General features: G+C 34.1%; 54 protein-coding genes and 11 pseudogenes (2 of these 65 running past the window's edge). 27 read left to right on the top strand and 38 right to left on the bottom strand.

Annotated features, from left to right (window positions below):
• A protein-coding gene (locus ABWU62_RS07105; protein WP_353287964.1) for a hypothetical protein crosses the window boundary here: on the top strand, positions 1-218 show its 3' end. The gene continues 757 nt to the left of window position 1, outside the view; only the last 218 of its 975 coding nucleotides appear in the window; the start codon falls outside the window, past its left edge; the stop codon is at positions 216-218.
• A gap of 144 nt (positions 219-362) precedes the next feature.
• Here the strand turns inward: ABWU62_RS07105 and ABWU62_RS07100 are convergent, their stop codons facing one another.
• The gene (locus tag ABWU62_RS07100) at positions 363-509 is read right to left on the bottom strand and encodes a hypothetical protein (protein ID WP_353287963.1); all 147 of its coding nucleotides are present in this window, start codon (positions 507-509) and stop codon (positions 363-365) included.
• Here ABWU62_RS07100 and ABWU62_RS07095 point away from each other — a divergent pair.
• The 7 genes from ABWU62_RS07095 to ABWU62_RS07065 all read left to right on the top strand — a co-directional run bounded on the left by ABWU62_RS07095 (position 503) and on the right by ABWU62_RS07065 (position 5,760).
• Positions 503-1,508, top strand: a protein-coding gene (locus tag ABWU62_RS07095; protein WP_353287090.1) for an IS630 family transposase whose coding sequence is annotated in 2 segments (ribosomal slippage) — positions 503-964 and positions 966-1,508 — 1,005 coding nt in all. Because the reading frame shifts where the segments join, the coding sequence is not laid out codon by codon here. The two genes, ABWU62_RS07100 and ABWU62_RS07095, sit on opposite strands and share 7 nt — an antisense overlap.
• A gap of 9 nt (positions 1,509-1,517) precedes the next feature.
• Positions 1,518-1,805, top strand: coding sequence for a hypothetical protein (locus ABWU62_RS07090; protein ID WP_353287962.1), 288 nt, complete (start codon positions 1,518-1,520; stop codon positions 1,803-1,805).
• Positions 1,806-1,831: 26 nt separating this feature from the next.
• Positions 1,832-2,624, top strand: a protein-coding gene (locus ABWU62_RS07085) for an IS5 family transposase (RefSeq protein ID WP_353287093.1) whose coding sequence is annotated in 2 segments (ribosomal slippage) — positions 1,832-2,095 and positions 2,097-2,624 — 792 coding nt in all. Because the reading frame shifts where the segments join, the coding sequence is not laid out codon by codon here.
• On the top strand, positions 2,621-2,926 hold the full coding sequence (locus ABWU62_RS07080; protein ID WP_353287961.1) for a hypothetical protein: 306 nt from the start codon (positions 2,621-2,623) through the stop codon (positions 2,924-2,926). The genes ABWU62_RS07085 and ABWU62_RS07080 overlap by 4 nt, the downstream gene beginning before the upstream one ends.
• A 220-nt stretch (positions 2,927-3,146) precedes the next feature.
• Positions 3,147-4,373, top strand: coding sequence for a tRNA (N(6)-L-threonylcarbamoyladenosine(37)-C(2))-methylthiotransferase MtaB (gene mtaB / locus ABWU62_RS07075; RefSeq protein WP_353287960.1), 1,227 nt, complete (start codon positions 3,147-3,149; stop codon positions 4,371-4,373).
• 59 nt (positions 4,374-4,432) lie between these two features.
• Positions 4,433-5,371, top strand: a complete 939-nt coding sequence (locus ABWU62_RS07070; RefSeq protein WP_353287959.1) for a P44/Msp2 family outer membrane protein — start codon at positions 4,433-4,435, stop codon at positions 5,369-5,371.
• Between the two features lie 155 nt (positions 5,372-5,526).
• Positions 5,527-5,760: a hypothetical protein gene (locus tag ABWU62_RS07065; protein ID WP_353287958.1), complete on the top strand. Its 234-nt coding sequence runs from the start codon at positions 5,527-5,529 to the stop codon at positions 5,758-5,760.
• Positions 5,761-5,783: 23 nt separating this feature from the next.
• Here ABWU62_RS07065 and ABWU62_RS07060 read toward each other — a convergent pair.
• Positions 5,784-6,763: pseudogene (locus ABWU62_RS07060) on the bottom strand (IS256 family transposase); the annotation flags it as partial.
• An 81-nt stretch (positions 6,764-6,844) separates the two neighbouring features.
• Here ABWU62_RS07060 and ABWU62_RS07055 point away from each other — a divergent pair.
• A protein-coding gene (locus ABWU62_RS07055) for an IS630 family transposase (protein WP_353287151.1) occupies positions 6,845-7,850 on the top strand; the annotation gives its coding sequence in 2 pieces (ribosomal slippage) (positions 6,845-7,306 and positions 7,308-7,850; 1,005 coding nt in all).
• 10 nt (positions 7,851-7,860) lie between these two features.
• On the opposite strand, the pseudogene ABWU62_RS07050 reads toward ABWU62_RS07055, so the two are convergent.
• The 7 genes and pseudogenes from ABWU62_RS07050 to ABWU62_RS07020 all read right to left on the bottom strand — a co-directional run.
• Positions 7,861-8,121 (bottom strand): annotated as a pseudogene (locus ABWU62_RS07050) (transposase); the annotation flags it as partial.
• A 16-nt stretch (positions 8,122-8,137) separates the two neighbouring features.
• Positions 8,138-9,502 carry a phage tail tape measure protein gene (locus ABWU62_RS07045; RefSeq protein WP_353288186.1) on the bottom strand — a complete coding sequence of 455 codons (1,365 nt, stop codon included), beginning with the start codon at positions 9,500-9,502 and terminating at the stop codon, positions 8,138-8,140.
• 18 nt (positions 9,503-9,520) lie between these two features.
• The gene (locus tag ABWU62_RS07040; protein ID WP_353287957.1) at positions 9,521-10,018 is read right to left on the bottom strand and encodes a hypothetical protein; all 498 of its coding nucleotides are present in this window, start codon (positions 10,016-10,018) and stop codon (positions 9,521-9,523) included.
• 109 nt (positions 10,019-10,127) lie between these two features.
• Entirely contained in the window at positions 10,128-10,385 is a 258-nt protein-coding gene (locus tag ABWU62_RS07035; RefSeq protein WP_353287956.1) for a phage tail assembly protein, read from the bottom strand.
• Between the two features lie 131 nt (positions 10,386-10,516).
• Complete coding sequence (locus tag ABWU62_RS07030; protein WP_353287955.1) at positions 10,517-11,488, bottom strand: Rpn family recombination-promoting nuclease/putative transposase; 972 nt, start codon at positions 11,486-11,488, stop codon at positions 10,517-10,519.
• A gap of 143 nt (positions 11,489-11,631) precedes the next feature.
• Positions 11,632-12,611, bottom strand: a pseudogene (locus ABWU62_RS07025) (IS256 family transposase); the annotation flags it as partial.
• A gap of 14 nt (positions 12,612-12,625) precedes the next feature.
• Positions 12,626-13,307 (bottom strand): annotated as a pseudogene (locus tag ABWU62_RS07020) (IS630 family transposase); the annotation flags it as partial.
• A 73-nt stretch (positions 13,308-13,380) separates the two neighbouring features.
• On the opposite strand from ABWU62_RS07020, the gene ABWU62_RS07015 reads away from it, so the two are divergent.
• A protein-coding gene (locus tag ABWU62_RS07015) for an IS5 family transposase (RefSeq protein ID WP_353287093.1) occupies positions 13,381-14,173 on the top strand; the annotation gives its coding sequence in 2 pieces (ribosomal slippage) (positions 13,381-13,644 and positions 13,646-14,173; 792 coding nt in all).
• A gap of 6 nt (positions 14,174-14,179) precedes the next feature.
• Here ABWU62_RS07015 and ABWU62_RS07010 read toward each other — a convergent pair.
• Positions 14,180-14,497, bottom strand: a pseudogene (locus ABWU62_RS07010) (IS630 family transposase); the annotation flags it as partial.
• Between ABWU62_RS07010 and ABWU62_RS07005 the strand changes: the two are divergent.
• Complete coding sequence (locus ABWU62_RS07005; protein ID WP_353287954.1) at positions 14,491-14,631, top strand: hypothetical protein; 141 nt, start codon at positions 14,491-14,493, stop codon at positions 14,629-14,631. The pseudogene ABWU62_RS07010 and the gene ABWU62_RS07005 sit on opposite strands and share 7 nt — an antisense overlap.
• Here the strand turns inward: ABWU62_RS07005 and ABWU62_RS07000 are convergent.
• Both ABWU62_RS07000 and ABWU62_RS06995 read right to left on the bottom strand, forming a co-directional pair.
• A pseudogene (locus tag ABWU62_RS07000) lies at positions 14,580-15,030 on the bottom strand (transposase); the annotation flags it as partial. The gene ABWU62_RS07005 and the pseudogene ABWU62_RS07000 overlap by 52 nt on opposite strands.
• 31 nt (positions 15,031-15,061) lie before the next feature.
• Entirely contained in the window at positions 15,062-15,721 is a 660-nt protein-coding gene (locus tag ABWU62_RS06995; RefSeq protein ID WP_353287953.1) for a hypothetical protein, read from the bottom strand.
• Here ABWU62_RS06995 and ABWU62_RS06990 point away from each other — a divergent pair.
• A protein-coding gene (locus ABWU62_RS06990; protein WP_353287090.1) for an IS630 family transposase occupies positions 15,715-16,720 on the top strand; the annotation gives its coding sequence in 2 pieces (ribosomal slippage) (positions 15,715-16,176 and positions 16,178-16,720; 1,005 coding nt in all). The genes ABWU62_RS06995 and ABWU62_RS06990 overlap by 7 nt on opposite strands.
• Here ABWU62_RS06990 and ABWU62_RS06985 read toward each other — a convergent pair.
• The 4 genes from ABWU62_RS06985 to ABWU62_RS06970 all read right to left on the bottom strand — a co-directional run bounded on the left by ABWU62_RS06985 (position 16,717) and on the right by ABWU62_RS06970 (position 18,314).
• The gene (locus ABWU62_RS06985; protein WP_353287952.1) at positions 16,717-16,953 is read right to left on the bottom strand and encodes a hypothetical protein; all 237 of its coding nucleotides are present in this window, start codon (positions 16,951-16,953) and stop codon (positions 16,717-16,719) included. The genes ABWU62_RS06990 and ABWU62_RS06985 overlap by 4 nt on opposite strands.
• A 78-nt stretch (positions 16,954-17,031) precedes the next feature.
• A complete protein-coding gene (locus ABWU62_RS06980) occupies positions 17,032-17,187 on the bottom strand; it encodes a hypothetical protein (protein WP_353287951.1) in 156 nt (51 codons plus the stop codon).
• A gap of 109 nt (positions 17,188-17,296) precedes the next feature.
• Positions 17,297-17,419 (bottom strand): hypothetical protein, encoded by a 123-nt coding sequence (locus ABWU62_RS06975; RefSeq protein ID WP_353287950.1) that lies wholly within the window; start codon positions 17,417-17,419, stop codon positions 17,297-17,299.
• Between the two features lie 406 nt (positions 17,420-17,825).
• Complete coding sequence (locus tag ABWU62_RS06970; RefSeq protein WP_353287949.1) at positions 17,826-18,314, bottom strand: hypothetical protein; 489 nt, start codon at positions 18,312-18,314, stop codon at positions 17,826-17,828.
• A gap of 334 nt (positions 18,315-18,648) precedes the next feature.
• On the opposite strand from ABWU62_RS06970, the gene secA reads away from it, so the two are divergent.
• The 3 genes and pseudogenes from secA (at position 18,649) to ABWU62_RS06955 (ending at position 22,724) form a co-directional block, all read left to right on the top strand.
• Positions 18,649-21,300 carry a preprotein translocase subunit SecA gene (gene secA, locus ABWU62_RS06965; protein ID WP_353287948.1) on the top strand — a complete coding sequence of 884 codons (2,652 nt, stop codon included), beginning with the start codon at positions 18,649-18,651 and terminating at the stop codon, positions 21,298-21,300.
• Positions 21,301-21,380: 80 nt separating this feature from the next.
• Positions 21,381-21,641 (top strand): annotated as a pseudogene (locus ABWU62_RS06960) (transposase); the annotation flags it as partial.
• A gap of 77 nt (positions 21,642-21,718) precedes the next feature.
• Positions 21,719-22,724 (top strand): IS630 family transposase gene (locus tag ABWU62_RS06955; RefSeq protein ID WP_353287112.1). Its coding sequence is split into 2 segments (ribosomal slippage): positions 21,719-22,180 and positions 22,182-22,724, totalling 1,005 coding nucleotides; the frame shifts between segments, so codons are not numbered across the junction.
• On the opposite strand, the gene ABWU62_RS06950 is transcribed toward ABWU62_RS06955, so the two are convergent.
• On the bottom strand, positions 22,721-24,913 hold the full coding sequence (locus ABWU62_RS06950) for a hypothetical protein (RefSeq protein ID WP_353287947.1): 2,193 nt from the start codon (positions 24,911-24,913) through the stop codon (positions 22,721-22,723). The genes ABWU62_RS06955 and ABWU62_RS06950 overlap by 4 nt on opposite strands.
• Between ABWU62_RS06950 and ABWU62_RS06945 the strand changes: the two genes are divergently transcribed.
• Positions 24,907-25,912 (top strand): IS630 family transposase gene (locus tag ABWU62_RS06945; RefSeq protein WP_353287151.1). Its coding sequence is split into 2 segments (ribosomal slippage): positions 24,907-25,368 and positions 25,370-25,912, totalling 1,005 coding nucleotides; the frame shifts between segments, so codons are not numbered across the junction. The two genes, ABWU62_RS06950 and ABWU62_RS06945, sit on opposite strands and share 7 nt — an antisense overlap.
• Here the strand turns inward: ABWU62_RS06945 and ABWU62_RS06940 are convergent.
• From ABWU62_RS06940 to ABWU62_RS06925, 4 genes are all read right to left on the bottom strand, one after another.
• A complete protein-coding gene (locus ABWU62_RS06940) occupies positions 25,909-27,321 on the bottom strand; it encodes a hypothetical protein (RefSeq protein WP_353287946.1) in 1,413 nt (470 codons plus the stop codon). The two genes, ABWU62_RS06945 and ABWU62_RS06940, sit on opposite strands and share 4 nt — an antisense overlap.
• Before the next feature lie 29 nt (positions 27,322-27,350).
• Positions 27,351-27,518, bottom strand: a complete 168-nt coding sequence (locus ABWU62_RS06935; RefSeq protein ID WP_353287945.1) for a hypothetical protein — start codon at positions 27,516-27,518, stop codon at positions 27,351-27,353.
• Positions 27,515-28,307 (bottom strand): IS5 family transposase gene (locus tag ABWU62_RS06930; RefSeq protein WP_353287093.1). Its coding sequence is split into 2 segments (ribosomal slippage): positions 27,515-28,042 and positions 28,044-28,307, totalling 792 coding nucleotides; the frame shifts between segments, so codons are not numbered across the junction. Before ABWU62_RS06930 ends, ABWU62_RS06935 begins: the two co-directional genes overlap by 4 nt.
• 26 nt (positions 28,308-28,333) lie before the next feature.
• Complete coding sequence (locus tag ABWU62_RS06925; RefSeq protein ID WP_353287944.1) at positions 28,334-29,521, bottom strand: hypothetical protein; 1,188 nt, start codon at positions 29,519-29,521, stop codon at positions 28,334-28,336.
• A 775-nt stretch (positions 29,522-30,296) separates the two neighbouring features.
• Between ABWU62_RS06925 and ABWU62_RS06920 the strand changes: the two genes are divergently transcribed.
• Positions 30,297-33,407, top strand: coding sequence for a hypothetical protein (locus ABWU62_RS06920; protein WP_353287943.1), 3,111 nt, complete (start codon positions 30,297-30,299; stop codon positions 33,405-33,407).
• 196 nt (positions 33,408-33,603) lie between these two features.
• Here the strand turns inward: ABWU62_RS06920 and ABWU62_RS08380 are convergent.
• A pseudogene (locus ABWU62_RS08380) lies at positions 33,604-33,714 on the bottom strand (recombinase); the annotation flags it as partial.
• Between the two features lie 71 nt (positions 33,715-33,785).
• Between ABWU62_RS08380 and ABWU62_RS06915 the strand changes: the two are divergent.
• Together ABWU62_RS06915 and argS are read left to right on the top strand one after the other, a co-directional pair.
• Positions 33,786-35,018 (top strand): IS256 family transposase, encoded by a 1,233-nt coding sequence (locus ABWU62_RS06915; protein ID WP_353287327.1) that lies wholly within the window; start codon positions 33,786-33,788, stop codon positions 35,016-35,018.
• Positions 35,019-35,421: 403 nt separating this feature from the next.
• The gene (gene argS / locus ABWU62_RS06910) at positions 35,422-37,128 is read left to right on the top strand and encodes an arginine--tRNA ligase (RefSeq protein ID WP_353287942.1); all 1,707 of its coding nucleotides are present in this window, start codon (positions 35,422-35,424) and stop codon (positions 37,126-37,128) included.
• A gap of 62 nt (positions 37,129-37,190) precedes the next feature.
• Here the strand turns inward: argS and ccmA are convergent, their stop codons facing one another.
• The 6 genes from ccmA to secG form a co-directional block, all read right to left on the bottom strand.
• Positions 37,191-37,814 (bottom strand): heme ABC exporter ATP-binding protein CcmA, encoded by a 624-nt coding sequence (ccmA, locus tag ABWU62_RS06905; protein WP_353287941.1) that lies wholly within the window; start codon positions 37,812-37,814, stop codon positions 37,191-37,193.
• Between the two features lie 347 nt (positions 37,815-38,161).
• Positions 38,162-38,593: a hypothetical protein gene (locus tag ABWU62_RS06900; protein ID WP_353287940.1), complete on the bottom strand. Its 432-nt coding sequence runs from the start codon at positions 38,591-38,593 to the stop codon at positions 38,162-38,164.
• A gap of 242 nt (positions 38,594-38,835) precedes the next feature.
• Positions 38,836-39,243, bottom strand: a complete 408-nt coding sequence (locus tag ABWU62_RS06895) for a nucleoside deaminase (RefSeq protein ID WP_353288185.1) — start codon at positions 39,241-39,243, stop codon at positions 38,836-38,838.
• Positions 39,244-39,264: 21 nt separating this feature from the next.
• Positions 39,265-39,630, bottom strand: a complete 366-nt coding sequence (locus tag ABWU62_RS06890; protein ID WP_353287939.1) for a hypothetical protein — start codon at positions 39,628-39,630, stop codon at positions 39,265-39,267.
• A 22-nt stretch (positions 39,631-39,652) separates the two neighbouring features.
• Positions 39,653-41,260, bottom strand: a complete 1,608-nt coding sequence (locus ABWU62_RS06885) for a CTP synthase (RefSeq protein WP_353287938.1) — start codon at positions 41,258-41,260, stop codon at positions 39,653-39,655.
• Complete coding sequence (gene secG, locus ABWU62_RS06880; RefSeq protein WP_353287937.1) at positions 41,257-41,580, bottom strand: preprotein translocase subunit SecG; 324 nt, start codon at positions 41,578-41,580, stop codon at positions 41,257-41,259. The genes ABWU62_RS06885 and secG overlap by 4 nt, the downstream gene beginning before the upstream one ends.
• A 116-nt stretch (positions 41,581-41,696) precedes the next feature.
• Here secG and ABWU62_RS06875 point away from each other — a divergent pair, with 116 nt between their 5' ends.
• Entirely contained in the window at positions 41,697-42,221 is a 525-nt protein-coding gene (locus ABWU62_RS06875) for a gamma carbonic anhydrase family protein (RefSeq protein ID WP_353287936.1), read from the top strand.
• 27 nt (positions 42,222-42,248) lie between these two features.
• Here ABWU62_RS06875 and ABWU62_RS06870 read toward each other — a convergent pair.
• From ABWU62_RS06870 to ABWU62_RS06855, 4 genes and pseudogenes are all read right to left on the bottom strand, one after another.
• A pseudogene (locus ABWU62_RS06870) lies at positions 42,249-43,272 on the bottom strand (IS4 family transposase); the annotation flags it as partial.
• An 86-nt stretch (positions 43,273-43,358) separates the two neighbouring features.
• Positions 43,359-43,826 carry a hypothetical protein gene (locus ABWU62_RS06865; RefSeq protein ID WP_353287935.1) on the bottom strand — a complete coding sequence of 156 codons (468 nt, stop codon included), beginning with the start codon at positions 43,824-43,826 and terminating at the stop codon, positions 43,359-43,361.
• A gap of 81 nt (positions 43,827-43,907) precedes the next feature.
• On the bottom strand, positions 43,908-44,228 hold the full coding sequence (locus tag ABWU62_RS06860) for a hypothetical protein (protein WP_353287934.1): 321 nt from the start codon (positions 44,226-44,228) through the stop codon (positions 43,908-43,910).
• 129 nt (positions 44,229-44,357) lie between these two features.
• A complete protein-coding gene (locus ABWU62_RS06855; RefSeq protein ID WP_353287933.1) occupies positions 44,358-45,182 on the bottom strand; it encodes a hypothetical protein in 825 nt (274 codons plus the stop codon).
• 396 nt (positions 45,183-45,578) lie between these two features.
• Between ABWU62_RS06855 and ABWU62_RS06850 the strand changes: the two are divergent.
• Together ABWU62_RS06850 and ABWU62_RS06845 are read left to right on the top strand one after the other, a co-directional pair.
• Positions 45,579-46,404 (top strand): annotated as a pseudogene (locus ABWU62_RS06850) (IS110 family transposase); the annotation flags it as partial.
• Positions 46,405-46,488: 84 nt separating this feature from the next.
• A protein-coding gene (locus ABWU62_RS06845) for an IS630 family transposase (protein ID WP_353287090.1) occupies positions 46,489-47,494 on the top strand; the annotation gives its coding sequence in 2 pieces (ribosomal slippage) (positions 46,489-46,950 and positions 46,952-47,494; 1,005 coding nt in all).
• Here ABWU62_RS06845 and ABWU62_RS06840 read toward each other — a convergent pair.
• A complete protein-coding gene (locus ABWU62_RS06840; RefSeq protein WP_353287932.1) occupies positions 47,491-47,817 on the bottom strand; it encodes an ankyrin repeat domain-containing protein in 327 nt (108 codons plus the stop codon). The two genes, ABWU62_RS06845 and ABWU62_RS06840, sit on opposite strands and share 4 nt — an antisense overlap.
• A gap of 42 nt (positions 47,818-47,859) precedes the next feature.
• Between ABWU62_RS06840 and ABWU62_RS06835 the strand changes: the two genes are divergently transcribed.
• Positions 47,860-48,652 (top strand): IS5 family transposase gene (locus ABWU62_RS06835; protein WP_353287093.1). Its coding sequence is split into 2 segments (ribosomal slippage): positions 47,860-48,123 and positions 48,125-48,652, totalling 792 coding nucleotides; the frame shifts between segments, so codons are not numbered across the junction.
• Between the two features lie 289 nt (positions 48,653-48,941).
• On the opposite strand, the gene ABWU62_RS06830 is transcribed toward ABWU62_RS06835, so the two are convergent.
• The 3 genes from ABWU62_RS06830 to ABWU62_RS06820 all read right to left on the bottom strand — a co-directional run bounded on the left by ABWU62_RS06830 (position 48,942) and on the right by ABWU62_RS06820 (position 51,321).
• Positions 48,942-49,947, bottom strand: a protein-coding gene (locus ABWU62_RS06830; protein WP_353287646.1) for an IS630 family transposase whose coding sequence is annotated in 2 segments (ribosomal slippage) — positions 48,942-49,484 and positions 49,486-49,947 — 1,005 coding nt in all. Because the reading frame shifts where the segments join, the coding sequence is not laid out codon by codon here.
• Between the two features lie 51 nt (positions 49,948-49,998).
• Positions 49,999-50,313: a hypothetical protein gene (locus tag ABWU62_RS06825; RefSeq protein ID WP_353287931.1), complete on the bottom strand. Its 315-nt coding sequence runs from the start codon at positions 50,311-50,313 to the stop codon at positions 49,999-50,001.
• Positions 50,314-50,315: 2 nt separating this feature from the next.
• Positions 50,316-51,321, bottom strand: a protein-coding gene (locus ABWU62_RS06820; protein ID WP_353287930.1) for an IS630 family transposase whose coding sequence is annotated in 2 segments (ribosomal slippage) — positions 50,316-50,858 and positions 50,860-51,321 — 1,005 coding nt in all. Because the reading frame shifts where the segments join, the coding sequence is not laid out codon by codon here.
• On the opposite strand from ABWU62_RS06820, the gene ABWU62_RS06815 reads away from it, so the two are divergent.
• Positions 51,315-51,713, top strand: a complete 399-nt coding sequence (locus ABWU62_RS06815; protein ID WP_353287929.1) for a hypothetical protein — start codon at positions 51,315-51,317, stop codon at positions 51,711-51,713. The two genes, ABWU62_RS06820 and ABWU62_RS06815, sit on opposite strands and share 7 nt — an antisense overlap.
• Positions 51,714-51,742: 29 nt before the next feature.
• Complete coding sequence (locus ABWU62_RS06810) at positions 51,743-52,975, top strand: IS256 family transposase (protein WP_353287648.1); 1,233 nt, start codon at positions 51,743-51,745, stop codon at positions 52,973-52,975.
• Here the strand turns inward: ABWU62_RS06810 and ABWU62_RS06805 are convergent.
• Positions 52,916-53,746: pseudogene (locus ABWU62_RS06805) on the bottom strand (ankyrin repeat domain-containing protein); the annotation flags it as partial. The gene ABWU62_RS06810 and the pseudogene ABWU62_RS06805 sit on opposite strands and share 60 nt — an antisense overlap.
• Before the next feature lie 95 nt (positions 53,747-53,841).
• Here ABWU62_RS06805 and ABWU62_RS06800 point away from each other — a divergent pair.
• Positions 53,842-54,847, top strand: a protein-coding gene (locus tag ABWU62_RS06800; protein ID WP_353287646.1) for an IS630 family transposase whose coding sequence is annotated in 2 segments (ribosomal slippage) — positions 53,842-54,303 and positions 54,305-54,847 — 1,005 coding nt in all. Because the reading frame shifts where the segments join, the coding sequence is not laid out codon by codon here.
• Here the strand turns inward: ABWU62_RS06800 and ABWU62_RS06795 are convergent.
• Positions 54,844-55,164 (bottom strand): ankyrin repeat domain-containing protein, encoded by a 321-nt coding sequence (locus ABWU62_RS06795; RefSeq protein ID WP_353287928.1) that lies wholly within the window; start codon positions 55,162-55,164, stop codon positions 54,844-54,846. The genes ABWU62_RS06800 and ABWU62_RS06795 overlap by 4 nt on opposite strands.
• Before the next feature lie 884 nt (positions 55,165-56,048).
• Here ABWU62_RS06795 and ABWU62_RS06790 point away from each other — a divergent pair.
• Positions 56,049-57,671, top strand: partial view of an ankyrin repeat domain-containing protein gene (locus tag ABWU62_RS06790; RefSeq protein WP_353287927.1) — the 5' portion only. The gene runs 1,293 nt beyond the window's last position; the window shows 1,623 of its 2,916 coding nt (coding positions 1-1,623); its start codon is at positions 56,049-56,051; its stop codon lies off the right edge, out of view.

Here is a 57,671-nt window from a genome sequence, read left to right as displayed (position 1 = left end):
GCAAATTGTCACTTACTGTACCTCGAAAATTGAGAGATTATAAAACTGATGACAGAAACCTATTTGATATCATTAAAGAATATTTCTACAAATTCTGCGAGAAGTTAGGATTTAAATTAAAAATAAAACATAATTTAGGCGATTCAATCGAAGTGAATAGCCGTCTGGAAAGTGTGCAGCCACCCATTCATAGCAATGAACACGAAAATACACCCTAATTAAAATATTTCAAAGCTTATTTGCATAGTCAGTTGTACTAGACACAACTTAATCTGACAGATTAAGTATAAACTATTACAATTTTTTTTATATATTAATCGAGAAGAGTCCTAAAGAGTTAACGTTTTGCTAATTATTTTATACTAAAATAAACATATACAAATAATGTAGGAGAATGTCATGCGGTCTAATTTCAATTTATACCAATTCCCGCTATACAAGCAACGAATAGACAATAATGGAAAAAAAGCCATACTGGAGTAAGTAAAATAGCGAGGTTTAGATGGCATTAAGATCAAAATTATTGGATGAAAAAGTGGTGGAATCAGCAAAAGAGATGCTGAAGAAAGTAAGAAATAATGCGTATGTTGCAAAAAAACTAAATGCTGTAATTGCAGCAAAAAAGCACAGTATAACAGCTGTAGCAAAAATATGTTGCATTTCGAGAAAGGCAATTACTACATGGATAAAGCACATAAAATTTGGAAGAGAAGAAAAATTATTTTCTCCACCTCAACGCCGTAGAAAAACTATATTGAACCAAAGTCAACTTGAACAAATTGAGGTGTGGATAGAGGAAAACCCCAATATTACTATTAGAGAAATGAGAATAAGAATCCAAGAAAGATTTGGTTTGAATATCAGCAAATCCACAATACATCGTAATATGCAAAGAATGAAATTCTCATATATCACACCAAGACCAGTTCATAGTGGACAGGATAAAAATAAGCAAGAGGAGTTTAAAAAAAAACCTCAATGAAACTATTGTCATGCATTCTGAAAAAGAGCTATTTTTCTTCGATGAATCACGGTTTGGTACACATTCAAAAGTTGGACATGGGTGGTTTAAAAAAGGCAGTAGGACACAGGTTAAGGTAAAATTAGGTAGGGAAAATTTTTATCTCTATAGTGCAGTTAATCCCAGAAATGGAGAGAATTTTAGCTTATTTGCACCAAACGTCAACACTGCTTGTATAAATATATTCCTTGAACAGATGTCGCAATATTTAGGAATACGAAAGGCTTTTCTCGTGATGGATTGCGCTAGTTGGCATAAGTCAAAAAGTTTAAAGATACCTAAAAATATCGAAATTATATACCTACCACCATACTCACCTGACCTCAATCCTGTTGAGAGGTTTTGGTTATATATAAAACAGAACATTTTGCGCAATAAAATCTACGATACAATTGTTCTGCTTGAGAGCGCTTTGTGTAAATTTATTACTTCTCTTTCCCCTTCCACGGTTAAACAACTCTGCAATGCTTCTTATTTGGTTCATTAATAATGAGAGTTGGTATTACTTGATAAATATGGATATGTATCTGATGCAAATGAATTGTCTCATCAACAAATGGGAATGTATGATGATTTAGGAAGATATGAAGTTGCTGATGAAGATATGATGTACCAAAAAAACTATGGTATTATTGGTGATAATTTAAAAAAAGTAACAAATCTGACTGGAGATACAGCAAAGAGTATAGCAGATCAACTTATTAAACCTGTTAGTGATCAGGTTGCAAAGCAAATCGTTGTTCCATTAGAACCTGTACATGATCTCAAGAAAGGAATAAACTAAGAGATAATGTATATAAGTTAGGATATATGAGGAGTGTATACCCAAGTGATATAAGTCGGGAAAGATTTGAGATTATATTACCAGATCTAGAATCCTGTAGAAAAAAAACAAAACCAAGAAAACTGGATTTATATGAGTTATTTTGCGGTGTACTTTATGTGCTAAAAAGTGGCTGTCAGTGGCGAATGCTACCAAAAGAGTTTCCAAAATGGCGCAATTGTTACGATTACTTCAAGAGATGGAGTAAAAAACCGAATGAAGATAGAGAAAGTGTTCTAGAAATTGTCTTAAAAAAAATTAGTTGGAGAGGTTCGTTTCAACAGTGGTCGGAATACAAAAACAAGCTTCTGCATCATTGATGCTCAAAGTGTAAAAAACACCGATATTGCTGAAGAAAAAGGTTATGATGCCGGCAAGAAAATTTCAGGAATAAAGCGTCATATTGCAGTAGATACGCAAGGTTTGCCACATGCAATTTATATTACTACAGCTAATATCGGAGATCGTACTGCTGCTGTAGAGATGATTTGTAACGCAAGAAAAAATCTTTCCGAAGTTCAAAATATACTAGTTGATGCAGGTTATACAGGAGAAAATTTTGCAACTCAAATAAAAACGACTATTGGTGCAACCGTTGAAGTAATAAAACGAAGTGAATTACATACCTTTGTTGTATTGCCAAAAAGGTGGGTTGTAGAGCGTTCTTTTGCTTGGCTGGAAAAGTGTAGACGGTTATGGAAAAATTGCGAGCGTAAACTCAATACTAGACTACAAATGGTCGTTCTAGCTTTTACTGCCTTGCTCCTCAAAAGATTATGAACAGGCTCTTAGGAACGGAGATTATAAGTAAAATTGTCGTACCTATTACAAAGAAAGTTGCAGAACAAAATCAAGACATGATAAAAGAGCTAACAGATAAACTCATGGTTCGCGTGGAAGATTTTGCTCGGTTACAAATAGAAAAATTAAAAGAAGACGTAAAGCAAGAGATAACATCAATACCAGGTAAAGTTTTAGAGAAGATAAAACCTTCTTCATGGCTTCCATGGAAAGCAGAAAGTTTGGATGAAGCTTATTCTGACACTTATGTACCAAATGATATAGATGAATTTGCATGGTAGAGCTTCAAGTTTTAGCAAAATGTTTTTTGGTTTATATTCGCTTGAGGTTAACATCATTGGCCTTAAGCATTTTTTTAATGCTAAATGATCTTACTGTATATCTACAAATTCTTCCTGTGATTTTCAACTCTAGAGGTTATGCTTAAATTATAATGTCTACCAAAAAAATAGTCATTTTGCTTGGATATTTGATATAATTTAGATCTATTAAAGCAAAAGCATGAATGAAGTGATAACGTTTGGTTGTCGTCTAAACTTTTACGAGAGCGAGTTAATCAAAGAAGCATTAAAAAAAGCAAAGAGAGAGAATGTTGTTGTAGTGCATAGCTGTGCAGTGACAAACGAAGCAGAACGTCAAGTAAAGCAGAAAATACGTAAGATCTATAAGAATGACCCAAGTAAAGAAATTATCGTAGTTGGCTGCGCTGTTCAATTAGATCCTAAATCATATAGTGATATTCCTGGCGTAAGTAAAGTGCTAGGTAATCAAGACAAGCTAAGAGCTGAAAATTATCTACTAAATAATGATGAAATCTTAGTCAGTGATAACCAAGTAGAACCTCTTCTCATTAATGGATTTGAAGATAAATCAAGGGCATTTATTGAAATTCAAAATGGTTGTAATCATAGCTGCACATTTTGCTCAATTACTGAGGCAAGAGGAAATAATCGATCTGTGCCAGTAAACAATATTATAGAGCAAATTAAGATTTTTATAGACAATGGATATCAAGAAGTGGTGTTTACAGGTGTTGATATTACTGACTTTGGTACAGATTTGTTTGGTAAGCCATCACTTGGTTCAATAATTAGAAGAGTTTTAAAGGATATACCACAGTTAAAGAGATTAAGACTTTCCTCTATTGATGTTGCTGAAGTTGATGATGAATTAATGGATTTAATAGCTAATGAGTCAAGACTTATGCCTCACTTACACTTGAGTCTACAGTCTGGTAATAATTTAATACTAAAGAGAATGAAACGTCGTCACAATAGAGAACAAGTGATAGAATTTTATCATAAAATGAAGAGCTTAAGACCTAATATAGCATTTGGCGCTGATATTATTGCTGGATTTCCAACAGAAACTGATGAAATGTTTCAGGATACAGTTGATTTACTGAAAAAAATAAATGTAGTTTATCTACATGCTTTTCCATATTCAGAGCGGAAAAACACACCTGCTGCACGAATGCCACAAACACCAGAGAATGTGCGTAAAGAACGAGTAAAGCATCTAAGAGAAATAAATAAAGAAATGATGAGCAGTTTTTATCAATCTTTGCTCGGCACTGAGCAAAGCGTTTTGGTTGAGCAGAATAATATTGGTAGAACAGAAAATTTTGCATTAATAAAACTTACATCAAGAGTTCAAGCTAAAAGTATTGTGAAAGCTCATGTTAAAGGAATAGAAAATAATTGTTTAATTGGAAATATTATTTCTTAATTTTTGTACATTAAAGGAATATATGATATAGTAGTTGTACTATAAGTGATAATTCATTTATGATAATTAGAATATCTATTGCTTTATTTTTCATCTTCATTCCATGTGTCTATTTTTTTATTACTTATATCAGTAACAATACACACATTGAGCAAGTACAACCCTTAAAACTAGAAACAGACAATAATGAAAATGTAATACGTTCTGAAGAGGTTGCTGAAAAAGAAATACCAATAAAATATCAAGAACTTGAAAGTAATTCACCTTCTGTTTTTCAAGTAACTGATCAGAAAAATATGTGTCCATATATTGCAGATCAAGCTGAGTCTACAAAAGAAAAATCAAAAAAACTTGATTTTTATGTTAGTGCTAATGGTGGTAAGATATACCATGATAACTCAGAAACATTTGTAAAGGGCATTAACGAAATAGGGAAATGGTTTGTTAATTTAATCAATACAGATGCTGATAGTAATTTTTTTAAACAAATAGTAATAGAGTATATAAAAGAGAAATTAAAAGATGAAATTGGAAATATACAGCGGTTTAATGGTAAAATTGATTTCCAGTGGCTTAGGAGCGTATCTTTAGGTTACTATGCTGGGGAAAATGGCCGAGTTGATTTTGAAGCCATATATTCTACAGCCAATATTGAAGATAGTAATTCTTCTCCGATATTTGATAAATCAGCAAGTGTGTTTGCATTTTTATTAAATTTTTATTATAATCCCAACATTCAAAGTACGCAATTTGCTCCGTACATTGGTCTTGGTATAGGACCAACAGTTTTGAGATTAAAAAAGATTAATGAGTCACCAGAAAATTCAATGCCACTGAATATTCCTTGGTTTGCTTATCAAATAAAGCTTGGTGTTAACTACTCAATAATTCCAGAAGTTAAAACCTTTCTCGGCTATCGTTACTTTGATATTCCAACACCTGTTGCAGACTATGTATTCACTCATAATATTGAAGTTGGTTTGATGTTTAATTTTTAGTAATAATATCTGGTCAAGAGTATCTGAAGCAAAAGTGGTCAGTGCTTCTTTTCTTGCCATTAGACTTCTTGGATAACTTCAGAAACAAGTAGTAGAAGCAATATTAAGGAAGGTATAAAATTTGAAAAGGTAAGTAAACTTGATGAAGAGGGGTTTTGAATACTAACAAGAGTAAAAAGAAAAACATTGGAAAGATAATAGAAATTTTAATAGAGGAAGAGGCCAAGAAAAAGGCAAGAGGAGGAAACCCAAATAAACAATGCATGTTGTTAATAGCACTAGGCTCTGTGGAATTTACTATGAGGTTGCGTATAGAGTATCAGAGTGTTCATTTGAGTAGCAAGTTAGATGATATTAGCAGTTATAATGTGCTGCAATGGGAGTGTTAAATAAACTGTGTCAAGCCGCATTTTTAGTTCAACTCAATTTTCAGTCTGTTGGGAAAGAAAATGTCAAGCTGAGACATAGTTAATGCCCAATTAGGCAAAGCTGTAGTCCACTTTTGCTCTACCTTTTTTATAGCACAATATACCTTTTGTACAAGGCATTTGTATTAGTAAATGAGCCCTTAGTTTTAGTAAATTTCCTAATTTGTCTATGCAATCCCTCAATTGGATTGGTGGTGTAAATCAGCTTCCTAACTGGTCCAGAATACTTAAAATAACCAGACAAATTTTCCCAATTGTTTTGCCATGATTTTGTAACCAAGGGATATTTTTCACTCCATTTTTCCTCCAGCTCAAGCAAATAATTCTCAGCAATCTCTTTACTTGAAGCACGATATATTTTTTTCAAATCATTTATGAAAACTTTTACATCTTTGCTAGATACATACTTCAGTGAATTCCTTATCTGATGCACTATGCATAGCTGTACTTCTGCTTTAGGAAATACACTATTTATAGCGGTAGGAAAGCTTTTTAGCCCATCAATACAGGCAATTAGAATATCTTCTACTCCTCTTTCTTTGAGGTCATTTAGTACTCCCAACCAGAAGTTAGCTCCTTCACTTTCAGCCAAATAAAAACCTAATACTTCTTTTCTGCCATTTTGATTTATGCCCAATATATTATACATACATTTACTTATGCAATGTCCGTCCTCCTTGACCTTAAAAAACATGCCATCCATAAATACTATTGGATACACTGATTGCAGTGGGCGGCTGCGCCATTCATTGATTACTGGTAGCAGTTTATCGGTAATACTAGATATCTCTGCTGCTGATATTTTGTGGTCATATATTTCCTCAACATGTGAAGCTATATCTCTGTATCCCATGCCACTGGCATATGTGCTTAAGACCTTTGCTTCAAGTTCTGGATGTAGGCTTGTTTGCCTTTTTTTGACTATTTGTGGTTCAAAGCTTCCCTCCCTATCTCTTGGTGTTATACCAATTCCCGCTATACAAGCAACGAATAGACAATAATGGAAAAAAAGCCATACTGGAGTAAGTAAAATAGCGAGGTTTAGATGGCATTAAGATCAAAATTATTGGATGAAAAAGTGGTGGAATCAGCAAAAGAGATGCTGAAGAAAGTAAGAAATAATGCGTATGTTGCAAAAAAACTAAATGCTGTAATTGCAGCAAAAAAGCACAGTATAACAGCTGTAGCAAAAATATGTTGCATTTCGAGAAAGGCAATTACTACATGGATAAAGCACATAAAATTTGGAAGAGAAGAAAAATTATTTTCTCCACCTCAATGCCGTAGAAAAACTATATTGAACCAAAGTCAACTTGAACAAATTGAGGTGTGGATAGAGGAAAACCCCAATATTACTATTAGAGAAATGAGAATAAGAATCCAAGAAAGATTTGGTTTGAATATCAGCAAATCCACAATACATCGTAATATGCAAAGAATGAAATTCTCATATATCACACCAAGACCAGTTCATAGTGGACAGGATAAAAATAAGCAAGAGGAGTTTAAAAAAAAACCTCAATGAAACTATTGTCATGCATTCTGAAAAAGAGCTATTTTTCTTCGATGAATCACGGTTTGGTACACATTCAAAAGTTGGACATGGGTGGTTTAAAAAAGGCAGTAGGACACAGGTTAAGGTAAAATTAGGTAGGGAAAATTTTTATCTCTATAGTGCAGTTAATCCCAGAAATGGAGAGAATTTTAGCTTATTCGCACCAAACGTCAACACTGCTTGTATAAATATATTCCTTGAACAGATGTCGCAATATTTAGGAATACGAAAGGCTTTTCTCGTGATGGATTGCGCTAGTTGGCATAAGTCAAAAAGTTTAAAGATACCTAAAAATATCGAAATTATATACCTACCACCATACTCACCTGACCTCAATCCTGTTGAGAGGTTTTGGTTATATATAAAACAGAACATTTTGCGCAATAAAATCTACGATACAATTGTTCTGCTTGAGAGCGCTTTGTGTAAATTTATTACCTCTCTTTCCCCTTCCACGGTTAAACAACTCTGCAATGCTTCTTATTTGGTTCATTAATAATGAGAGTTGGTATTAGCAGCTCAAATGAGCCTGCACTCGTGCGTAAAGTTTTTGCGTTTCTCCCATTTCTTCGGTTATTTTCTTCACTTTCAGCTGACATGTAGCTTTCTATTTCACCTTCCAGACTTGCCTCTAGCAACCTTTTTATAAACGGTGTTAATGCTCCATCTCTTCCTGTCAATGGTCTTCCTTCTCGTATAGATGACAGGATATTTGTTTCTAATTCTTTATAATCTACCAAACCAGTAGTTCTATTTGCTTGACTCATATCAAACCTCCATTTTTTATATCAATTTATTACTTTTTTTTCGGTTTGACACACTTTTTTGAACGTTCCCAAAGTTAGAGAAAAAATCTTTTACCTTTTGCCAGTTAGTGATAACAAGAGCTGCACCAGAAACAAGACTCGCTATTAAAAGTCCAATTGGGTTAGTCATTACAGCGAGTGTTATTGCTCTTAGCCCTGTTATTACTGCAGGAAAAACTATACTTGATAAAGATGAAAATGTTGTCAGTATCGTTGCTTTAAGACCAAAAATTGTACTTCCTAATAAAGTAATTCCATAGCCTACTCCCACTACTAAGACTTTCAAACTTATCAAAGCTGCTAAAGTACTCATGATTGCCGTAGTTAAAATTGGATGTTTTTCTGCAAAAGAAGCTATACGCTCTGTTATTGCTTTTAAACTTCCAGCTACATAATTTAAAGTAGGCAACATTACTGACCCTAGATTCATGCCAGCTTCAAATACTGCATTTTTAAGTAATTGTAATTTATTAGCTGTAGTATTTGCCCGATTGTTAAATTCGTCCTGCATTGAAGCGTTATATTTTCCTTTATCAGCTAAATGTTCAATAGTTTTCTTGTAAATGTCTAAGCTTCCTACTAAAAGAGCAATGTCATCTTGAAACCCAGCACCAAATAGATTCATAAGAATGCCGGCACGCTCTTGGTCATCTATTTTTTTTAAAGTTTCAAGAAATTGCAATATTGCCTCTTGAGGATTTTTTTTAATAGTTTGTTCGAGCTCTTCTATACTTGTTCCCATCTCATCTAATGCATCGTGAAATTCAGGACTTTGCTTTCTTGCGGTCTGTAATTTACTAAGAAAGTTATTTATAGCAGTTGCTGCTTTTTCGGGTTGTTTACCTAAACTTATGAACGCACTTGCTAAGCTACTTGCTTGATCAATTTCTAAACCAAACTGTTTAGCATTACCACTAATTCTATTCAGTGTAAGAACCATTTCCTTAGCTTTGGCAGCAGTATTATCTGAAAGATGGTTTATTATGTTACCTACATTTTCCATGCCATCAACTTTAATTCCGTAGACATTGGATATTTTCGCAATAGCGTTACCAGCTTCTTCTGCCGACATATCAAACGCTGTGGTCATTTTGGCAACTACTGTTGTAAACTTTATAAGATCATTTTTGTCAATACCAAGTTGACCACCACTTGCAGCTATTTGTGCTAATTCTGCAGCTGATAAGGGTATTTCACGAGACAACTTTTTGAGCTCTTGAGCAAATTTATTAGCTTCGTCTTTTTTATCATTAAACCTTACTACTTTTTTAACATCAGCCATAGCCGATTCAAAATCAATAGCAACTTTGATTGGCGCTGCAAGCGTTAGCCCTAGCCCAATAGTTTCTATAATTTGTGACTAAAAATGTGCTTTGCTTGCTAAAAAACTTTGGTGACTACGTATTGCAGACCCAAGCTTACCATACTTACCTTTTAGCACTTCAATAGAAGAACCAAGTTTATATTGATCACTTACTAATGACTTAATATTTCTTCCACTTTTTCTTACTTCTTCATTGAATGAATGCAAAGCATCTCTCTTTTTCAAATATGCTTCTTTTGCTTTTGTTGCGGAGGTTTTGGCCTTGTCAAACTCAGCTTTTAAAGTTTTGCTCGGTTTCTCTATTGCCTTCATTTGTTTAGCTAAAGATTTTACCTGATCCTCAAAACCTTTCCATGACCTTCTGCTAGTTAAAACATCACTACCCAACTGCTTAAACTTTGATACTGATTTTAAAGATGAATCAAGCTTTCTTATATTCTCACCAAGACGGGTAAGTTGACTACTGCTTCCCTTTATTACAGTATTAAAACTGCCATCAAGTACTGCACCTATTTTTATCGATAATACTGACATTTGAACTCCCTAGCTAATTTGCTCCATACAATAAACTCACTAATCTCCATATCAAGAATGTGCTCAACTCCACCACCTATGATAGAGCCAAGCACTAGTATTTCTAATCTCAAGTTTTTTGGATAATCGGTGAAAAAAAATCCTTTAATACCTCTTGAATTTTCACATAATCAGCAATATCTAACTCTTCAATCCCTTCTTTTGCAACTGATGTCAAATTTGCAGTCAAAGTTACTTCCTTACTTAGATCACTATCATTAAGTCTCTCAATAGCTAGATAGTCTCTAACTTTTGGACGTCTAACGGTAAGTTCTGAGACAGAAATTCCATCAACTGTTATTGGGTTATTAAGTGTTATAGCTTGCATGTTCCTCCTTAAAAATTAATTAAATAAAAGTCTATATCGGCTTTTACATAACTAATTTTTTTACTATAGTTTTTGTGTTTGATTAACGATCCTTTATACTAAATTTCTCAATATAAAGATGATAGTAGGCGTTATTTTTCCTCAACTTGAATTAATTCTTGAACTTCATCGACAGAAAGACCTGTACACTTGACAATAGTGCTAATATCAACATTATTAGTCAACATCGCCCTTGCAACTTCAATCTTTCCTTCAATCTTTCCTTCAATCTTTCCTTCAATCTTTCCTTCAATCTTTCCTTCAATCTTTCCTTCAATCTTTCCTTCAATCTTTCCTTCAATCTTTCCTTCAATCTTTCCTTCTTTTTTGGCATCATCAAGTTTTTGAGCAAGAACAGCTTGTTCATCACGAATACGCTTGACCTCTTGTTCGTAGGCTATAAATTCTTTTTCTGACCAGTTGAACCTATTTAGCTCTTCATAAGCTTTTTTGATTATTACGTCATTTCCTATTATCCTTTCCAGCTCTTCTTCACCTGTTTCGTCAGCGTGCTTAAAAAAATATACCCACTTCTCAACTATATTTGAAAGCTGATCTTCTTTAGTTTTGGGAAATTTAGGCAATTCAATAAATACAAAGTAAAAATCTTTTAGATCATGTTCATTAGTATCTTCATCGCGAATAGTGTGCTTTGATTTATACTCAGACTTATCAGGAAACAGTATACAATCTGCTATAGCAATAAAAATAATTTCCTTAAGATCATGGTATTGATCACCCTTGTCAGCTTGTCTTGAATAGGCTTTAGCAGCATAGTACTGAGCTCGTTTTTCAAAGCCTTTGGTTTTAGCGACCTGCATCTCAATTATCCATTGTACTCCTGTTGAATCTCTACATAGCACATCAACAATACTTTGTTTTTTAGATGCAATATCAGGATCTTGAATAGTACTTAAAAATTCTATATCCTGTATTGCATTTTTGCCAGTAAAGCTCAAAATATCATTTAGAAAGTGAATGAGGATATCTTTATTCTTTTCAGTACCAAAGATACGGCGAAATGCTATATCATTTTTAGGGTCGAGAAATTTAGATAAAGCCATAGCAAAAATTCCTAAAAACCGTTAATAATTATACAGTATTATTAGTAATTTTTCAATAAAAAAGTGGTTGTATGAAAAAGCATCCATCTATTCCATTAAATCCCTAGAAGGGAGTGTTAAATAAACTGTGTCAAGCTGCATTTTTAGTTCAACTCAATTTTCAGTCTGTTGGGAAAGAAAATGTCAAGCTGAGACATAGTTAATGTCCAATTAGGCAAAGCTGTAGTCCACTTTTGCTCTACCTTTTTTATAGCACAATATACCTTTTGTACAAGGCATTTGTATTAGTAAATGAGCCCTTAGTTTTAGTAAATTTCCTAATTTGTCTATGCAATCCCTCAATTGGATTGGTGGTGTAAATCAGCTTCCTAACTGGTCCAGAATACTTAAAATAACCAGACAAATTTTCCCAATTGTTTTGCCATGATTTTGTAACCAAGGGATATTTTTCACTCCATTTTTCTTCCAGCTCAAGCAAATAATTCTCAGCAATCTCTTTACTTGAAGCACGATATATTTTTTTCAAATCATTTATGAAAACTTTTACATCTTTGCTAGATACATACTTCAGTGAATTCCTTATCTGATGCACTATGCATAGCTGTACTTCTGCTTTAGGAAATACACTATTTATAGCGGTAGGAAAGCTTTTTAGCCCATCAATACAGGCAATTAGAATATCTTCTACTCCTCTTTCTTTGAGGTCATTTAGTACTCCCAACCAGAAGTTAGCTCCTTCACTTTCAGCCAAATAAAAACCTAATACTTCTTTTCTGCCATTTTGATTTATGCCCAATATATTATACATACATTTACTTATGCAATGTCCGTCCTCCTTGACCTTAAAAAACATGCCATCCATAAATACTATTGGATACACTGATTGCAGTGGGCGGCTGCGCCATTCATTGATTACTGGTAGCAGTTTATCGGTAATACTAGATATCTCTGCTGCTGATATTTTGTGGTCATATATTTCCTCAACATGTGAAGCTATATCTCTGTATCCCATGCCACTGGCATATGTGCTTAAGACCTTTGCTTCAAGTTCTGGATGTAGGCTTGTTTGCCTTTTTTTGACTATTTGTGGTTCAAAGCTTCCTTCCCTATCTCTTGGTGTTATACCAACTCTCATTATTAATGAACCAAATAAGAAGCATTGCAGAGTTGTTTAACCGTGGAAGGGGAAAGAGAGGTAATAAATTTACACAAAGCGCTCTCAAGCAGAACAATTGTATCGTAGATTTTATTGCGCAAAATGTTCTGTTTTATATATAACCAAAACCTCTCAACAGGATTGAGGTCAGGTGAGTATGGTGGTAGGTATATAATTTCGATATTTTTAGGTATCTTTAAACTTTTTGACTTATGCCAACTAGCGCAATCCATCACGAGAAAAGCCTTTCGTATTCCTAAATATTGCGACATCTGTTCAAGGAATATATTTATACAAGCAGTGTTGACGTTTGGTGCAAATAAGCTAAAATTCTCTCCATTTCTGGGATTAACTGCACTATAGAGATAAAAATTTTCCCTACCTAATTTTACCTTAACCTGTGTCCTACTGCCTTTTTTAAACCACCCATGTCCAACTTTTGAATGTGTACCAAACCGTGATTCATCAAAGAAAAATAGCTCTTTTTCAGAATGCATGACAATAGTTTCATTGAGGTTTTTTTTTAAACTCCTCTTGCTTATTTTTATCCTGTCCACTATGAACTGGTCTTGGTGTGATATATGAGAATTTCATTCTTTGCATATTACGATGTATTGTGGATTTGCTGATATTCAAACCAAATCTTTCTTGGATTCTTATTCTCATTTCTCTAAGAACCTGTACATGATCTCAAGAAAGGAATAAACTAAGAGATAATGTATATAAGTTAGGATATATGAGGAGTGTATACCCAAGTGATATAAGTCGGGAAAGATTTGAGATTATATTACCAGATCTAGAATCCTGTAGAAAAAAAACAAAACCAAGAAAACTGGATTTATATGAGTTATTTTGCGGTGTACTTTATGTGCTAAAAAGTGGCTGTCAGTGGCGAATGCTACCAAAAGAGTTTCCAAAATGGCGCAATTGTTACGATTACTTCAAGAGATGGAGTAAAAAACCGAATGAAGATAGAGAAAGTGTTCTAGAAATTGTCTTAAAAAAAATTAGTTGGAGAGGTTCGTTTCAACAGTGGTCGGAATACAAAAACAAGCTTCTGCATCATTGATGCTCAAAGTGTAAAAAACACCGATATTGCTGAAGAAAAAGGTTATGATGCCGGCAAGAAAATTTCAGGAATAAAGCGTCATATTGCAGTAGATACGCAAGGTTTGCCACATGCAATTTATATTACTACAGCTAATATCGGAGATCGTACTGCTGCTGTAGAGATGATTTGTAACGCAAGAAAAAATCTTTCCGAAGTTCAAAATATACTAGTTGATGCAGGTTATACAGGAGAAAATTTTGCAACTCAAATAAAAACGACTATTGGTGCAACCGTTGAAGTAATAAAACGAAGTGAATTACATACCTTTGTTGTATTGCCAAAAAGGTGGGTTGTAGAGCGTTCTTTTGCTTGGCTGGAAAAGTGTAGACGGTTATGGAAAAATTGCGAGCGTAAACTCAATACTAGACTACAAATGGTCGTTCTAGCTTTTACTGCCTTGCTCCTCAAAAGATTATGAACAGGCTCTAATAGTAATATTGGGGTTTTCCTCTATCCACACCTCAATTTGTTCAAGTTGACTTTGGTTCAATATAGTTTTTCTACGGCGTTGAGGTGGAGAAAATAATTTTTCTTCTCTTCCAAATTTTATGTGCTTTATCCATGTAGTAATTGCCTTTCTCGAAATGCAACATATTTTTGCTACAGCTGTTATACTGTGCTTTTTTGCTGCAATTACAGCATTTAGTTTTTTTGCAACATACGCATTATTTCTTACTTTCTTCAGCATCTCTTTTGCTGATTCCACCACTTTTTCATCCAATAATTTTGATCTTAATGCCATCTAAACCTCGCTATTTTACTTACTCCAGTATGGCTTTTTTTCCATTATTGTCTATTCGTTGCTTGTATAGCGGGAATTGGTATAATTTATCTGTAATTCCAGATATCTCTGCTGCAGATATTTTATGGTCATAAATTTCTTCCACATATGATGCTATATCTCTGTATCCCATACCACTTGCAAACATGTTCAAGACCTTTGTTTCAAGTTCTGGATGTAGGCTTGTTTGCCTTTTTTTCACTATCTGTGGTTCAAAACTTCCCTCTCTGTCTCTTGGTGTCAATAGTTCAAATGAACCTGCACTTGTCTTCAAAGTTTTTCCATTTCTTCCGTTTCTACGATTGTTTTCTTTGCTTTCAGTAGATAAATGATTCTATTTCACCCTCCAAGCTTGCTTCAAGTAGCCTTTTTACAAATGGCGTTAGTGCACCATCTTTTCCCATTAATGGTCTACCTTCTCGTATAGACGACAAGATATTTGTTTCTAATTCTTTATAATCTACCAAACCAGCAGTTCTATTTACTTGACTCATGTCAAACCTCCATTTTTATCTCAATTATATTTTACTTCTCGGTTTGACACACTTTTTTGAACATCCCCAGGGGGGGAGTGTTTTGTGTCTTATATTGAAGTAGTCTTTGCCCCTTATTTCGCACTCTGTCAGATTGCACATTTTCTCCTCTGTAACAATTTTTATCTAACACTTTCTCATTTAATGCTCCGCTAAACATTAACACAGTTTCCCCTAATGTTTTTCTAGTAAGATTTTCCTCCACTGCAATATTACCCATTGCAGATAATGCGCCATTACCAATATACCCAACTCCATCACCCATTATAGATTCTGCGAACTTTCCTTTTTTTGATACTCTACTTGGCGCGCTAAGATCGCCATGATTGATAGCAATGCTTTCAATACCACTTTCGCTTATCAGTTCATTCAAACTTTCATCATTTCCAGTATTGATAAATATCCCACAAAATTCTGAGTATTTCTCACTATCTCGCTTTATCTCTTTAGCAGCCCCTATTGCTGCTTCGACGAAAATTTCTTTTGCTTTTTTCTGGCTATCTTCACTTAGACCACAAAAATAAGCATTAGGTATTACAAGACTTAATCCTTCTCTATACTTATACCAATTCCCGCTATACAAGCAACGAATAGACAATAATGGAAAAAAAGCCATACTGGAGTAAGTAAAATAGCGAGGTTTAGATGGCATTAAGATCAAAATTATTGGATGAAAAAGTGGTGGAATCAGCAAAAGAGATGCTGAAGAAAGTAAGAAATAATGCGTATGTTGCAAAAAAACTAAATGCTGTAATTGCAGCAAAAAAGCACAGTATAACAGCTGTAGCAAAAATATGTTGCATTTCGAGAAAGGCAATTACTACATGGATAAAGCACATAAAATTTGGAAGAGAAGAAAAATTATTTTCTCCACCTCAACGCCGTAGAAAAACTATATTGAACCAAAGTCAACTTGAACAAATTGAGGTGTGGATAGAGGAAAACCCCAATATTACTATTAGAGAAATGAGAATAAGAATCCAAGAAAGATTTGGTTTGAATATCAGCAAATCCACAATACATCGTAATATGCAAAGAATGAAATTCTCATATATCACACCAAGACCAGTTCATAGTGGACAGGATAAAAATAAGCAAGAGGAGTTTAAAAAAAAACCTCAATGAAACTATTGTCATGCATTCTGAAAAAGAGCTATTTTTCTTCGATGAATCACGGTTTGGTACACATTCAAAAGTTGGACATGGGTGGTTTAAAAAAGGCAGTAGGACACAGGTTAAGGTAAAATTAGGTAGGGAAAATTTTTATCTCTATAGTGCAGTTAATCCCAGAAATGGAGAGAATTTTAGCTTATTCGCACCAAACGTCAACACTGCTTGTATAAATATATTCCTTGAACAGATGTCGCAATATTTAGGAATACGAAAGGCTTTTCTCGTGATGGATTGCGCTAGTTGGCATAAGTCAAAAAGTTTAAAGATACCTAAAAATATCGAAATTATATACCTACCACCATACTCACCTGACCTCAATCCTGTTGAGAGGTTTTGGTTATATATAAAACAGAACATTTTGCGCAATAAAATCTACGATACAATTGTTCTGCTTGAGAGCGCTTTGTGTAAATTTATTACCTCTCTTTCCCCTTCCACGGTTAAACAACTCTGCAATGCTTCTTATTTGGTTCATTAATAATGAGAGTTGGTATTAGCAGCCATTAAAGCATTCAGTTTAATTATGCTTTTAAACTTATCTTTAAGCCGAGATTCATCTTTTAATTTGCTATCTTTAGCAAAACGCATATAGTCTAAACTGCCCTTTACTAATTTAGGAAAAGTAGTATAATGAACAACGCTTTCTATAGGTCCATTCAGCGACTTCCCTAAATGATTTAAATACTGCTTTACTTCAGCTCTTATAGCCACATAAGAAGCTTTGCTCTCTAGTTGCTTGGATATAACCTTCAAAACTTCTACACTTCTTATTAGAGTTATATTATGCTTCTACTTCATTTTTTTACCGGCTTTAATGAGCTGAATATGATGTACTTCCTCTGCGCTAATATAGTCCTTATCATATATTAAATCTATTCCTTTTTGTCTATTTTTAACCTCTTTTGCAGATATTACTTTAGTTTTGCCATCTATTGCTATCTTCACATCCACTCCTGCTTCAAACTACAAAATAGGTGCTGATTTATTAGTAGGTATCATATGTTCGGAAGCGTATCCATTAGTCCATTGATCACGCTTATTTTTCCAACGTTGTTTAGGTTCTAGCCCAAACATTTTCATTAGTAGTTCTCGAGTTGCAAAAATGCGCATCCTCTGATTTAAGAGTTGAAAGGAATGGATACTTGATTGTGTCTTTTTCAATTTGTTTTAGATTCATAGTTACCTCACATAATCTATTATAATAATAGCATTTTCCAAACTAGAAGTCAAGAATCTCAGATAATATAAACTACACATCTACAGAAGTGTCTCTGACCTTAAGACGCTACGCTTTTGAACTATATTCCCATAAATCATTGATATACTTGGTAGTTTTCGCTTTAATAACTGCTTATTAATAGCAGAACGTATACGATTAACTATTTTAGACGTGTTTTTTGTACCACAGTTAATCAAGATAAAAAGCACTTTACTCTCATCATTATATCCTAGAAAATCGTCACTACGGCAATTTTTATAAAAATGCTCTATGATAACGTTCAATGCATCGTTTGTCTCATTCAATTTACTATTGAAGCCTATTATCCCTATAACTGCATTAATTTGATATTTAAAGGCAAAATTCAATACAATATATAACTCCAAAATAGTAGACTCATTGTCTGGTATATCAAACAAGTTGTGTTTTTTGTATTTTTACCCATCAGATACTTATCTCTAAATATTCCTAGCTTATGAAGCATACTAATGTTGCGTATCAATAACTCATAATTAATCTTGCTATTAGTAAATTGCGTTGTGCGAAAAACTTTTACCTTTACTTTTATATCTTCTCCTTTAGCATCGATTAGAGAAAAGCCTATCACTTTTGGCAATATATCGAGCAAATCGCGCCCATCTTCAGTATATTCCAAATAGCTTTTCATATCTTCAGCTGCTCTTGCACTTAAAATATTGATTAACGGCTTATTAAGTAAATTCCCTTCCTCACATTTTAATAAATTCCTTGCAGCTTGATTGAGTCCCAAGATTAACACGTTTTTTTTCTCATTATCCTGACAAACAGATATCACAGCATCATCTTTCCTTCTTGCAGTTATAAAATCTTCCATATCTTCATTATATACAACGTATTTATAAGTATAATAAGATTGTATTAAAATTCATTTACCTATTAATATACTCGATTAAGTATAAAAAACCATCATGTTGTTGCATATTCTAAGTCATGATGAAATATTCAAAGCAAAAGAATTAGGCACCGTTTTTCTTAGTAAAGTAAAGCTGAATCTTTGGAACGTTTGATAACTGATTAAGAAGCAGTCTCAGCAAACTCTTTTACATTTAACCTGCAATTGATATGTAAATAAAGATTTTCTGAATCTAATTGCCGCAAGTTACGTTTAGTAATATAATCTCATATTAAATAAAACTTTACCTAAGTTTATGCCAGACTCTACGTTAGTTTTAACAACTATTCTTATATTCTTCATCTTTACGTTGTCACTTTTTTTTATAAAAAGGATATTTGGATCAACGAACAAGAAGATAATAAAATCCTTTAGAAAAATTGCTCAGCAGATTAATGCGCTAGAGCAAGAAATGCAGAGCTTATCTGATAAGGATCTTGCTAGTAAAACTGCGGAATTAAAACAAGAACTGAAAAATGGAAAAACACTAAATGACCTTCTCGTACCTGCATTTGCGGTTGTACGAGAAGCATCACGAAGATTCCTTAACATGAGGCATTTCGACGTTCAGCTAATTGGTGGAATGGTTCTCCATAATGGCATGATATCAGAAATGAAAACAGGAGAAGGAAAGACACTCGTCGCAACTTTAGCTGCATATCTAAATTCTTTAGAAGGAAAAGGTGTGCACGTCGTAACTGTTAACGACTATCTTGCAAAACGAGATACAGAGTGGATGAGTAAATTATATAATTCTCTTGGAGTTTCTGTTGCATTTATTACAAATAATTTGACAGACGACGAGAGAAAAAAGGCTTATAGCGCAGATATCATATACTCAACAAATAATGAACTTGCCTTTGATTATCTACGAGATAATATGAAATTCTCTCGAGAAGATATGGTTCAGAGAGGCTTCAATTATGCAATAGTAGACGAAGTAGACTCCATATTGATTGATGAAGCGCGTACTCCGCTCATTATTTCTGCCCCACTTGAGGAAAATAATCAGATATATAAGCATATCAATAAAATAGCAATCAAATTAGTTGATTCTGACTATGAAGTCGATGAGAAGAGTAGAGCAGTGTTCCTCACTGAAAATGGCATTTCACGAGTGGAGGAATTACTAAAATCGTATAACCTCATTCCTGAAAATTCCTCGCTCTATGATACTAGCAATATTATACTGACTCATTATATAGATCAAGCACTTCGTGCACATAAGCTGTTTACTGCTGATAAAGATTATATAGTGAAAAACGGTGAGGTGGTAATTATTGATGAGTTTACTGGGCGCATGATGGAAGGTAGGAGATATTCTGATGGTCTTCACCAGGCACTGGAGGCAAAGGAGAATCTTGAAATTCAGCATGAAAGTCAAACTTTAGCATCAGTCACATTTCAGAACTACTTTCGTATGTACAACAAACTTTCTGGTATGACAGGAACAGCAGCAACAGAGGCAGAGGAGTTTCGTGATATATATAGATTAAATGTAGTAAAAATTCCAACTAATGTGCCTGTTAAAAGAATAGATGTTGACGATGAAATTTATGGCACAGAAAAAGAAAAATTTAGTGCTGTATTGAAGTTCATAGAGGAATGCCACAAACGCCTACAACCAGTCCTTGTTGGTACGGTAAGTATTGAAAACTCTGAAAAACTTTCTGCGCTTTTGCAAAGCTATTCTCTTAAGCATTCAGTATTGAATGCTCGTTATCATGAACAAGAGGCATACATAATAGCTCAAGCTGGAGTACCAGGAAGCATTACTATAGCAACTAATATGGCAGGACGTGGAACTGATATTCAGCTTGGTGGAAATGCTGAAATGATTGCAAAGGTAGAGCTCGAGAAAATAAAAAATGTTGATGAAAGAGAAAAAAAATATCAAGAAATAGTCGAAAGAGTAAAAAAAGATAAGGAAATTGCTATAAAAGCTGGTGGCTTATGTGTTATTGGAACCGAAAGGCATGAAAGCAGGAGAATAGATGATCAATTACGTGGACGTTCTGGCCGCCAAGGTGACCCTGGACTTTCTAAGTTCTTTCTATCACTTGAAGATGATTTAATGAGGATATTTGGTTCTGATAGAATGAGGAATTTTTTACAAAGAGTGGGACTAAAGAACAACGAGGCTATTCATCATCCATGGATTAATAAAGCACTTGAGAAAGCACAGAAGAAAGTTGAAGTTAGAAATTATGATGTGCGGAAGTCTTTGCTAAAGTTTGATGATGTAATCAACAATCAACGTAAGGTTATTTTTAAGCAGAGAAATCATATTTTAAACAATGAAATCAATCATTTAGTTGAAGTATATAGTGAAGTAAATAAGGATATAATAGAAGGTATAGTACAAAGTGGTTATTACGAAGATTATGTTGAAGATATTGCAAAAGAACTCCACATAAGATACGGGATAACGCTTAATCTAGCAGAGTTTTTAAATAAACAAGAAGCCTTGGATTATATAAATGACAAGATACAAGAATTTTTTACTGAGAAAGAAAAATATTTCAATAGTCAACAAACTACAGATTTGTGGAATACGATAGTGAAACAAGTAATGATCATGACACTTGATCATTTATGGAGGGAGCACCTTTCGGTCTTAGAAAGCCTAAGACAAAGCATAAATTTGCGTGCTATGGGACAAAAAGACCCACTGAATGAATTTAAACGCGAAGCTTTCTTAATGTTTGAGTCGATGCTTGAAAAGTGGGGAGAACTTACCATTCACCGCCTAGCGCACTTTAAGTTGGCAGATAACCAAGAAATAGGCAATAGGTCACACTCTGCTAAAAACAGCAAACTTCCAAAAGTTTCAAGAAACGACAAGTGCCCTTGTAACTCCGGGAAAAAATACAAACACTGCCATGGCGCGGTTACTGTATTGAATTAGCTATTGCAAGGGGAACGTTCAAAAAAGTGTGTCAAACCGAAAAAAAAGTAATAAATTGATATAAAAAATGGAGGTTTGATATGAGTCAAGCAAATAGAACTACTGGTTTGGTAGATTATAAAGAATTAGAAACAAATATCCTGTCATCTATACGAGAAGGAAGACCATTGACAGGAAGAGATGGAGCATTAACACCGTTTATAAAAAGGTTGCTAGAGGCAAGTCTGGAAGGTGAAATAGAAAGCTACATGTCAGCTGAAAGTGAAGAAAATAACCGAAGAAATGGGAGAAACGCAAAAACTTTACGCACGAGTGCAGGCTCATTTGAGCTGCTAATACCAATTCCCGCTATACAAGCAACGAATAGACAATAATGGAAAAAAAGCCATACTGGAGTAAGTAAAATAGCGAGGTTTAGATGGCATTAAGATCAAAATTATTGGATGAAAAAGTGGTGGAATCAGCAAAAGAGATGCTGAAGAAAGTAAGAAATAATGCGTATGTTGCAAAAAAACTAAATGCTGTAATTGCAGCAAAAAAGCACAGTATAACAGCTGTAGCAAAAATATGTTGCATTTCGAGAAAGGCAATTACTACATGGATAAAGCACATAAAATTTGGAAGAAAAGAAAAATTATTTTCTCCACCTCAACGCCGTAGAAAAACTATATTGAACCAAAGTCAACTTGAACAAATTGAGGTGTGGATAGAGGAAAACCCCAATATTACTATTAGAGAAATGAGAATAAGAATCCAAGAAAGATTTGGTTTGAATATCAGCAAATCCACAATACATCGTAATATGCAAAGAATGAAATTCTCATATATCACACCAAGACCAGTTCATAGTGGACAGGATAAAAATAAGCAAGAGGAGTTTAAAAAAAAACCTCAATGAAACTATTGTCATGCATTCTGAAAAAGAGCTATTTTTCTTCGATGAATCACGGTTTGGTACACATTCAAAAGTTGGACATGGGTGGTTTAAAAAAGGCAGTAGGACACAGGTTAAGGTAAAATTAGGTAGGGAAAATTTTTATCTCTATAGTGCAGTTAATCCCAGAAATGGAGAGAATTTTAGCTTATTCGCACCAAACGTCAACACTGCTTGTATAAATATATTCCTTGAACAGATGTCGCAATATTTAGGAATACGAAAGGCTTTTCTCGTGATGGATTGCGCTAGTTGGCATAAGTCAAAAAGTTTAAAGATACCTAAAAATATCGAAATTATATACCTACCACCATACTCACCTGACCTCAATCCTGTTGAGAGGTTTTGGTTATATATAAAACAGAACATTTTGCGCAATAAAATCTACGATACAATTGTTCTGCTTGAGAGCGCTTTGTGTAAATTTATTACCTCTCTTTCCCCTTCCACGGTTAAACAACTCTGCAATGCTTCTTATTTGGTTCATTAATAATGAGAGTTGGTATTAGTAGTTGCACTTACACTTCTCATTGAAAAACTAACTCCTGCACTTATAGGCCTTATGCTCATACTTGCTAGTTTTACACCACTGCTAGCTGTCCAATAATAATTCAGTGGATGATGATTACCTTGAGCTATTTCATTTACGCTATATCCAAATTGATAAGCAATGGTTGCAAATGTAATACTTTGAACTACAGGATTACTGATAACCTTAACAAAAGCTTGACGTGCAGGCCCTGGTATTTTACCAATCATTTTCCCTACCTTACTATTAGGAGAAATACTTACACTCGTCCTAACATCATCCATAGCATCTAGTATACCATTGATACCAAATACTTGCTTTAAAGCATTATTATCATGTCGTCCAAGTGTTGATGTATCACCTATACTATCAAGCAAGTCATATATGGCCATCATGGAAAAAAACTTTCCACCTTTTGCTCCTTTTATTTTTGCTGAATCAAATTTATTACGATCAAATGCAATTCCTTTTTCTTGAAGGCTGCTTTCTACATTACTAATATAATCTGTAAAAACTTTTTCACCAAGATCATCAAAATGACTTTTAAACCTGTTGAAAGTATCTTCTCTAACCCCTTTTGCTAACAAGTTCTGTTTAATCTCCTCTACAATATTATTGTAATCTTGATTAGTTTGAACATCACCTATATCTTCAATGTATCTTTTATTCTCTAACAACTGCTTATCATTTGATAGTTGATGTAATTTATCAAAGATTACTTCTTTCCCATCTTGAAATATACTATCCAATTTTATTCTATAATCATCAATTCTTAAGTAATATTCGCTACCTTGCTCTTTAATTTCTTCTATTATAGCATACTCTTTATCGCTGCTTACTTTTAACTTTATCTCAAGATTTTTCTCATCCAGTATATAATTTTCTATACTCTTAATACTTGCAGTATCATCTATTATTAATTCTTTATCATTACCGTCATTGTCTTTGAATTTTACACTCATTTTACCACCATCAATCCTCACTTGAGGAGAATCTATAGTTATAATTTTTGTGTCATAAGCTTCAATACCAAACAACTCTTTAATAAATCTTTCTTTTTCTTCCTTTGTAATCTCTTCTTCATCACGTGAATCTATACAGGCCATACCTGTACTGCGCTGTTTCCTTCCTTTAGAACATTGTTGCTGACTAAAACTAAAGATAGAGCTATGAATTACTTTAACAGAAGCAAACTCATCTTTGCTCATTAAAATAAGAGAATCTGCATTATTCGCACCTTTATCAAACACAACACCCATAAAGGCCACTTCTTTTCCATCTGTAAGTGTTTTGTAAGTTACACCTTTTACATACTCTGTATTTATCTGATCATTTGCCTCCTTTACCAATGCATCAGCTGTCTTACCCTCCCTTGGTCCTTTAAGTTCTAATCCTACTGGATCGTATTCTGTAGCACTGCTAGCTTGATCTGCAAACTTAATACCATGCACGACCATATCAATACGCTTTCCTCTTCCAGTTTGAAATTCTGTTAATACTAATGCTCTGTTTTCTTGTGACCCTCCCAGCTTTATATCACTATAGTGGCTAAATGCTCCATGAAATACAGCTTGAGTATGTGCTTCTTTTTCTATTAGAAATTTAAAAGGTAGCATTGCCTCACCTAATTTTCCAAATAACTCCTTATACTTTCCTATTGATTGAGATTGATCTTGTGAAGAAGCAAGCTGAGACTCTAGTACTGCATCAAATGTCTCCTTCAACTCGGCAGGATAAGGAATGTTTTTCCATTCTCCATTAAAAGATTCTTTTTCCCCTTTATACTCATTCAAAGAATTATATCTATTAACCTTCTCTACATCGAAAAAATCTGATTTTCTTTCCTCTTGTAAACTTATACATACCTCTGTTATTTTACCAACTGCTGGTAGGTTAATGGGTATTTTCTTCTCACTAAACTCTCCTTTTCCTCCCTCTTTAATGTGAAAAATAAACACCTCTTTATCCTGTCCTTGATTTCCTTTAGTCAGCATAAATGTTGTTACAGGCCTTTCAGTTGATTGTGCACCTGACCTTGTAGAAGAAGCAAGTGGGTACTCATACCAATTCCCGCTATACAAGCAACGAATAGACAATAATGGAAAAAAAGCCATACTGGAGTAAGTAAAATAGCGAGGTTTAGATGGCATTAAGATCAAAATTATTGGATGAAAAAGTGGTGGAATCAGCAAAAGAGATGCTGAAGAAAGTAAGAAATAATGCGTATGTTGCAAAAAAACTAAATGCTGTAATTGCAGCAAAAAAGCACAGTATAACAGCTGTAGCAAAAATATGTTGCATTTCGAGAAAGGCAATTACTACATGGATAAAGCACATAAAATTTGGAAGAGAAGAAAAATTATTTTCTCCACCTCAATGCCGTAGAAAAACTATATTGAACCAAAGTCAACTTGAACAAATTGAGGTGTGGATAGAGGAAAACCCCAATATTACTATTAGAGAAATGAGAATAAGAATCCAAGAAAGATTTGGTTTGAATATCAGCAAATCCACAATACATCGTAATATGCAAAGAATGAAATTCTCATATATCACACCAAGACCAGTTCATAGTGGACAGGATAAAAATAAGCAAGAGGAGTTTAAAAAAAAACCTCAATGAAACTATTGTCATGCATTCTGAAAAAGAGCTATTTTTCTTCGATGAATCACGGTTTGGTACACATTCAAAAGTTGGACATGGGTGGTTTAAAAAAGGCAGTAGGACACAGGTTAAGGTAAAATTAGGTAGGGAAAATTTTTATCTCTATAGTGCAGTTAATCCCAGAAATGGAGAGAATTTTAGCTTATTTGCACCAAACGTCAACACTGCTTGTATAAATATATTCCTTGAACAGATGTCGCAATATTTAGGAATACGAAAGGCTTTTCTCGTGATGGATTGCGCTAGTTGGCATAAGTCAAAAAGTTTAAAGATACCTAAAAATATCGAAATTATATACCTACCACCATACTCACCTGACCTCAATCCTGTTGAGAGGTTTTGGTTATATATAAAACAGAACATTTTGCGCAATAAAATCTACGATACAATTGTTCTGCTTGAGAGCGCTTTGTGTAAATTTATTACCTCTCTTTCCCCTTCCACGGTTAAACAACTCTGCAATGCTTCTTATTTGGTTCATTAATAATGAGAGTTGGTATCATTATATAAAAACACGGATTTCTCTAAATGAATTCTCTCGAACTCGTTAGCAAGAAGAAGTTGCCCTAATAGAAATCTACTAAAGTAATTACCTCCTTTCTCTGGAGTACCAGGAAATGTATGATAAATACGTTCTAGTGGCTGCTTTATTTCCTTTTTAAGATCAGCGATCGCACTTTCTTCACCACTCCAACTTGAAGTTACTTCTAGAAGTTTCTGTATCGTAGGTCGATCAAGCTTCCTGTCAGCAGGTGGAGATATATGCATTGAAAACTTTTCACCTTCAGTTGAATCCAAATTTAATCCTACACATAACACATTATCTGAAACGGTTAAAACACGCATTGTATTTGGCTGAAAGCCTTTTGCATAATCCTTTGCTTGCTCTAATGCATTACCTGGCGTTGTACCAGCAGCTGTTCCTGCTTTTAATTCAATAATAATTGGAACAGCATTTAATGACCTATCCTTACCACGAGGCACTAGAACAATATCAGCGTAACCTCTCCCTGCAAACTGCTCGAGGTAAACTCTAAGATTATGTCTATAGCGAAAATTAACAAGAGCACCTGCTATAAACCCATGATGTGCTGCTTCTCGTGCTTGATCAGCGTAAACAAGTGAATCCCTATACCCAGAGTGAATTTCACTAACTTTTTTAAGAATATTTTGAACAGGTTCTTTCACTCTTTTTACATCAGGATTAGTCAGCTTCGCTATATCACTTTCTGGATTATTCCATAGCCCCTTTTTTATTTCCTTAAATTCATGGATTGCAGAAGTATCCTTGTCCAAATTGTTACTTTTTACATCAACAGATATTCCTGCCATTCTCCCTTTGGCATCTTTTTCTCTAGTGATTTCTACCAATCTCACACCTAGCTCACCTTGATCTCTAGCTAGCCTCACAATGTTATTCCTGGCGACTTTAGTATTGCCTAATATCTTATCTAACTCACCATAACTAAACTTTTTCTTTGTGCTACCAGATTCTGCAATAACAAAGAGCTTTACTTTATCAGCAACATCATCTGGGCTTTTGATTTCTTTATTTTTTATAACAGCTACTTTTAGAGTCTTTGCACTATCAAAACTAAAATATACTTTCTCAATATTCAGCTTTGTTGCAATTTCTGTGTCTACCAAAGTAGAAAAGCTTCCCAAAAAGAAATGCGGAAAAAACCCTTCTTTACCTACTGAATGTAAATACGATGGAACCTGGTCAACATACGATTGAAACCTTGCTTTGAAAGACTCAAAATCACTCCCCTTTGGGGCTGAAGTACTTGGGCCAGGTTGACTAACTTCCGCTTTCTCTCGAATTAGTAGCTCTATTAATTCAAAATCCTGCACTCCTTGATTATCGACTTCTCCTTGTTTTCTTTTAGGCATATAACCCTCCTTTTAGACATATAATATTTTTAATGATCGCCTAACCCCACATAAGATTGTTTACTAATCTCTACCTCAGCTAAATCACCACTTGGGCCAGGTATTTTTCTTGGATTAACTTCTTCATCAGCAGACTTACCATACGCTAAAAACTTATTTAATGAAACACGATCTCTTTGTTCTAAGAGCCTGTTCATAATCTTTTGAGGAGCAAGGCAGTAAAAGCTAGAACGACCATTTGTAGTCTAGTATTGAGTTTACGCTCGCAATTTTTCCATAACCGTCTACACTTTTCCAGCCAAGCAAAAGAACGCTCTACAACCCACCTTTTTGGCAATACAACAAAGGTATGTAATTCACTTCGTTTTATTACTTCAACGGTTGCACCAATAGTCGTTTTTATTTGAGTTGCAAAATTTTCTCCTGTATAACCTGCATCAACTAGTATATTTTGAACTTCGGAAAGATTTTTTCTTGCGTTACAAATCATCTCTACAGCAGCAGTACGATCTCCGATATTAGCTGTAGTAATATAAATTGCATGTGGCAAACCTTGCGTATCTACTGCAATATGACGCTTTATTCCTGAAATTTTCTTGCCGGCATCATAACCTTTTTCTTCAGCAATATCGGTGTTTTTTACACTTTGAGCATCAATGATGCAGAAGCTTGTTTTTGTATTCCGACCACTGTTGAAACGAACCTCTCCAACTAATTTTTTTTAAGACAATTTCTAGAACACTTTCTCTATCTTCATTCGGTTTTTTACTCCATCTCTTGAAGTAATCGTAACAATTGCGCCATTTTGGAAACTCTTTTGGTAGCATTCGCCACTGACAGCCACTTTTTAGCACATAAAGTACACCGCAAAATAACTCATATAAATCCAGTTTTCTTGGTTTTGTTTTTTTTCTACAGGATTCTAGATCTGGTAATATAATCTCAAATCTTTCCCGACTTATATCACTTGGGTATACACTCCTCATATATCCTAACTTATATACATTATCTCTTAGTTTATTCCTTTCTTGAGATCATGTACAGGTTCTAATATAGAACGTATATAATTTGCTTTCTCAGAAAACATAAACTCCTTGATTTGCCTAGAATTAGCCTTATCTAACATTGCCCACACTGGCTCCATATAAACCTTCTCAATCAAAGGCACTAAAAACCTTCCTTGAAAGAAACAATCATTCATCATTTCTTTGTCTAATATCAAAACACAATGATCATCAAAACCCCTCTTTTTCCACATGTGCATAAAAACATTTACACCTTTATCCAAATAACACTCCGGACAGTCTCTTGTCATGAAATTTACCCAGAGACGGTAATCATCTTCTTTAACATCACTTGGTTTTAAACAATCAAATAGTTCCTGAAATTTATCAAAATTAAGCATGTCGTTCATTACATTTAGAGATCCATAGTAACCATTTTTCTTCAAATCTCTTTTCAAAAGCTCTGAATATTTATCAGGACTTATCTGACTTAAACAAAATTCAAACACATCAGGATAGCCATTATCGTGTGCTGCATGCACTGCAATTCTCATGAAAACTTCATCTTTCTCTCGAGCACTTAACTCACTTTCAGGTAATGATTTTATCTTATTCCAAAAAAATTCTACTGCTTCTACACGTCTTCTATTTGAACTTATTGCTGCACGATGTAAACCAAAGACATACGGATGCTGACCTTTTAGATCTAACTCGGAAATGTATCCACTAACAAAATGTGACCAAAATTGCATCATTGCATCTGTACACCAACTTCCACTTACTGATTTAACTAATTTTTTTAGTGCATCTGAATCTCCATCTTTTATTTTATCTTCCTGTTTAAAATGTTCAAATAGAGAAATTATATCTTCTTCTAAGCAACACCAACATGCGATTTGGTAGAGATAAAAGTCCTTTAGTGGATTGCTTGTACTCTTCCAACTCTGGGGTTCAATCATCTTTTTAGCAACTACTCTTCTATTGAGTTTAATACCATGTATCGTATCGGTTTTTTCCCAACATTCTTCATTCGATAATACATCTAAAAAGAATGGAAGTTTTGTTTCACCCCAGGTATCAAACAAAGGCAAAAATGCACCGCACCAATTTTTCAATTGAAGTTGTTTAGATTCTTTGTAAGGATCATCATCCTTAACAATAGAGAAAACAGCTTTTCTTAGTTCATCACAGTCCATAATTCTTACCTCCATAAAAAAAGCATACAGAGCTATAATAATTTATAAACTCCATACCAGTTTCAACATCATACTCCACCTTTGTAACCTGTCAATTCTTATTTAGAAAATTTTTCAGACTTATAGTAATTTTGGGCAAAAGGCCCTTAATAGGCTCAATACATGACCTCTTATTTATTTTAAATTTTTTTTGTCGCGAGCTTGCCTTAATTCTTCTGTAAATAAATTAATATTAATTTAGTAAAATATATTGTTAATATCTCAAGCAAAACAGCCATTTCCAACACTCAAAACCAAGGGCGGTGAGAGCTTTTTGTTTTGGGATGGGTTGGTCTACCGCTAGATCCGTGCGAACTTTTCAATATAATGATTTTGCTATACGCTAAAATCAGCTATATTGGCTCACTTTTACTAAATCCACGTACGAACTGTTTTGCATAACTTTGTTGCAACAATTTTTCGTTTTTATTTTCATAACCCCGTTTTTGCGCAACTTATTCTCACAAATATACGTACTTTTTTAGATTTTTGGACAAGTAAATAATTAAATTGTTGTTGCTACTAGTTATTGCAATATTTTACCTAAAAATGCCCATTCAAAAAATATTGCTTGTATCGTGGAAGGCGGAGAGACGGATGATAATGATAGCCTATTTATCAAGGAATTAATGATTTGCTTGGCAAGATTATTGTTTGGCGCTATACTTAATTGGTTATTAGTAGGAGATAAGATATGGTTAATCAAACTGACTCCCTAGATTCAAGTTGTGTTAATTTGGGAACAGAAAAGAATCAAGAAATAACCAAAGATCGTCGCTATTCTGGAGATTCAGGCATTGAAGAAAAGGAAAAGTTTGAAGTTTTAGATGGCGAAAATCAAGAGATACAAGCTAATCTATGTGATACACCTCCTGAAGATCTGAGTCTAGAGAATGAAATACTTACGAACTTTCCTGATGGTTGTGATAGGTCGTTTACTGTAGAGTTAAAAGATGAAGATTCATATGATATCATTCCTAAAAACTTAACTTTTGCTGAGATAATAAATATCTTAAATCAAGCTGTAAGGGGAGATAATTGTGAAGAACTAGACAAGGTTGTACAAAATATTGAAGATTATGAAGGTAGGTCTATTACGCTGGATAATGTAAATTTAAAGAGTTTTTGTGAGCAACAACTTAACTTAGATTTACAAGATAGAAGCGATCATCAACATATATATTCAAATGTACTATCACAGTATAAATTTGATCAGGAGAATTTTGAGTGTGATTATTCAGTAAAAGAGTTGGTATTACTAGCAATTGCAGCTAATGATAAGCTGACAGAACGATGTCAGGACATACTTTTTGCTGAAGGAAATCTAAGTCTTTTACCTTTACTTGTTGGTGGTCAAAAATATATTGAAGCTTTTACAGAAAAATTCCATAGTAACGATGGAGTTCATGGAAGGTTAAAAGATCAAGCTATACAACTTGTCGAACCTAATAAGATTAGCTTTTTCTCAGTTATAGCACTAAGAAAAGAGCAAGAATTATTAAATGCAATTTTTGTTGAATACGTTTTAAGAGATTTTGGACAGGTGTTAAAAACAAGTAAACCTGATCCTTTGTATGGTGTGCTTGAAACAGCGTCTCTGATCAAAAATGAAGAATTCATCACGATAGTGCTAGGTGCATTTGAAAGATATATTAATGAGCCAACTAAAAAAGCCTCAACAGAAGAGTTATTAAAAAAGAGCTTTGCTGCCTTGTTAGAAACTGCGATAAGTCAAGAACACATATCTGTCATTGAATACTTGTGCAAACGATACACTAATAGTACAGGTCACGTCATTTACGATGTATATGAACAAGCATTTGCAGATGATAAAGTTATTACAATACTAAGGCAACAAATCCTGAAAAACATAGGAGCGCGTGGCAGAAGAGAAATTTACAATTTAGTTCTGAAAACTGCATTGGATGCTGGCAATATTGCATTTATTGAGCATCTATGCAAAGAATGTGCTGAGTGCAGCAATGATGTTATCGGCTATCTCAATCAAAAATTTAAAAATAACGAATTTGATAACATACAAGAATCAATCCTCATTGCATTGTCTAATGTTGAATACAAAAACACAGACGTTATAGTCAAGGTGCTTTTTTACACTGAAGAAATCTATCAAAACGCATCACATAATGAGCAAGTAATTAGGCAGGTCATACAGAATATACTGAAAAATGCAACACACTACTCAATAGGCCAAGAAGATTACTCCTTAGTCAAGGAAGTATGTTACTTATGCACAGAAGAGGGTGCAATTAACGTAATTTTTCAAGAGGAGTGTGGGATTTTTAAATCTAGCATAGAAAAGCGCATAGAAGACCTGGAAAAGGAAAATAAATTATTACAATCTGAAGCTTTACGTGAGTATAATCACAGCTATTTGCCAGGTATTGTAAATGGATTAGCTCAGACTGCTTACATAGCATATGATGAATACACTAAAGATCCAAAAGACAATAAACGTCGAAAGAATATTGATCTAATATTCAGTTTAATGCAAATTAGAAATATTCTACAGTTTTCTATTGACGTGCAAGAATATTCCTGTCATGAATGTCAAGGTTTGTGGGATGAAATGCACCAAACTCCTGGAACTTTTATAATACGAAAAAGAAGTAATAACGTTGCAGATGAATTAGAAATTCCAGTTATAACAAGTGACACTCTATCAGAAAATCCAGGACTTGAAAGTGCTGCCAGTAAGCAGGTAGAAAAAGATGTTCTTGCACAAAAGGGAGAAAGTGATATACTAGATGGCATGATGGTTTCAATAATGGATCGTATAAGTGATAATTTTGAGGAGGATAGAGTGCATAGTAGTGACCAAAATACAAGAAGCATAGAAAAGGAGTTGTCTGATGCTATCTTCAGTTTTGATTATAAAGCAGTAGAATGTTTAGTAAAACGGGTAAAACAAGAGGACAATAATGCAGAACGAATCATTAATCGGGCTTTGGAGAAAGCTCATGAGACAGAAGTTGGAAAGAAAGATCAACAGTCCAAAAATAAGGTTAAAAAAATTAGAGAATTTCTTGCAGTAGAAAGTAAAAGTATTGGTGCTGCTGCAGGTAGACAAGAAGTCCCCGTGGTAGAGCCTAAAGAAAGTGAATCAGATTCACCGAATTCTGAGGAAGAAATTAATGAAGTAAGAATACCTGTAATTGAAGCAATAGAATCTGTAGCTACTGCCATGGTGTCAGAAATGCCTTCAATGGCCACTGAAGAATCTAAATCCGAGCCTGATAACCTAAATGATGAGCAAGATGATCAGCAAAATTTAACAGTACCTAAAGTATCAAGTTCTGTAAGTGAGGATGTTTCAACATCTAGAAGTAATGAAGAAGAATCTGTAGTAATTACACAAGGCAGCCAAAATGATGGTGAACATGATAAAGTTATACCTGAAGAACACCAAGATGATGATGCTATGCAGAACATGCAACCAAAAACTTTAGTTGTTGACAGCAATCCTAGCAATACAGGTGTTGAGGGTGATGAGAAAAAACAAGCTCTCGTTCAGCCTACTGAACCTGTGTCAAAAAATGCTCAAGGTAACAGCAAACAACCTGGTTATCCAAACAAAAACAACCCTAATCCACAAGATGCAAAAAGTAAGTTGCCTGTGATAGCTGCTTCTATGTTAGCAATAACAGGAGTTGCTACAGGAATAGCTGTTGCAGTTTATTTAGAAATGCTAGCAGTGGGAATAACAGTTGGGACTTGTTGCTTAGTTATTGCTTCAATCATATACTATCGTAATAAGCCTTCAAAGTCACTTGAGAATAGCAATGCTGAAGCTGTAGTGAATCAAATAACAGTGCAAAATATAACTTAAGGTAAGAAATATAGCAGGAGAGTTGGCTTTGTTACCTATGAAAGGCCGACTATACAAGCGACTTATTGAAGATCTTATTTTTTTGCAATCAATTTATCCAATTTAGTAGGAGTGTTAAATTTACTAATCTTTCCATAAAAGAATTACAGAGAGATTTAATAATTTAAAGATCCTTCTAAAGAAATTATCTCATTTTTTATTGGCAGACAGCTTGCTTAAACCCGTAAAACTTCTCCATCTGCTCACTCCATAACATTGGTATTTCCCTCAAGTCAGATAGCTTCAAACCCCTTGGCTGCCTCCCATTTGGGAACGTTCAAAAAAGTGTGTCAAACCGAAAAAAAAGTAATAAATTGATATAAAAAATGGAGGTTTGATATGAGTCAAGCAAATAGAACTACTGGTTTGGTAGATTATAAAGAATTAGAAACAAATATCCTGTCATCTATACGAGAAGGAAGACCATTGACAGGAAGAGATGGAGCATTAACACCGTTTATAAAAAGGTTGCTAGAGGCAAGTCTGGAAGGTGAAATAGAAAGCTACATGTCAGCTGAAAGTGAAGAAAATAACCGAAGAAATGGGAGAAACGCAAAAACTTTACGCACGAGTGCAGGCTCATTTGAGCTGCTAACACCAAGAGATAGGGAGGGAAGCTTTGAACCACAAATAGTCAAAAAAAGGCAAACAAGCCTACATCCAGAACTTGAAGCAAAGGTCTTAAGCACATATGCCAGTGGCATGGGATACAGAGATATAGCTTCACATGTTGAGGAAATATATGACCACAAAATATCAGCAGCAGAGATATCTAGTATTACCGATAAACTGCTACCAGTAATCAATGAATGGCGCAGCCGCCCACTGCAATCAGTGTATCCAATAGTATTTATGGATGGCATGTTTTTTAAGGTCAAGGAGGACGGACATTGCATAAGTAAATGTATGTATAATATATTGGGCATAAATCAAAATGGCAGAAAAGAAGTATTAGGTTTTTATTTGGCTGAAAGTGAAGGAGCTAACTTCTGGTTGGGAGTACTAAATGACCTCAAAGAAAGAGGAGTAGAAGATATTCTAATTGCCTGTATTGATGGGCTAAAAAGCTTTCCTACCGCTATAAATAGTGTATTTCCTAAAGCAGAAGTACAGCTATGCATAGTGCATCAGATAAGGAATTCACTGAAGTATGTATCTAGCAAAGATGTAAAAGTTTTCATAAATGATTTGAAAAAAATATATCGTGCTTCAAGTAAAGAGATTGCTGAGAATTATTTGCTTGAGCTGGAAGAAAAATGGAGTGAAAAATATCCCTTGGTTACAAAATCATGGCAAAACAATTGGGAAAATTTGTCTGGTTATTTTAAGTATTCTGGACCAGTTAGGAAGCTGATTTACACCACCAATCCAATTGAGGGATTGCATAGACAAATTAGGAAATTTACTAAAACTAAGGGCTCATTTACTAATACAAATGCCTTGTACAAACAGGTATATTGTGCTATAAAAAAGGTAGAGCAAAAGTGGACTACAGCTTTGCCTAATTGGTCATTAACTATGTCTCAGCTTGACATTTTCTTTCCCAACAGACTGAAAATTGAGTTGAACTAAAAATGCGGCTTGACACAGTTTATTTAACACTCCCTATAAGTATCATTTTGAGCACGGTATCGAAGATGTTATAAGCTTATATGATTTTGATGCATGTACCGTTAAAGAAAAGACTTCAAGATTGGAATTTTGCATAACCATATAAAAAACCAACAACCTATTCTTCTTTGCTATTCCAGCGTCACGTGAAGGAATGACAATGACAGGACTATAAGGTGTCATCCAATTGGCTGACACGGAGCAACATGTCATACCACTGTAGCTGCTAAAGAGTAGAGGAGTGACAGCTCTTCAAATTGTCGGTAAATCTAGGTCACTCTTTAGCTATAGATTCAATCAGATAACCCTTCAACTTTCCCCATTTATCCACTATACTGCTATAGGTTTTATAGCTTTTTAGTTAATGAATATTTTCAAGCAGGTTGCCTCTCTAATTTCCAGCAAATTAAATGAATTGAAACGAAGGGGTATCATAAATATAAGTGCAGAAAATTTTATTGTGGAGCCTCCAAGCAATAAAGCGCATGGAGATATTTATACAAATGTTGCTATGGTGCTTGCAAAACATGAAAAGAAGGATCCCATTGAAATCGCAGAGGTTTTAGCTAAAGAGTTTGAGCTTTTTGATGAAGTTGCAAAAGTAGAAATAGCAGGCCATGGTTTCATCAATATTCACTTGAAAATGGAAGTGTGGCATGGGATTTTAAAACAAATAAATGAGCTGAAAACAGACTTTGGCACTCTAAATATTGGAGATAATCAAGCCATCAATGTTGAGTTTGTATCTGCAAATCCAACAGGTCCTCTGCATATTGGTCATGCAAGAGGAGCAGTATTTGGTGATGTTCTGGCAAATTTACTAAAGAAAGTTGGTTATACAGTTACTAAGGAGTACTATATTAATGACGCTGGAGCGCAGATAGATACGCTAATTCGATCAGTATATTTGCGGTATAAGGAAGCTCTGGGAGAAAAAATAAGTATTGAAAAAGGCCTATACCCAGGTGAATATTTAAAACCAATAGGGGAAGCACTAGCTAAAAAATATGGCAAGGAGCTTAGAGAAGAGGAAGACAATCAGATAATTAGAGAATATACTTTAAATTCTATTTTAGAGCTCATAAAGGAAGATATGAATTTGCTTGGAGTAAGTCATGATGTCTTTACTTCAGAATACGAATTACAAAAAAGCGGCAAGATTGAAAAGAGTATAAAGATATTATCTGATAAAGGTTTGGTGTATGAAGGGTACCTAGAAAAACCAAAAGGTAAAGAAAGTGAAAATTGGATTTCCAGAAAAGAAATGTTGTTTCGCTCCACAAAATTTGGTGATGATATTGACCGCGCACTAAAAAAAGAGGATGGTAGCTGGACTTATTTTGCATCGGATATTGCTTATCATTTCGATAAGATATCACGTGGCTTTAACAATATGATCGTAGAGCTCGGCAGTGATCATGGTGGTTATGTCAAAAGGCTCAAAGCAGTCGTTTCTGCACTGAGTGATAACAAAGCAAAGATAGAAGTAAAACTGCATAATATTGTGAATTTTTTTGATAATGGCAAACCTGTTAAGATGTCCAAAAGATCAGGGAATTTTCTTACAGCTAGGGATGTAGTGGAAGAGGTTGGAAGGGATATCACTCGTTTTATAATGTTAACACGCAAGAATGATATGGTCTTGGACTTTGATTTTGTTAAAGTTAAAGAACAATCAAGAGACAACCCTATTTTTTACGTGCAATATGCTCATGCTCGTGCTCATTCGTTAATGCGTAATGCTCCAAAAGAGCTCCCAACAGCAGACTCTTTACTTTTAAGGACAGATGGGGAGCTATTCCTCATAAAAACCTTAGCAAAGTGGCCAGATGTGGTAGAAACTGCAGCAAGCCTTTGTGAGCCACACAGAATTACTTTCTACTTACTTGAAGTTGCAGAAGCGTTTCATGTTTTATGGGGATATGGCAAAAGTGATTTAAATATGCGGTTTATACTGGAGAATAACTTAAATCTCACCGCTGCAAGAATGTTTCTCGTCCAAGCCTTAGCACATGTCATTGCTTCTGGACTTTCGATTTTTAATATAGAGCCTTTGAAAGAGATGAGTTAATTTTAATGCGTAATATTAAATGTGATAATAAATTATTGATGTAAGTACAATAAGGCCAAAAATTATACAAGAGGTCTGTTAAAATCACGTATGTCGATTGTCTTAAAGTCACACAATTGTTCTGTAGAGCTATGTCCTGTAATAATTACTGTACCGTTCTGCTCAGAGCGTATTGAGATTAGGTTCAATACTAATTCACATGTTGTGCTATCAAGATTACAGAAAGGTTCATCTATCAGCCAGATATTTGCATTAGAAATTAAAAGGCGAGCAAGCGCAACTCTTCTTTTCCAGCCTGCAGAAAGTTCACCATATCTAATGTTAAATACAGGCTGCAACTCTAAACAATAAGCAGCTGCCATAACTAATTCTCTAGTGTTCCGTATTCTTGCCCAGAATTCTATGTTTTCACCAATTGTTAAGCTATCTTTACAGGCGTTTTTATGTCCTACGTAAACCATGGAAGATATAAAGGATTTTGGATCATCATATATATCTTTTCCACAGTACATTATATTACCTGACACTGGCGGCAAAAGTCCAGATAAACTTCTGATTAAGCTGGTTTTGCCGCTACCATTTGGACCAGTGATTAAGATTTTTGATTTTGGTTCAGCTTTAAAATTGAGGTTTTTAAATAATACTTTGTTATTACGAGCACAGGATAGATTTTTACATTCAAGCATCTATTGAACCTTTAAAGAGAACTTGGAGCCTAAACACTTCAGTGTATGAACATTGGATAGCTTGCATAACAAACAGTCAGTGTTTGACATACAACTGTACGAACATTGGGTTTGTAGGTAGCAGATGGTATCATCCCAGTGCTTGACACTGGGATCCAGGAATTTTAAGTAAGCACGCTGAGCTGGTTGGCATAAAAGTAGTTGCTTTATGTTAAAATTAATATTTTTAACTAGATTACATGAAGAGCTGGATCCCAGTTTCAAGCACTGGGATGACACCCTTATACTTGACTGACTATAACACTTAAGAAGTTTAGTGCCAGAAACCAGGTTATACAACGGATACTTCATCTGCCTTTTCCTTTATGTTTACCCTTAGTTGAAGACTGAGCTTTTATAAACAGCTCCCAAAATCCTTTTTTATCACCTTCTCTGTGTATCAATTGTGCAAAATGCTTCATTAAACCACTACCCATCATAACCATCTTTGTCCATTTACCTAGCGGTTTTGCTATATCAACTATTTCTAGATCTTCTTTGTAAACTTGCATATCTTTTTGCTTCTCGCTTAGCATTTCCTGTTGTTTCATCAACTCTTTTTGCTTATTTTTTTGATATAATTCATTAAATTTTCTATTTTCTTCCCACTCTTCTTTGAGAACTTTTAGAGGAAATATAATTTTTCTAATGTGATTTTTGTATATTTTTCTCAAAAAGAGAAATACTGCAATTATAGCAAGTAATATCGTGCTATATGTAATGATCTGTCCGAGCGGCATTTTTATACTCAGCTTATTGGCAAGCGGTATTTACAATTATACCATAACTATAGAAATTTTATAATTTTTTTTCTGAATAAAGATAGTAGACAAAAACTTTCTGAAGGATAAAAGGAATGCATAAGCTTAAAAACTCTCAGGTTTTAATGCTGGATAAAGCAACTTCTGCGCTTAAGTGATAACCTCGTACAAAAAGCAAGTTAATGCAAAACAGAACAATAATCATAATCACACAGCTTAAACTAAGTTCTTAGTTTCTCAAAGAAATCTTTTAACAAAAGAGAACATTTTGTTTCTAATATTCCACCATAAACTTCAGGTATGTGGTTACAGAATTGAAATGTTCTAGTGCCGTTTTCAACTCCTCCACCTTTTGGATTATAAGCTCCAAAGTACAGCCGTTTAATTTTTGCAAAAGAGATAGCTTGAGCACACATCGGGCATGGCTCTAATGTTACATACATGTCAGCTTCATAAAGCGTGGAAGTTGAAAATGCTTGTTTAATTGTTAACATTTCTGCATGTGCAGTTGGATCATTAGAGATATTGTGTGCAGAGGAGATTATATTGTTTCCACTAACTATTACAGCACCTATTGGCACTTCGCCATCTTTCTGAGCAAGTTTTGCTTGCTCTATGGCAAGTTCCATGTATTGGTACTTGAACATTCGTTACTTATTTACAATGATTTCTTTTTTAAATTTTCTTATCTCTCGCAAGTTGTAAATTTTACTTCTTGGTTTTAGCTTAGCAACTCCTTTCAAATTAGCGTAATTATGCTCGCTGTGAATTTTGCTCAGTTGCTTTAAATACCAGTCATATGTTTCTTGTTTTAAGTATTTCTCTACTTCTTTTTTTGACTGAAATTTATTTACTTCTTTTACTTTACCTATTTCCTCTATATCAAGCATATCTTCCATGGCTTGTTCCTCTTCTAATTTATCTAGTATTCTCTCTATATCTATGCAGTCCTTTTTTATTATTGTAGTTCCAGAGTTAATTTTATTCTCATCGCTTAAAAAAAATCCTGGAAGCATTTTACCTCTTGTAACCTATCTATTAAATTCTATTATTAATAGCTGCCTTAATAAATGATGTAAAGAGAGGATGAGGAGAAAATGGTCTTGATTGAAATTCTGGATGAAATTGCACACCAATAAACCATGGATGATTTTCTAACTCTACTGCCTCTATGCATGTTTTATCTTCCGATATACTACTGCATATCAGTCCATTCTTTTCTATATCATCTTTATAATCTAAATTAACTATATATCTGTGCCTGTGCCTTTCTGAAATAGTGACATTACTATACACATTTGCCATTTTGGAATTTGGACTTACATTACATTTATATGTTCCAAGTCTCATAGTCCCACCAAGATCAACGTTTTTATCGCTAGCTAGCTTAATGATTGGGTGCTTACAGGTACAAAATTCTTCAGAGTGTACATCTTCAAGCTTAATGACATTGCGAGCAAATTCAATCACTGCAAGCTGCATACCAAGACATATTCCCAAAAATGGAATGTTATTTATACGGGCGTAGTTTATTGCTAATATCTTACCTTCTACTCCATTATCACCAAATCCCCCTGGGACAAGGATTGCATGAGAATTTTGTAATTTTTCTCTTATAAACTTTGCATCTATAGATTTTCCATTCTCTTCTCTTGAGTTGACCCAATTTATCTTCACTCTAGCTTTATTACTAATTGCACCATGGTTTAATGCTTCAATCAGTGATTTATATGCGTCAGGAAATTCAGTATATTTTCCTACTATGGAAACGATAACTTCTTGTGTTGGATGTCTCATAGAGTGTACTATTTGGTCCCATTCAGGTAAGCTTGGTTTTGGCTTACTTAAGTGAAAGTGATCCAAAATTTGTGTCCCGAGCCCACATTGATTATACAAGGACGGTAACTCGTATATATGATTTACATCAGGAGCAGGTATTACGTTAGATAAAGAAACATTGCAAAGATTGGCTATCTTTTCTTTTTGGTTATCGGAAATTTCTTTTCCACTGCGACATAATATAATATCCGGTTGTAATCCCATAGAGTTTAATTCTCGAACTGAATGCTGTGTTGGTTTTGTCTTTGATTCTTGCGCTACAGTAAGATATGGTATTAAGGTTAGATGAATAAGGATAACTCTTTGCTTTCCTAGTTTATAATTAACTTGGCGTATAGCTTCCAAAAACGGTTGGCTTTCAATATCACCTACGGTTCCACCTATTTCGCATATTACAAAATTTAAGTCTTCCGTATCATTAAAAATAAAAGATTTGATTAAATCTGTCACATGAGGAATAACTTGTACAGTTTTACCCAGATAATCACCACGCCTTTCCTTCTTTAATAATTCATTATATACTTTACCAGTTGTTATATTGTCATCCTTAGTTGCTTTAATTTTAGTAAAACGCTCGTAATGTCCAAGGTCTAAATCAGTTTCAGCACCATCCTCAGTAACAAATACTTCCCCGTGCTGAGCTGGGCTCATTGTTCCAGGATCAATGTTGAGATATGGGTCAAGCTTTCTGATGCGAACCTTGAATCCATGAGCTTGAAGAAGTGCGCCCACACTTGAAGCAACTAAACCCTTACCAAGTGATGAAACAACTCCACCTGTAACAAAGATAAACTTGGTTTCTTTCATTGATTTTCAAATGGAACAGAAGTTGATTGGCCTTCTTGCTTCTTTTCTGATATAATCTTCTCTTCAATTAATTTTTTATGTACATCTTTTGAACATAATCCTGATAGTAACAGTGTATTTATAATAAACAGTCCAGCAACTATAGAAGTTATTCTACTTAGTGAATTTTCAGAAGACTTTACCGGAATTATTGAATTCATTCCCTGCTGTGAATTACTAAAGCCACTTAATGAACTACTTCCAGGTGGCTGCAGAAGCACTAAAATTACCAATACAACAACTAATATTATTTGAAGCACACTAAGTACTGTTACTGACATTATGAATAGAGCTAAAAATAAAGACTTTAGGAGCATAAGGCTCATAAGTCAAGAATATCTTTACCCGAGTAACTTGACTACTGGAATCCAAGTATGTATTAAACCCTATTTAAATTATGAGCTATCACATTTTAAAATACAAAGATTATGAACCAAAAATGGATGAAAGTTCTTTTATCGCAGACGGTGTGCGTATCATAGGTAACGTTGAAATAGGAAGGAATGCGAGTATCTGGTTTAATTGTGTGATCAGAGGAGATGTTGGATCAATCAAAATAGGTGATGAAACGAATATTCAAGATGGCACCGTAATTCATGTAGATAGAAATCCAGGCGGCGACACGATTATTGGTAGTATGGTGACGGTTGGACATTTTTGCATATTACATGCATGCACGGTGCATGATAAAGCATTTATTGGTATGGGTTCTACCATAATGGATCATGCGATTGTGGAGTTTGGAGCTATGGTAGCTGCTGGTTCACTGGTGACACATGGAAAAGTGATAAAAAGTGGTGAAGTATGGGCTGGCAGGCCAGCAAAATTCTTCAAAAAAATGTCAGATGAGGAAATTAAACATATTATGCAGTCAGCACAAAATTATGTTGTATTGATGAAGGAGTATAAAGCTACATGCTAGACGGGAGTGTTAAATAAACCATACGCGTCAAGTTAAGAGATTGTAAGTAAATTCATTCAGGGAAGTTAAGGTAGATACTCTAGTTTTTCTGTACTTGTCTTTTAATGAAAATCGAGACCAAGTTATGGTAAGCTTTTTAAGAAAAACTTTCAAACTATTAACTTTATTCTTTAGTGCTAAAAATAACTCTCTAACCCGCCTTTTTAGCTCAATAAATGCCTTTGTTAAGCTAAGTTCTGTATTCTTTTTCACTTCTGTGCAACCAACTATGCTGTGAAATATAAGAATTGCGCACAATTTAGCATATAGTTCACATAATACTCTGCATGGCTTTCCTTTTAGCTTATCAAGTCTGATATGGCTTTTATACAATTTAAATAATTTGCCACCTTACTCTGTAAATCGTTAATACTTGCTCAGCACTAATTTTATTTTCTGGAACATTAGTTTTGACCAGTTCAACAATTTTTGATTTCTTTTAGAGGATGTATATCCCTGCGATCTTGCTAATCTATTAGCTTTCCTTCTTCTGGCCATATTCAGTTAGTTTCTGACATATAATTCTTACTCTAATTTTTGCTTCTTTTCCTAACAATACCTCGTTTTCTAAAAATAACTTATCCTCTAAACATTCTAATAACTCCATTTTTTGATTTGTTTCTACATCATATATGTTGGTATCGGATTTATAACGACTTATGAAATAAGCTCCTATTTCATTGATTTGTTTAAAAGAACTTGGCACAAAATAACCGAGATCAGATATTAGCAAATCATTGCTTAATATATTACTTAAATGTTTCCTATATCCCTGGTCTGATCTTACTCCCTCCGTTAAATTAAGTTGGTCTATTATCTGATTCATGTAGTCGAAAACTAATTGTAACTTTATTCCAGACTTAGTATTGCTTTCATAGCCACTGTAGCTAGTACCATAACCTTTATACATCTCTTCCATATTGTTAGGTAGAGTAATATAGCTACTGTCCAATAATTTAACACTATTAAATAGCTGTAAGATTTTGCAATCAACTTGCAAGATATTTTTAAACTGTGCCTTATCAAGTTAATACTGGGAGGATACTAGTATGAAGCCTTTTCTGGTAAATAAAAAGGCTTCATTTTAAGCAATGGAATTTAAATAGCTGCTTGTCTATTAACTCCTGTAGTAATTTGTATGCTTTCCACACTTGTTGAAGGATAAAATCCTTTTATTACTTCAGAGCCTTCTCGCCTTAAATATGACAATGCTCCATATAAAGGCTTTGCTTCGTATTGTCTACCTACTTTTACCTCTTTATGTGCAGTTATTTGATCCCAAGTGACATCACCTTCAATAAACTCTACAGAACCATCATCACTAATGCTGATTTTTATCTTACACTCTTTTCCTTCAGCATACCAATTTAAAGCAATATAATATGAGCCATTAGCTACTTCATAAATTCTTACTCCATTCTCATCAACTCTGCAGCGTATTCCTCTTGTTTCACACTTGCTTTTACTAGGCAGTAATAATGTAATTCCATCTACACCATATTGCTTGCATATATCATTATTTAGAATATCAACTACATTTACTGGTTTTGTAAGATCGCTGAGCATAATTCTGAGTGCAGGTTTAATCTTACCTTTCTTTCTACTTTCTTTAATTCCTATATATTCTAAAGTATTGTCTTTTATACTTTAATTTAAATTTTGTGCAATTTTGTTAGCAATTTTGCCTACAATATTTTTGCTATCGTACTTATTGGCATACTTGTACTCATACCTGCCATTAACCTCATACTTATACTTTTCCTGCCCTTCTTCATTAGGAACCACAGTAGAAAAGTGTTTAAACCACATTTCATCATCATCAATACTAACTTCTTCGTTCTTATCTTCAGAATCTATAAGTATTTTATTATCTGGGCTCACATTTTCAAAGAACTTATCCTTTGTACGCAAATAAAAATTTTCATTTTGACCAAGAGTTTTAATTAGACCTTTAGGATTATCTAGCATGTATACCTTCACACATTAACTATATAGAAGTATATATCAATGTTGATCTTCTCGGTCAACATTAAAGTTTAAATTTTTTATGAAAAAAACAGCTTCTACAAAAATTTATAAAAGCTCCCATATAGAAAACTAACGCTGAATAGAAGAACCAGCTCCTTTGACATCCGCTTTTGTGATATCTGTCAAAGGTTTCACCGACTCAGAGCTCTCTTCTTTTACCTCTGAAGCAAATTCTTTAAGCGCAGATTTTGCTTCAGTACTTTTTTTCACAAGGTTTTCTATTTTAGAATTTCCGTGCATTTTTACTTCTTCACTAGAACTTCTATACTGCGACTTATCAAGAGAAACTAGCTCTGCTAAAGTCATTTTCTTATTTTTAACACCACCAATTCTGATTTTTACATCTTTATTTTCCTCGAGATCTTCAAAAGTTAAATCCTCACTTATATTGTCACAAGTTACTGTACCATCATTACTGATATTCACAATAATGCTGCAATCTTCATTGCCTACCTTCCAACTAAATTGGATTGAATAGGATCCATTGATTACCTCGTAAAGTCTGCATTTATTTTTGTCTAATGAGATGCGTAATCCTCTCTCCTCTTCTGGAGAGTTTAACAGCGTAACAGCTGTAACTTTTGGATCAGCACGACAGGAAACATTTCCAAGAAATGATTCATCAATTTTTAATTGTTCTGAATCCTCGCTCAATAACAACCATACAGTAAACGATTTATCCTTCCTTCCCCTTAATTTTATATTTTTTATAGAACTAAGAGGTATGTGTTTAGTAATTTCCTTTTGAATTTCATCAATAAAAAATTGAGTTTCTTTATCATTTTTGTCTAAAAATTTTTTCTCATTTAGGTGATGTTCAGATGATTTAGAAAGATTTTCTACAGCACATTTGTAAGTGATATATTCATATTTACGTGTGTGCTTATTTATCACCACTGGATTCTTATCCGATATTGTTCCAGAAATGTTTTGACTACGAAGGACTGGAACTATAACTTCTTCAGAATTTTACTTTTCTTCTCACTGGACCAAATCCAGTTTCTTAAAGCATTTAACATAATAACCTCCATATTAATGCCATAATAAATTTAGCATACCAATATAAACTTGTATCTTGAAAAAAGCATCTAATGTTTTAAGCTTAAGCATTAGTTGGAGAAGGGAGGAACTCTGATATAAACCTTAGATATAAAATCTGTTTTGCAGATAAGAGCTCCCCCTCAAAAGTATAGGCTGGACGGCGTCTTAGAAAGACCTAAATGGTTCTAATTCTGTATTAACAAGGTTAGCCTTACTTTTCATTTTTAATGGTAACGTATGGGGTTATATATGATCAACAACTTTCTTGGCATAGATGTATCAAAAGATCGCTTTGATGTTTTTCTCTCATTTATAAGTAAAAAAGGAAAACGTGAAACTAGGAAAAGGAGCTTTAAGAACGATGATCATGGTTTTCAAGGTTTACTGAGCTTTCTACAAAAACATAATGTAGAACAAGTAAAAGCCTGCATGGAAGCTACCGGTTGTTATAGTGAAGCTTTGGCTGAATTTCTACACAATACTGGACATTTTGTTAGTGTTGTAAATCCTTATTGCATAAAATCCTACGCAAGAAGTAAGCTTACACGGCAAAAAAAATGATCAGACTGATGCAGAAATTATTGCTGATTGTTGCCAAAGACAGGAACCTACTCGTTGGATACCACCTTCTCCTGAACTGAAAAAATTAAAACATCTTTATCGTTGCTCGGTTGCGTTAAAAGATGAATTGATATTAGTAAATAACCACTTAGAAAAAAAAGAGAGACTGCCCAAAGAAGTTGCAAATGCTTGGGAAGACCTTGCAATGAATATAGCTCAAAAAATAGAAACAATAAAAAACTCCGTACGTGAACTATTAAAGCAACACAAAGAGTTGTTGGAAAATTTTCAACTTCTACTGACTATTCCAGGCATAGGAGAGGAATCAGCAGTAGCTATTTTAGCTGAGGTTCCTGACATAGAAGTTTTTAGAAATGCCAGACAATTGGCAGCATATGCAGGAGTTATACCGAGAAATATAACATCAGGTTCATCTGTATATGCCAAACCCAGATTAAGTAAATCCGGTTCACAACCATTACGTAAGGCACTTTTCTTTCCTGCCATAGTAGCTTATACCAATTCCCGCTATACAAGCAACGAATAGACAATAATGGAAAAAAAGCCATACTGGAGTAAGTAAAATAGCGAGGTTTAGATGGCATTAAGATCAAAATTATTGGATGAAAAAGTGGTGGAATCAGCAAAAGAGATGTTGAAGAAAGTAAGAAATAATGCGTATGTTGCAAAAAAACTAAATGCTGTAATTGCAGCAAAAAAGCACAGTATAACAGCTGTAGCAAAAATATGTTGCATTTCGAGAAAGGCAATTACTACATGGATAAAGCACATAAAATTTGGAAGAGAAGAAAAATTATTTTCTCCACCTCAACGCCGTAGAAAAACTATATTGAACCAAAGTCAACTTGAACAAATTGAGGTGTGGATAGAGGAAAACCCCAATATTACTATCAGAGAAATGAGAATAAGAATCCAAGAAAGATTTGGTTTGAATATCAGCAAATCCACAATACATCGTAATATGCAAAGAATGAAATTCTCATATATCACACCAAGACCAGTTCATAGTGGACAGGATAAAAATAAGCAAGAGGAGTTTAAAAAAAAACCTCAATGAAACTATTGTCATGCATTCTGAAAAAGAGCTATTTTTCTTCGATGAATCACGGTTTGGTACACATTCAAAAGTTGGACATGGGTGGTTTAAAAAAGGCAGTAGGACACAGGTTAAGGTAAAATTAGGTAGGGAAAATTTTTATCTCTATAGTGCAGTTAATCCCAGAAATGGAGAGAATTTTAGCTTATTTGCACCAAACGTCAACACTGCTTGTATAAATATATTCCTTGAACAGATGTCGCAATATTTAGGAATACGAAAGGCTTTTCTCGTGATGGATTGCGCTAGTTGGCATAAGTCAAAAAGTTTAAAGATACCTAAAAATATCGAAATTATATACCTACCACCATACTCACCTGACCTCAATCCTGTTGAGAGGTTTTGGTTATATATAAAACAGAACATTTTGCGCAATAAAATCTACGATACAATTGTTCTGCTTGAGAGCGCTTTGTGTAAATTTATTACCTCTCTTTCCCCTTCCACGGTTAAACAACTCTGCAATGCTTCTTATTTGGTTCATTAATAATGAGAGTTGGTATTAGTATTAGGATTTGCTCCTTGCTTTAATAGAAACTCAACAATTTCTAAATGACCTTGATCTGCAGCAGAATGCAGTGCTGTCCACTTAAATTTATTGGCAGCATTTACATCAATGCCCTTTTCTACTAAAAATTTCATAATTTCTAAACATCCTTTTCCTGCAGCATAACGCAATGCTTTTTTGCCAATACTTACATTGTTTTGTATCAAGAGCTTGATATTTTCTAGGTCACAAGTTTCAGATGCAATTTCTAATTTAGTAATGCTATCTTTGTCTCTCTTTTTAGAACCTGTACATGATCTCAAGAAAGGAATAAACTAAGAGATAATGTATATAAGTTAGGATATATGAGGAGTGTATACCCAAGTGATATAAGTCGGGAAAGATTTGAGATTATATTACCAGATCTAGAATCCTGTAGAAAAAAAACAAAACCAAGAAAACTGGATTTATATGAGTTATTTTGCGGTGTACTTTATGTGCTAAAAAGTGGCTGTCAGTGGCGAATGCTACCAAAAGAGTTTCCAAAATGGCGCAATTGTTACGATTACTTCAAGAGATGGAGTAAAAAACCGAATGAAGATAGAGAAAGTGTTCTAGAAATTGTCTTAAAAAAAATTAGTTGGAGAGGTTCGTTTCAACAGTGGTCGGAATACAAAAACAAGCTTCTGCATCATTGATGCTCAAAGTGTAAAAAACACCGATATTGCTGAAGAAAAAGGTTATGATGCCGGCAAGAAAATTTCAGGAATAAAGCGTCATATTGCAGTAGATACGCAAGGTTTGCCACATGCAATTTATATTACTACAGCTAATATCGGAGATCGTACTGCTGCTGTAGAGATGATTTGTAACGCAAGAAAAAATCTTTCCGAAGTTCAAAATATACTAGTTGATGCAGGTTATACAGGAGAAAATTTTGCAACTCAAATAAAAACGACTATTGGTGCAACCGTTGAAGTAATAAAACGAAGTGAATTACATACCTTTGTTGTATTGCCAAAAAGGTGGGTTGTAGAGCGTTCTTTTGCTTGGCTGGAAAAGTGTAGACGGTTATGGAAAAATTGCGAGCGTAAACTCAATACTAGACTACAAATGGTCGTTCTAGCTTTTACTGCCTTGCTCCTCAAAAGATTATGAACAGGCTCTTAGATAATGAAATACATACGATTACAATACATACTGCCAGTGCTATTAATAAAACTAGTCTATTTTTATGTATGATCGAATTTATGCTCATGTATTATACATTTTTTAGAATTAAATAATCATTTGCTTAAGTTTCACTTAAACAGCTTTGCTCACTGTTGCCTCTACTATAGTTTGATATCCTCTATTATTCAGAATATGTTCTGCCTTGCTAATTACCCATTCACCTTCAATTTCCTGACAAAATCCTGAAAGGCTGATCTTATACCAACTCTCATTATTAATGAACCAAATAAGAAGCATTGCAGAGTTGTTTAACCGTGGAAGGGGAAAGAGAGGTAATAAATTTACACAAAGCGCTCTCAAGCAGAACAATTGTATCGTAGATTTTATTGCGCAAAATGTTCTGTTTTATATATAACCAAAACCTCTCAACAGGATTGAGGTCAGGTGAGTATGGTGGTAGGTATATAATTTCGATATTTTTAGGTATCTTTAAACTTTTTGACTTATGCCAACTAGCGCAATCCATCACGAGAAAAGCCTTTCGTATTCCTAAATATTGCGACATCTGTTCAAGGAATATATTTATACAAGCAGTGTTGACGTTTGGTGCAAATAAGCTAAAATTCTCTCCATTTCTGGGATTAACTGCACTATAGAGATAAAAATTTTCCCTACCTAATTTTACCTTAACCTGTGTCCTACTGCCTTTTTTAAACCACCCATGTCCAACTTTTGAATGTGTACCAAACCGTGATTCATCGAAGAAAAATAGCTCTTTTTCAGAATGCATGACAATAGTTTCATTGAGGTTTTTTTTTAAACTCCTCTTGCTTATTTTTATCCTGTCCACTATGAACTGGTCTTGGTGTGATATATGAGAATTTCATTCTTTGCATATTACGATGTATTGTGGATTTGCTGATATTCAAACCAAATCTTTCTTGGATTCTTATTCTCATTTCTCTAATAGTAATATTGGGGTTTTCCTCCATCCACACCTCAATTTGTTCAAGTTGACTTTGGTTCAATATAGTTTTTCTACGGCGTTGAGGTGGAGAAAATAATTTTTCTTCTCTTCCAAATTTTATGTGCTTTATCCATGTAGTAATTGCCTTTCTCGAAATGCAACATATTTTTGCTACAGCTGTTATACTGTGCTTTTTTGCTGCAATTACAGCATTTAGTTTTTTTGCAACATACGCATTATTTCTTACTTTCTTCAGCATCTCTTTTGCTGATTCCACCACTTTTTCATCCAATAATTTTGATCTTAATGCCATCTAAACCTCGCTATTTTACTTACTCCAGTATGGCTTTTTTTCCATTATTGTCTATTCGTTGCTTGTATAGCGGGAATTGGTATTAGCTTCTGCAAATAATTCTGGATTACCAGGAACAGTTACATTTAAATTTGATGTACTACGTTTTAGTTGTTTTAACTTGGCTGCTGCTGCACTAATTGCTGATTCTGCGGTAGAGTAAAGCGTTTGCAGGGTATGACTTGGACCCTCATTTCCCACTTTCTCTTCTATAGTTTCTCCCTTTTCATAACTATGCCATTTTGCAATAACAGATCCATATTTGTTACGCACATTAAAATTTACCTCCCAATTTATAATATCTTTAGGTGTAATACCAACTCTCATTATTAATAAACCAAATAAGAAGCATTGCAGAGTTGTTTAACCGTGGAAGGGGAAAGAGAGGTAATAAATTTACACAAAGCGCTCTCAAGCAGAACAATTGTATCGTAGATTTTATTGCGCAAAATGTTCTGTTTTATATATAACCAAAACCTCTCAACAGGATTGAGGTCAGGTGAGTATGGTGGTAGGTATATAATTTCGATATTTTTAGGTATCTTTAAACTTTTTGACTTATGCCAACTAGCGCAATCCATCACGAGAAAAGCCTTTCGTATTCCTAAATATTGCGACATCTGTTCAAGGAATATATTTATACAAGCAGTGTTGACGTTTGGTGCGAATAAGCTAAAATTCTCTCCATTTCTGGGATTAACTGCACTATAGAGATAAAAATTTTCCCTACCTAATTTTACCTTAACCTGTGTCCTACTGCCTTTTTTAAACCACCCATGTCCAACTTTTGAATGTGTACCAAACCGTGATTCATCGAAGAAAAATAGCTCTTTTTCAGAATGCATGACAATAGTTTCATTGAGGTTTTTTTTTAAACTCCTCTTGCTTATTTTTATCCTGTCCACTATGAACTGGTCTTGGTGTGATATATGAGAATTTCATTCTTTGCATATTACGATGTATTGTGGATTTGCTGATATTCAAACCAAATCTTTCTTGGATTCTTATTCTCATTTCTCTAATAGTAATATTGGGGTTTTCCTCTATCCACACCTCAATTTGTTCAAGTTGACTTTGGTTCAATATAGTTTTTCTACGGCGTTGAGGTGGAGAAAATAATTTTTCTTCTCTTCCAAATTTTATGTGCTTTATCCATGTAGTAATTGCCTTTCTCGAAATGCAACATATTTTTGCTACAGCTGTTATACTGTGCTTTTTTGCTGCAATTACAGCATTTAGTTTTTTTGCAACATACGCATTATTTCTTACTTTCTTCAGCATCTCTTTTGCTGATTCCACCACTTTTTCATCCAATAATTTTGATCTTAATGCCATCTAAACCTCGCTATTTTACTTACTCCAGTATGGCTTTTTTTCCATTATTGTCTATTCGTTGCTTGTATAGCGGGAATTGGTATAAGATTTTAAGAGGGTTATCTGCTGCAAGTAAAGTTTTAGGTAGGGTAGCAATAGTTACTATGGTTGCTGATGTGTTGATAACAATTGGTATAGAAATTCATGAGAGAATAGAGTATACAAAAGCAATAGCAGAACAAGTACCTCTATTACCTGGTGGTGAACAAGCAGAAGTGTTTTTTGCAGGGGTAATCAAGTTTTTTACAGGAAGAGATGTAGAAAAAGAATATGAAGACACAATTAGAATAAAGGGTTATTTAAATTATGTAGGGAACGTTCAAAAAAGTGTGTCAAACCGAAAAAAAAAGTAATAAATTGATATAAAAAATGGAGGTTTGATATGAGTCAAGCAAATAGAACTACTGGTTTGGTAGATTATAAAGAATTAGAAACAAATATCCTGTCATCTATACGAGAAGGAAGACCATTGACAGGAAGAGATGGAGCATTAACACCGTTTATAAAAAGGTTGCTAGAGGCAAGTCTGGAAGGTGAAATAGAAAGCTACATGTCAGCTGAAAGTGAAGAAAATAACCGAAGAAATGGGAGAAACGCAAAAACTTTACGCACGAGTGCAGGCTCATTTGAGCTGCTAACACCAAGAGATAGGGAGGGAAGCTTTGAACCACAAATAGTCAAAAAAAGGCAAACAAGCCTACATCCAGAACTTGAAGCAAAGGTCTTAAGCACATATGCCAGTGGCATGGGATACAGAGATATAGCTTCACATGTTGAGGAAATATATGACCACAAAATATCAGCAGCAGAGATATCTAGTATTACCGATAAACTGCTACCAGTAATCAATGAATGGCGCAGCCGCCCACTGCAATCAGTGTATCCAATAGTATTTATGGATGGCATGTTTTTTAAGGTCAAGGAGGACGGACATTGCATAAGTAAATGTATGTATAATATATTGGGCATAAATCAAAATGGCAGAAAAGAAGTATTAGGTTTTTATTTGGCTGAAAGTGAAGGAGCTAACTTCTGGTTGGGAGTACTAAATGACCTCAAAGAAAGAGGAGTAGAAGATATTCTAATTGCCTGTATTGATGGGCTAAAAAGCTTTCCTACCGCTATAAATAGTGTATTTCCTAAAGCAGAAGTACAGCTATGCATAGTGCATCAGATAAGGAATTCACTGAAGTATGTATCTAGCAAAGATGTAAAAGTTTTCATAAATGATTTGAAAAAAATATATCGTGCTTCAAGTAAAGAGATTGCTGAGAATTATTTGCTTGAGCTGGAAGAAAAATGGAGTGAAAAATATCCCTTGGTTACAAAATCATGGCAAAACAATTGGGAAAATTTGTCTGGTTATTTTAAGTATTCTGGACCAGTTAGGAAGCTGATTTACACCACCAATCCAATTGAGGGATTGCATAGACAAATTAGGAAATTTACTAAAACTAAGGGCTCATTTACTAATACAAATGCCTTGTACAAACAGGTATATTGTGCTATAAAAAAGGTAGAGCAAAAGTGGACTACAGCTTTGCCTAATTGGGCATTAACTATGTCTCAGCTTGACATTTTCTTTCCCAACAGACTGAAAATTGAGTTGAACTAAAAATGCGGCTTGACACAGTTTATTTAACACTTCCACACTTTTCTCAAAATTCTCTATGATGTTTAATGCATACCCCTGTGCTTCTAGTGGAAACATAGACTGATCTACCGTAAAAATGTACTTCTGACCTATGATTTTCTTTGTAAATACATCTAATGAAAAGAGTGTGCCATTCATATCAATACCTTGAACTGTAGTAATAGCTTTAGAAGGTTGAGAATGCTCGACACCTATAGTGGGCTTAAAGGAAAAAGAGATAAACTGAGAAACACTTTTAACAGCATCTATCCAAAAAGATGGTTTGCTTGCTCCGCTTGTAGCTCTCCCTTTATTATAGTCTACCTCATCATTTTGCAATAAATTTTTTGATACATTTTCTCTGACCGTTACCTCAGGCTGATTCCCTGAATCTACAAAAAGAGGTTCATGTGATGGATGACGGCGATCATACTCTCCATGGTGGTGACGATGCTTATGTTGTACAGATTCTCTTTCTCTATTGAGCTTTTCCTCTAAGTATTTCACAATATTATTATGTTTTCTATCTCTAGCGATATCTAGTGGTGTTATACCATCCTTATTTTTAGCATTGGTATTGGCCTCTTTCTCTACAAACCTTTCTACTATTTCTGCGTAACCATAGCTAGCATTAAAGTACATAGGGGTATTGCCATATCTATTCTTCGCATTAGCATTAGCTCCTTTCTCTACAAGCTTTTTTACCATACTTAAATTACCATAATCTGCAGCCAAGTACAGAGAAGTAGCGCCATCATTGTTCTTATACTAATTCCCGCTATACAAGCAACGAATAGACAATAATGGAAAAAAAGCCATACTGGAGTAAGTAAAATAGCGAGGTTTAGATGGCATTAAGATCAAAATTATTGGATGAAAAAGTGGTGGAATCAGCAAAAGAGATGCTGAAGAAAGTAAGAAATAATGCGTATGTTGCAAAAAAACTAAATGCTGTAATTGCAGCAAAAAAGCACAGTATAACAGCTGTAGCAAAAATATGTTGCATTTCGAGAAAGGCAATTACTACATGGATAAAGCACATAAAATTTGGAAGAGAAGAAAAATTATTTTCTCCACCTCAACGCCGTAGAAAAACTATATTGAACCAAAGTCAACTTGAACAAATTGAGGTGTGGATGGAGGAAAACCCCAATATTACTATTAGAGAAATGAGAATAAGAATCCAAGAAAGATTTGGTTTGAATATCAGCAAATCCACAATACATCGTAATATGCAAAGAATGAAATTCTCATATATCACACCAAGACCAGTTCATAGTGGACAGGATAAAAATAAGCAAGAGGAGTTTAAAAAAAAACCTCAATGAAACTATTGTCATGCATTCTGAAAAAGAGCTATTTTTCTTCGATGAATCACGGTTTGGTACACATTCAAAAGTTGGACATGGGTGGTTTAAAAAAGGCAGTAGGACACAGGTTAAGGTAAAATTAGGTAGGGAAAATTTTTATCTCTATAGTGCAGTTAATCCCAGAAATGGAGAGAATTTTAGCTTATTTGCACCAAACGTCAACACTGCTTGTATAAATATATTCCTTGAACAGATGTCGCAATATTTAGGAATACGAAAGGCTTTTCTCGTGATGGATTGCGCTAGTTGGCATAAGTCAAAAAGTTTAAAGATACCTAAAAATATCGAAATTATATACCTACCACCATACTCACCTGACCTCAATCCTGTTGAGAGGTTTTGGTTATATATAAAACAGAACATTTTGCGCAATAAAATCTACGATACAATTGTTCTGCTTGAGAGCGCTTTGTGTAAATTTATTACCTCTCTTTCCCCTTCCACGGTTAAACAACTCTGCAATGCTTCTTATTTGGTTCATTAATAATGAGAGTTGGTATTAGCATTAACATAAGCTCCTTTCTCTATAAGTTTTTCTACCACATTTAAATGATCATTAATGGCAGCCAAATGTAGAGGAACGTAGCCATTATTGTTCTTAGCATTAACGTCAGCTCCTCTCTTCATAAGCTTTTCTACCACATTTAAATGATCATTAATGGCAGCCAAATGTAAAGGTGTTAAGCTATCATTGTCTTTAGCATTAACATCAGCACCTTTATCGAGAAGGTCTGCAACTCGATTAGCATCCCCACTATCCACAGCGGCAAGTAATTCATTATCATAAGCACCGAAAGTCATCTAGTCCTCTATATAAAACCACCTAATTTAACGAAGCAATACAGCTACCTTATAGTATGAAGAAAAATACCATTATTATGCTTACTGCACATAAAAAATTAATAATTCAATATGTTTTTATCAAATTACTTCATCTTCAAAACTTGTCAACCCCTATTTAAAAATTTTCTATGCAATGAATTGCTATTAACTTATTAGTAATATTCAATAATAATTGAGTTAACATGGCCACTTTCAGCACCCAAAACGAGCAAGTGTGAGAGCTTTTTGTTTTGAAATGCCTTGGTCTACCATGTGTACCGTACGAACTTTTTTATACGGTAATTTTATTATACGCTAAAACTAGCTACATTGGTTCACTTTAGCTAAATCTATATACGAACTGTTTTGCATAATTTTATTGCAAAGATTTCAAACTTCTATTTTTATAACCTTATTTTTAAGCTGCTTGTTCTCACAAAGATACGCCCTTTTTTGAAGGAGTAAACAATTGAATTTTTTATAACACTAACTAGCATGGTACTTTCACTAAAATATTTTTTGAAAAAGTTAGTTGACTTGTAAATAGTTCTCTACTAATATTGGCATGTATTTGTTTATTCTGCTGAAGTTGCTCCATACAGGTTTGCTGTAAAAACTTCAGCAGTTTCCGTACTCCTTTAAAGCATCATATTCCTATATATTAAATATAGCTGGTGTTCTCAATTTTGTTGATCTATAGTAAAATTGGCTAAGACTTCCAGTAATAAACAACTTTTAACCTAGCAGTACTCACCATAAAAACTTAACAAAAATATGAGTAGTAAAAAGATTATGTTGAAATTAACTTGACACATACTACACATTCTATATAATATATTCTATATCTAGGGCTAGCAGGTAATATGGGTATAGGGTCAGTAAAATATATTTCAGAACCTATCAGTGAACAAAGTAAACACACTGATGAGCAAAAACTGAAGTGTGACCTAAGCGCTGGACAAGAGTGTTCAGAAATAGGTAGCCCAAAAACAGAAGCAACTGAATTACCAGTAGATAGTTATTATGAATTCATTAAGCGAGATTTATTTTGGGCTGATAGAAGTTTGATAGATGATAAAAAATACTTAGAGGATTTAATAGATGAGTGGCTTATTCATGCACCTAACTTAAAACTGGGAGAGAGTCAAAAAGAGTTAAATCAAAAATTACTCAATAGTATTATAAAAGATTTTAATATGGGAAATTATGACTCATTTTCAAATCTTAAGCAATTTTTAGAAAGTAACGAGAAAAATAAAGACCTGAAGTATGTTCTTAATCTAAAAAGAGGGCATCTAGGAACAACAGTATTGAATGTGTTTGTCGCACACGATGAAGCCATTCATCCTCTTCTCAAAGCTGGTGCTGATCTAAATATGCAGGATAATAAAGGTAAAACACTTTTGCATGATACTGCTATTTATTCCAGTGAGTATGAAGGTCTAAAGTATCTCTTAGATGCAAAAACTGATCCAAATATACAAGATAAAAAAGGTAATACACCTTTACACTATTATGCTGCTAATTGTAATGATTATAGCAGAAAGGTTATGGATTTACTCATAAGCAAAGGAGCTGATTTAAACATAAAAAATAACAATGGAAAGACCCCACTGCAAATTGCAATTGATAGCAACAATATTATAGAGTGTTTTTTAACTGACAACCAAAAAAAGTTAAGAGACCAACTACGTAAAATGGTTAAAGCTACAGATTCTGATGAAGATTGGGATAATCCTTATGGTCCAGGTGTTGAAGATCTGAAAAAATTTTTAGATAAACATAAAAATAACCAAGATTTAAAGATAGTTTTAAATGTTAAGGGTGATAGTTCAATTTGGCCGTTTTGTCAATTTCCTGATGTAAAAGCTTTACTCTTAAAAGCAGGAGCAACTGACTTTGTAGGTAATAAGCAAGATAATTGTGAAAAATGTGATAGTCTCTTGTCAGAGATGTATCAAACAAATCAACTTGCTAAGCTAAATAAGTTTTTGAGTAAGGTAGTAAAAGCTAAAAGCATGATTGAACTACAGGAAGTTGTAAATGAGATTATAGCTTCTGGAATGAGATTAAATTTTGCTAAAGACAAAGATTATTACTTTGCAGATCACGTACTAGAAAAAATTGCTAAGTTAGAAGGAAGCTATGGAATTGCCAGTGATATAGTATGTGCATTAATATCGAGAGGAGCAAAGTTAAAAAACTCAGATAGTTTAAAAGTCATTGATACAATAGAACGAGAGTTTAAAGATCATAAAGCTAATGTAATCAAGGCTCATGTAGAGTACATTAATTATGCTGAAGAATTTTTTAGAGTTGCAAAGGATGCTACCAGTGGTCAACTGTGTGATGGAAAAATCGATAACAGTGTATCTTACTTAGAATACTCAGAGGATAGTATAATAGATGTTGGAAAAATCACAGATAGAACAAGGAATTTAGGAATACCTCAAGGAGAAAAAGGATATGGAAGGAGTGTAATAAAA

Origin of the sequence: Wolbachia endosymbiont (group B) of Gerris lacustris (genome assembly GCF_964028355.1) — a bacterium.
GTDB lineage: Bacteria > Pseudomonadota > Alphaproteobacteria > Rickettsiales > Anaplasmataceae > Wolbachia.
The sequence above is the reverse complement of the archived record's forward strand: the minus strand, read 5'-3'. Positions and strand labels throughout refer to the sequence as shown.

Excerpts from the sequence above, each read along its gene's own strand:
- ABWU62_RS07100 (WP_353287963.1), bottom strand. The coding sequence starts at position 509 with ATGCCATCTAAACCTCGCTATTTTACTTACTCCAGTATGGCTTTTTTT.
- ABWU62_RS07080 (WP_353287961.1), top strand. The coding sequence starts at position 2,621 with ATGAACAGGCTCTTAGGAACGGAGATTATAAGTAAAATTGTCGTACCT.
- mtaB (WP_353287960.1), top strand. The coding sequence starts at position 3,147 with ATGAATGAAGTGATAACGTTTGGTTGTCGTCTAAACTTTTACGAGAGC.
- ABWU62_RS07070 (WP_353287959.1), top strand. The coding sequence starts at position 4,433 with ATGATAATTAGAATATCTATTGCTTTATTTTTCATCTTCATTCCATGT.
- ABWU62_RS07040 (WP_353287957.1), bottom strand. The coding sequence starts at position 10,018 with ATGTCAGTATTATCGATAAAAATAGGTGCAGTACTTGATGGCAGTTTT.
- ABWU62_RS07035 (WP_353287956.1), bottom strand. The coding sequence starts at position 10,385 with ATGCAAGCTATAACACTTAATAACCCAATAACAGTTGATGGAATTTCT.
- ABWU62_RS07030 (WP_353287955.1), bottom strand. The coding sequence starts at position 11,488 with ATGGCTTTATCTAAATTTCTCGACCCTAAAAATGATATAGCATTTCGC.
- ABWU62_RS07005 (WP_353287954.1), top strand. The coding sequence starts at position 14,491 with ATGCCATCTAAACCTCGCTATTTTACTTACTCCAGTATGGCTTTTTTT.
- ABWU62_RS06995 (WP_353287953.1), bottom strand. The coding sequence starts at position 15,721 with ATGCCATCTAAACCTCGCTATTTTACTTACTCCAGTATGGCTTTTTTT.
- ABWU62_RS06975 (WP_353287950.1), bottom strand. The coding sequence starts at position 17,419 with ATGAATCTAAAACAAATTGAAAAAGACACAATCAAGTATCCATTCCTT.
- ABWU62_RS06970 (WP_353287949.1), bottom strand. The coding sequence starts at position 18,314 with ATGGAAGATTTTATAACTGCAAGAAGGAAAGATGATGCTGTGATATCT.
- secA (WP_353287948.1), top strand. The coding sequence starts at position 18,649 with ATGCCAGACTCTACGTTAGTTTTAACAACTATTCTTATATTCTTCATC.
- ABWU62_RS06950 (WP_353287947.1), bottom strand. The coding sequence starts at position 24,913 with ATGCCATCTAAACCTCGCTATTTTACTTACTCCAGTATGGCTTTTTTT.
- ABWU62_RS06940 (WP_353287946.1), bottom strand. The coding sequence starts at position 27,321 with ATGCCTAAAAGAAAACAAGGAGAAGTCGATAATCAAGGAGTGCAGGAT.
- ABWU62_RS06935 (WP_353287945.1), bottom strand. The coding sequence starts at position 27,518 with ATGAACAGGCTCTTAGAACAAAGAGATCGTGTTTCATTAAATAAGTTT.
- ABWU62_RS06925 (WP_353287944.1), bottom strand. The coding sequence starts at position 29,521 with ATGGACTGTGATGAACTAAGAAAAGCTGTTTTCTCTATTGTTAAGGAT.
- ABWU62_RS06915 (WP_353287327.1), top strand. The coding sequence starts at position 33,786 with ATGAGTCAAGCAAATAGAACTACTGGTTTGGTAGATTATAAAGAATTA.
- argS (WP_353287942.1), top strand. The coding sequence starts at position 35,422 with ATGAATATTTTCAAGCAGGTTGCCTCTCTAATTTCCAGCAAATTAAAT.
- ccmA (WP_353287941.1), bottom strand. The coding sequence starts at position 37,814 with ATGCTTGAATGTAAAAATCTATCCTGTGCTCGTAATAACAAAGTATTA.
- ABWU62_RS06900 (WP_353287940.1), bottom strand. The coding sequence starts at position 38,593 with ATGCCGCTCGGACAGATCATTACATATAGCACGATATTACTTGCTATA.
- ABWU62_RS06895 (WP_353288185.1), bottom strand. The coding sequence starts at position 39,243 with ATGGAACTTGCCATAGAGCAAGCAAAACTTGCTCAGAAAGATGGCGAA.
- ABWU62_RS06890 (WP_353287939.1), bottom strand. The coding sequence starts at position 39,630 with ATGCTTCCAGGATTTTTTTTAAGCGATGAGAATAAAATTAACTCTGGA.
- ABWU62_RS06885 (WP_353287938.1), bottom strand. The coding sequence starts at position 41,260 with ATGAAAGAAACCAAGTTTATCTTTGTTACAGGTGGAGTTGTTTCATCA.
- secG (WP_353287937.1), bottom strand. The coding sequence starts at position 41,580 with ATGTCAGTAACAGTACTTAGTGTGCTTCAAATAATATTAGTTGTTGTA.
- ABWU62_RS06875 (WP_353287936.1), top strand. The coding sequence starts at position 41,697 with ATGAGCTATCACATTTTAAAATACAAAGATTATGAACCAAAAATGGAT.
- ABWU62_RS06865 (WP_353287935.1), bottom strand. The coding sequence starts at position 43,826 with ATGCTCAGCGATCTTACAAAACCAGTAAATGTAGTTGATATTCTAAAT.
- ABWU62_RS06860 (WP_353287934.1), bottom strand. The coding sequence starts at position 44,228 with ATGCTAGATAATCCTAAAGGTCTAATTAAAACTCTTGGTCAAAATGAA.
- ABWU62_RS06825 (WP_353287931.1), bottom strand. The coding sequence starts at position 50,313 with ATGAGAGTTGGTATTACACCTAAAGATATTATAAATTGGGAGGTAAAT.
- ABWU62_RS06815 (WP_353287929.1), top strand. The coding sequence starts at position 51,315 with ATGCCATCTAAACCTCGCTATTTTACTTACTCCAGTATGGCTTTTTTT.
- ABWU62_RS06810 (WP_353287648.1), top strand. The coding sequence starts at position 51,743 with ATGAGTCAAGCAAATAGAACTACTGGTTTGGTAGATTATAAAGAATTA.
- ABWU62_RS06795 (WP_353287928.1), bottom strand. The coding sequence starts at position 55,164 with ATGACTTTCGGTGCTTATGATAATGAATTACTTGCCGCTGTGGATAGT.